We start from the raw sequence: 57,671 nt of genomic DNA on the forward strand, positions 1-57,671 counted from the left end.
TGAGCCATGCTCACCCAACATATGCTGAAGCTGTTAAAGAAGCTGCATTGGCAGCTACAGATGATCGAGCTTTACATATTTAAAAATGTAAATAGTGTTTATTAAAAAAGCAGCCAAAAGGGCTGCTTTTTTTGTTTTAATAATTTTCACTTAAAGTTTAAGAGAAAGAAAGTTCATTAATTTTTTATTAAGCCTAAAACCCTGAGTAGTTTTTCGGTTAGCGTTCTTAAGATTTCAAAAGCGATAAGTGCAGCTTGTTCTAAATACATTTTCGTAGTAGTTGAAAATGAAATTACAACAGTTTTAATTTCCGCCTTATGTTTTTCATATTTTAAAGCTAAAAATGTACTTGAAATAATAAATAGTATTGCACCAAATACGGCTACCCACGGATTTAAAGAATGATGGAAAAAGCTATATAATCCAATACCTGTAAAACTTCCGTAAAGAATAATAAAATGAATGATGTAAATCGATAAAGTACTTTGTCCTATTTTCAACCAAGTACTATTCATTAAAAATTTTCGTAGAATGATAAATGTTGCAAAAACGATAAGAACATCACCCAAGCGTATAAATAAATAGTTGTTATAATAAATTGATTGAAATAATTGTATTCCTGTTACTTCATAAATAGAATAGAAAAAATCTGAAGAAAAAAGGATTAAAACCAATCCGGTAAATATATAAATAGGAACGATGTAGAAATATAAATTTTTGTTGTCTTGATATTTGGAGAAAAGAACAGACATGAAACTACCGATGGTAGCATAGCCCAACCATGGTATTATTGTAAATACAGACCCATTTGATTTTGTAAGGTAATTTCCAATAAATTGAGGTAAATATTCAAAATTAGATGCTTTATATGTAGGTTCAAATATGAATAATAATAATGTTGTAAATAAGAGTATAGTTGGGAATATCCATTTTTGTTTTGCAAAGGTAAGTAAGTAAAAACCTGTGATAAACAATAATGATATTCCTATACAATGTAATACATCTATAAGGTAAAAAGAGTCGTAAATCTCCCCTTTAAAAATACCGAACAAGTTCATTCTTAAAATGTATCCTATGGCTAAAAGTTCTAATCCTCTTTTAAGTCCTTTTTTAACACGAGGATTGTCCCAACCGGTTTGTGAAGATTTTATTAATAAAAAGGTAAAGATGAAGCCAGATACGGTAAAGAATACAGGTGCTGTAATTCCTCTAAAATATTTCCATGTGCTGAACAGAAAATTAGAATTATCACGAAAGACATTATCGAGTAATCCATCAATAAAATGACCTTGTAACATCATTAAGATGGCCCAAGCTCTTATGGCATCTAAAAAAAACAATCTTGACTTAGAGTTGCTCATTAAAGTAATTATATCCTATATACTTATAAAACAGTATGTTTGGATGTTTAAGGTGACAAAATTAGATAAAATAAATTAAGGTTTATTCTAATTGAATTAAATTCGTAAACATTAAAAAAAAAAATAGGTTTATGCGTTATATTTTAGCGTTTGCAGGTAGTAATTCTTCGGTTTCTATCAATTATCAATTGGTGAAGTATACGTCCTCTTTAATAAATGGTCATGAAGTACGGTTGCGTGATATGGCTAATTATCCATTTCCTATGTATAGCGAAGATGTTGAAAAGGAAAGTGGATTCTCAAATTCACTTGTTGAATTTAAGAATGAAATAAGAAATGCCATAGGTTTGATAATATCTGTAAATGAACATAATAGCTACCCGTCTGCTTATTTTAAAAACGTAATTGATTGGCTTTCTAGGTTAGACTCTCAGTTTTTGGTTGATAAGAAGATATTGTTAATGTCAACTTCAAATGGTGGCCGCGGTGCTAAAGGAGCATTAGAGGACGCCGAAAAAATGCTGACTCGTTTTAAAGGTGAAGTTGTCGAAACCTTTTCGCTGTCAAAATATGGTGAAAATTTCGATGAAGAAAAAGGAATTACCAATTCGGATTTTGCCAAAATTCATGCTGATAAAGTTGCTTCTTTCGTTAAATCAATTTCTTTAATCTAAGACGATCATTTAATGGATAAAACTCGAGGATATTCTAAATGATTATAGATACTTAGTTACCTTTATACCGTGTTAATAGCGTTTAAAAATCATATTGAAGATTCTTTTCCAGAGCTGCTAGATAATCACTTCATTATTGCATGTAGTGGTGGATTGGATAGTATGGTGTTAACTAAACTTTGTAAAGAAGCTGGTCTGCAGTTTTCAATGGCGCATTGTAATTTTGGCTTGCGAGGGCAAGAAAGTCAGGATGATGAGGATTTTTTAAAGGATTATGCGAGAAAATTAAATAGAACTATCTATGTTACCCATTTCGATACTATGGGTTATGTAAATCAGAATAAAGTATCAGTACAAATGGCAGCTCGCGAACTTCGCTACACTTGGTTTGAGCAATTATTGGCACAACATAAAATTCCATATTTATTAACTGCGCACCATGCCAATGATAATATGGAGACTTTTCTTATTAATCTTTCTAGAGGTACTGGTATTGACGGATTAACCGGGATACCCCCTAAAACAGCTTTTTTAAGAAGACCTTTGTTACCTTTCCCTCGACAGCAGTTGGCATTGTATGCTGAGGAGCAAAAAATGAACTGGCGAGAAGATGCTAGCAATACTGATACGAAGTATTTAAGAAATAAAATACGGTTAGAGATTATTCCGAAATTGAATGAGCTACATCCTACTTTTTCTGACAACTTCAAAAGTACACTACATCATTTAAATCAGACCGAAGAAATAGCCTCCGCTTATCTTAGAAAGTTGAAAATGGAGCTTTTTAAAAGGCATGATGAAAAGTATGAAATTTCAATCCAGAAGTTAAAAGAATTAAGGCCTTTGCCGACCTATTTGTTTGGGCTCTTTAATGAATTTGGATTTAAAGAATTAGAGAATTTAGAGGCTTTGTTAGACGGGCTGAGCGGAAAACAATTAGTGTCTTCTACTCATATTTTGGTAAAGAATCGTAACGTATTGTTATTATCGCCTATTAAAAATAAGGAAGAAGAAGAAGAAGAACGGGAGTTTTTTATAAATGAAAATCTGGTGGAATTAAATCATCCATTATCGTTAAAATTTTCGGTAGTACCGGAACGTTGTAATAATTTAGCAAAGGAGATATTCGTTCAAAAAAATACGTTAAAGTATCCTTTGGTGATAAGGAAATGGAAAAAGGGCGACTATTTTTACCCTATTGGCTTAAATCGTAAAAAGAAACTTTCAAAGTTTTTTAAAGATGAAAAGGTTGATATTCTTTCAAAAGAAGAGATATGGTTACTATGTTCTAATGAACAAATTGTATGGGTTATAGGTATGCGTGCAGACCATCGATTTAGGGTTGAGGATGGTACTCAAGAGATTTTAAAAATAGAAATGACATGATGAGAATTATTGCTTTACTGCTTTTTATGGTAATGTTGCCCATTGGTGCATATACCCAAACGGATGATAACCCGGTGGTTTGGGAACATAAAGCAAAAAAGATTTCAGATACTGAGTACGAACTGATAATGCAGGCCGAAATTCACGAAGGTTGGCATTTATATTCGCAATTTACTTCTGAATTTGGAGCTTTACCTATTATTTTGGAATATAAAGGTGCCAATGAAAAATATGTATTAGTCGAGGGTACGAAAGAGAGTGAAACTTTTACTGAATATAGCGATATATTTGAGGTTGATGAAACCTTTTTTAAAGAAAACGCCACATTAACTCAGCGTATTAAAATTTTAGATTCAACGATTAATCAAATCGAAGTTTATTCGGAATATCAGGTGTGCAAAGATGTTTGTATTCCAATGGATAAAACATTTGTTTTCACTTTAGATGGTTCGGAAGCTAAAGAAACAGTATTAAATGTAGATGATAGAAGTTTAGTGCTAGGGCAGCAATTGCGATTAGACTTGAAAAATAAAGAACTCCTTACTCAAGGTCAAGATACTATTGCAGAAAGCACAAATATTTGGGTCATTTTTGGCTTGGGTTTTCTTGGGGGGCTCATCGCGTTATTAACACCATGTGTATTCCCAATGATACCTTTAACGGTTTCATTCTTTACAAAACACTCGCAGAAAAAATCGAAAGGAATTATAAATGCTCTTCTATATGGGTTTTTTATTGTTCTCATCTATTTTTTATTAAGTCTGCCATTTCATTTATTTGATTCGGTCGATTCGCAGATACTCAATTCTATTGCGACCAATGTGTGGTTAAACCTTTTATTCTTTTTCATATTTCTATTTTTTGCTTTTTCCTTTTTTGGATACTATGAACTAACCTTACCAAGTTCATGGGCAAATAAAATGGATGCAGCTTCATCTAAAGTGGGTGGAGTTATAGGTATCTTTTTCATGGCGGTAACTTTGGCTATAGTATCATTTTCTTGTACAGGACCGATATTAGGAGGTTTGCTAGGTGGTACTACATTGGCCGAAGGGGAAGTTGCAACAAACCTCACTGCTGGGATGACCGGTTTTGGGGCTGCGTTGGCATTACCATTTGCTCTTTTTGCATTATTTCCGGCATGGTTGAATTCGCTTCCTAAATCTGGTGGATGGATGACTACTGTAAAAGTGGTACTAGGGTTTTTAGAAATTGGATTGGCTTTAAAATTCTTATCTAATGCAGATATGGTAGGGCATTGGGGAATACTAAAGCGCGAAATATTTTTAGGAATATGGATTGTTTTAGGAATAGCGATGACTCTTTACCTATTCGGACTATATAAATTTCCGCACGATGGGCCTGTGAAAAAATTATCTCGAGGTCGCAAATTAACAGCCTTTTTTAGTTTAGCATTTACGGTTTACTTGATACTGGGCGTTACCAAAATAACTAACTTAAAATTATTGAGTGGTTTTCCGCCACCAGAGTTTTACAGCGTATTTGAACAAGAAAGCGATTGTCCGCTTGGGATTGATTGTTTTAAAGATTTTAATGAAGGTTTGGCTTTTGCTAAAGAAATGAACAAACCAATTCTTTTAGATTTTACCGGTTGGGCATGCGTGAATTGTAGGAAGATGGAGGAGAATGTATGGAGTGATCCTAATGTGTTTCCTATCATAAAGAATAATTACGTTCTCATATCATTATATACAGATGATAGGGAAGAACTTCCTGAATCTGAAAAGTTTAATTTTCAATTCGATAGTGGTCGCGTAAAAGAGATTAATAACATTGCTCAAAAATGGGGAACTTTTCAAGATATAAACTTTAATTCTATCTCTCAACCATTTTATGTGTTGTTGTCTCCAGATTTAAAAGTGCTTAATACAACTATTCAAAATTCTGATATTCCTACATACAAAAATTGGTTGTTAGAGGGGCTTAGTAATAATAATTAATGTTCATGAGCTGCTAAGATGTTGACTGCTTGTCAATAAAAAGCAGTACTGCGAGGTCTTTAATGTTAAAAATAACCCTAACTTAGAATTTATTTCCCCCGTAAAATATGAGAACATTAAAAAAAATCGGAAAAATTCTATTGGTAATTCTTATCTTATTTGCAATAGGAATTGGAATATTTATTTATACGCTAAAACCAGACTATTCTGGTAAACATGAGCTAGTTCATCTTCAGAACGAGGTTGGTGTGTATTATGATAATTATGGTATACCACATATATATGGACAGAACGAAAAAGATGCTTTTAGGGCATTAGGTTACGTTCACGCACAAGACCGTTTATGGCAAATGGAGTTACTTCGAAGAATTGCAAGTGGTGGCTTATCTGAAGTTTTTGGTAAAGATTTAGCGGGTACCGATAAGTTCTTTCTCTCATTAGGTATTGCAGATGCTTCAAAAATTACTGTTGCCAATGTTGATGAAGAAAGTGAAGGTGTTATATTGGCCAAGGCTTATTTGGATGGCATCAACCAATTTATAGCTGAAGGCCCTACACCTATTGAATTTTACTTAACTGGTATAGAAAAAGAAGAATTCGTTTTAGAAGATGTGTATAATACCATAGGGTATATGGCATTCAGTTTCGCCATGGCACATAAAACCGACCCGCTTTTAATGACCATAAATTCTAAATTAGGCCCTAATTATTTAAAAGACTTACATATAGGTTCTGATATTACTACAGAACGGATCAAAAATTTTAAACCTTCTCAGAATGATTCCATTCAGAACAATCTAACTGCCTCGGTTAATAAGGCTTTAAGTGTTTTGAATGTTCCATTATTTGAAGGCAGTAATAGTTGGGTCATTGCTCCAGAAAAGACAAAGAACCGAAAAGTCATTTTAGCCAATGACCCTCATATTGGTTTTGCCCAACCATCTGTTTGGTATGAAGCACATATTGAAACACCTAACTACTCTAAATATGGTTATCATATTGCTGGTATACCTTTTCCACTTTTAGGTCATAATAGGAAATCGGCTTATGGTATTACTATGTTCGAGAATGATGATGTCGATTTTTATTACGAGCAGAACAATCCAGATAATGATAAGGAATACCTTACTGCTAATGGGTACGTAGAGTATGAGCTTGTAAATAAAACCATAAAAGTAAAAGATTCAACGGATATAAAATTCACTTATAAGAAATCTATACACGGACCTATTTTGAACGGTATTGCAGACCAGATAAAAGGAGATAGGCCAATAGCCATGTCATGGATTTATACCCAAATGGATAATAAGGTAATAGATGCATTATTTAGATTAAGTCATTCTAACAACCTCAAAGAATTTAAGATTGCATTACCGAATATTCATGCACCAGGATTAAATATAATGTATGGAGATGCAGAGGATAATGTAGCTTGGTTTGCAACTGCACAACTATACAATATCCCCGATTCTGTTAATACTAAATTAATTTATGAGGTAGGAGAAGGGCTTCCTTTAAAAAAGGAATTTATTAGCTTTAATGAAAATCCGCAGGCGATAAATCCGCCAAATAATTACGTGTATTCTGCTAATAACCAACCTGATTCTATTGCAGGCATGCTTTATCCAGGGTATTACTTGCCAGAAAATAGGGCAAAGAGAATTGTCGAGTTATTAGAGCCTAAAAATGACTGGGATAAAGAATCTACAAGTGAAATGATTACCGATGTTAGGTCATCAGTAGATCCAGCAATAATAACAGATTTAGCCAAATTTATTGATATTAATTTGTTGAGTGAGACGGAATTGAAAGTTATGGACAGTTTAAAAATGTGGAACGGTAACTACAATCTTAAATCTATAGATGCGACAGTTTATAATCGTTGGATTTATTATTATTTAAAAAATACGTTTAAAGACGAATTAGGAGATGAATTGTTTACCCAGTTTTTAAACACCCATTTTATGAAACGGCTTATTGCACCTTTATCGAAAAATGAAAGTTCGGTCTGGTGGGATGATGTGTCAACCACTAATGTTACCGAAAACATGCAGGATATTGTAAATAAATCTTTTGACGAAGCAATTGTTTCATTGGAAAATGATTTTGGAAAGAATAGTGAAAACTGGCAATGGAAGAATGTTCATACTATAGAACATGGGCATCCAATAGGGCAAATTGCTGCACTACGTTCATTTTTTAATGTAGGTCCTTATCCTTTAGAGGGCGGTAGGGAGGTTATCAATAATCAGGGGTTTCTATATGATGAAACTGGTTTTTATAAAACCAGTTCAGGGCCATCAACCAGAAGAATCGTTGATTTCTCAGATGTTGAGAACAGCATAAGTATTTTACCTACTGGACAATCAGGTAATCCTTTTAGTAAGCATTATAAAGATCAGGCAGAAATGTATGTAAAAGGTGAATTTCGTAAAATGATGATGAATGAAGATGAAATTAAAAAGAATGCAGAATCTACTTTGATGCTAATTCCTCCAGTTAAATAAATGGGTGGAATGAAGGCCTATAATTATGGTTATTTCTTTTGTTGACCATATTTTTTAAACGATTGATTTTAATTGGTATATGCTTTTAAAGCTTGTGAAAATTGCATATTTTCGGTTTGTTATGTCGAATTAAAGAATATGTCTTTATTTTTATATGTTAGATGAATAAATCTTTACTTGGGTCATCGATAGTTTATCAATTTGCATGTAAACTATTTATGGTATTTTTTATTCTATCTAATTTTTACTGTTATGGTCAAAATAATCCAACCAAATTATCTATTTCTTTTTCTGAATCTAAACTTAAATCTGCTTTAGATTCAATAGAATCAAAAACTAATTATCGATTTTATTACTTAGAGAATTGGTTTGGTGATAAAACTATAACTAAGAATTTTAACAATGAATCTATTGAAGAAATTTTAAACCAATTATGTAAAAACACGCAAGTTAATTTTTATTTTTTTGATGATAAGAAGATAATCTTTACACAGAATGGTATTATTTATAATGTACTTCCAACCGGGTTCTTTGGAGAGGTTGATAATAAAGACACCATAAGCATTGCCATTACCAAACATATTTCCCCTCCTGTTTTTTATGCTGATAGTAAAATACAAAATAAAACAATTCTTGAGACAGTAAGAATAGGAAAATCAGACTCAAATACTGCAGCACAATTTTTTGTAATTCAAGGTCAGGTAAGAATTAAAAAGACGGGTGAACCAATTCCAGATTTGTCTATTGTTTCAAAGGAAAAGGGAATAGGCGCCGTTACGGATGCGGAAGGATATTATAGTATTCGATTACCTGTTGGTCAAAATATGTTGAAGACCAGTTCAATGGGAATTAAAGGATCTGAAAGACAGATTTTAGTTTTTAATAACGGCACTTTGGATTTTGAATTGGAAGAAAGTCTTGAGATGCTTGAAGAGGTGATAGTGGAGGCCGATGCAGCAAAAAATGTGGAAGATGCAACCACTGGTACAACTCAAATTGATACTGAGGAATCAAAAAATATTCCGCTAGTTTTAGGAGAGCGAGATATTTTGCAAGTGGCCAAGGCCTTACCAGGAATTTCTTCGGCAGGAGAGGGGGCCACCGGGTTTAATGTACGAGGAGGAAAGACAGACCAAAATTTAATTCTATTAGATGATGCGGTTATTTATAATCCATCACATTTTTTCGGAATATTTCAAGCTTTAAACCCTTTTACTACAAAAGGAGTCGAAATATTTAAAGGTAATATTCCTGCCGAGTATGGGGGGAGATTATCCTCTGTCTTTGATATCGAAACCAAAGATGGGAATCTAGAAAAGTTTTCTGGTGAAGCTTCTGTTGGACCTGTCACTGCAAATCTTGCTATGGAAATACCACTGACTAAAGAAAAATCATCTTTGGTACTTGGGGCACGTGCAGCATATTCAGATTGGATTTTGAAATCATTAAATGAGGAATCTTTAAATAGTAGTACAGCATCCTTTTTTGATGGTATTGTTAAATACAATAACAAGATAAATGAGAGCAACGATATTCGTGCAACAGGTTATTTTAGTAAAGACGCCTTTAGTATCACTTCTGATTCTATTTACAACTATAGTAATCGCGGTTTTTCGGTAAAATGGGATCATAAGTTTAATAATAGAAATACAGGTAGTCTCATTCTTGCCAATAGTCAATATAAATTTAATATTGATTATGACGGGGAATCTAATGATGACTTTCGTTTGGGCTATAGTATGGATGAAACAGAAATTAAGCTAAGGTTTAATTATTTTATAAATAATAAACATTCTGTTAGTTATGGAATTGCGAGTAAGTTGTATGGTGTAAATCCAGGTTTTATTTTTCCAGAAGGAAATGAATCTGCAATTCAACCTTTATCTATTTCAAAAGAAAAAGCACTGGAATCTGCTCTCTTTATTTCAGACGAATTTAAAATAACCGACAAACTTTTGGTTGATGTTGGCCTTCGCTATTCCTTCTTCGCAGCCATTGGTAAATCTGAACAACGTATTTATGAAGATAGCGTACCGCGAAATGAAGGAAGTAGAATTGATACGGTACAATATGGGAACAGCGAAATTATTAAAACGTATGGTGGGCCGGAATTACGTGCATCAGCACGTTATTTTTTGAAACCAAATCTTTCGTTAAAGGCTAGTTTCAATAACGGTTATCAGTTTATACACACACTTTCCAATAACACTACAGTATCACCAATAGATACATGGAAATTATCGGATACCAATATTAAACCCCAGCGTGGTAATCAATTTTCATTGGGTTTATATCAAAACCTAAAAGAAAATGAATATGAATTAAGTTTAGAAGGATATTACAAATCTTCAAAAGATGTGCTAGATTTTAAAACAGGTGCACAAATTTTATTAAATGAAACTATTGAAACAGAGGTTTTACAGGGAGATGGAAAATCATATGGGGTAGAATTATTATTGCGTAAAAATAAAGGACGATTAAATGGTTGGCTAGCTTATACCTATTCTCGGTCTTTGATAAAATTCGATAGTGAATTTAGCGAGGAGCGTATCAATAATGGAGAGTTTTTCCCTTCAAATTATGACAAGCCTCATGATATAAGCCTAATTACCAACTATAAATTTACAAGACGCTATAGCATTTCGGCCAATTTTGTTTATCAAACGGGTCGTCCAATAACATATCCAATTGGCACTTATCAATTTAATAATGCAGAGTATGTCTATTATAGTGACCGCAATGAATTTAGAATCCCAGATTACTACAGGTTAGATTTAGGTATCAATATTGAAGGTAATCACAAAATCAAGAAATTTGCACATAGTTTTTGGACCATCTCGGTTTATAACGTTTTAGGAAGAAACAATCCGTATTCCGTGTTTTTCGTAACAGAGGACGGTGGAGTAAAAGCTTTACAAAGCTCTATTTTTTCTATTCCAATACCTTCTATTACGTATAATTTTAAATTTTAACTATTAACAATGCTAAAAAAATATTTAAATTTTAAAAGGCGATTGACTAAATTATATGGCAAGATATTAATTGGAGTTGTACCAACTAAAACAATCTTTTTCCTTGTGTTTTCTGTATTCTTTTTTACGAATTGCATAGAAAAATTTGATATTCCTAGTGAAGTAGATGAAACAGTTTTAGCTTCAACCCTTATAGTGGAAGCTACAATAACAAATGAAATAAAACGACAAAAAATATTGTTGAGTAGACCTTCTAATTTTGAAGTGGTTAATGATTTAGATAGTATTTACGACCCTAGGTTTCCTGAAATTCCTAAAGAACCAGGTTTTAGTTATGAAAGAAATGCACAAGTAAGTGTTGTAGATAATAAAGGCAACGAATACCAGTTCGTTGAAACATCTCCAGGAACCTATCTTTCCAATGATAATTTTGCAGCAGAAAAAGATGTGGAGTATACCTTAAATGTTATAACGGATAAAGGTACAAGCTATGTTTCCAGTGCGGAAAGCTTTGGTTCAGTTGGGCAAATAGAGGATTTGTATATAGAACGAGATTTCAATGTTGAGGGAGATGAGGGTGTATTTATTTATTTGGATGGTGGTAGTACAAGTACATCTGACCAATATTATAGGTATACCTATGAGGAATCCTATAAGATTATTGCACCAGAATGGCGTGAAGAGGATTTTGTTCTTACAAATTATGATCCGTGTGCATTACCTACGGTCACTTATGATCTTGAAATTGTTAAAAGGGAAAATGAAGAAGGAAAAGTATGTTACAAAACTGATTATTCGAATTCGATTATCCAAAATAGTACTGTCGCTTTACAGGATAATAGGGCCGTTGGTTTCCCCGTTCGTTTTTTAAATAGAAACAATTATATCATTTCACACCGTTACAGCATTCTTGTTAAACAATATTTGCAATCTATAGATGCTTATAATTTTTACCGAACGTTGGAAAGTTTTGGTTCTTCAGAAAATATTTTTTCCTCTATTCAGCCAGGGCTTTTGATAGGTAATATTAAAGCTGAAAATGATGGCGATGACCAAGTTGTAGGGTATTTTGAAGTTGCATCTGTGACTGAGAAAAGAGCTTATTTTAATTACGAGGATTTATTTCCAGAGGAACCCTTGCCAGATTATGCCGTTAACTGTTTTCCATCTTCACCACCATTAGAACATCCATCATATTGCTATGAAGGGGAGCTTAATTGGCCTTGTCCGATATCAATTTTAGAGGGTGTAAATATAAATTTATTTGCATATTATGGTGAAAATGAAGAAGGTATTGGAGCCTGTCCGGGACCATATTTAATCACTTTTAGGGCATGTAGCGACTGTACCGTGCTAGGTAATTCTACAATGCCTGATTTTTGGGAGGAATAATTTAATATATATGAGAAACAAAATTATTATTCTTTGTTTGTTTTTGGCTCACTTTGGTTTAATTCATGCACAATATGTTATTGAAGATAGTGAAGAGCTAGAAACACTTAAGAAACTGCCTTTAGAAAAGGTATATGTACATGCTAATACTTCATTGATTTTCCCTGGTGAATACCTGTATTTTAGTATGAATTGTATAAATGCTATGTCCAATAGGTTAAGTACAATAAGTAGGATAGGATATATAGAATTAATTGATAAAAATCACAAAAGTATAGTTAAACAAAAAGTAGCTTTAGTGAAGGGTAAGGGTCAGGGTGATTTTTTCATCCCAGTTACCTTGCCCTCAGGCAACTATAAGTTGATTGCCTATACCCATTGGATGAGGAATGCGGGATTATCTCAGTTCTATCAAGATGATATTGTAGTAATTAACCCTTATCAAATAGATCAAGAAAATTTACGTAATAAAAAAGAGGAATCTATTGAATTGAATATTGTTCAAGAAAATAGTGCAGATATGCAGTTAGAAGACAAATCTATTGAGCTGCAAATAGGGAAAAATATTTTTAGTAAACGTGAAAAGGTTTCTCTCGTTCCAAGAAATTACAAAGGTTCATTAGGCTATGGAAATTATTCTATAAGTGTGCGTCTTAAAAATAATTTGGATGTAAAGCCAGCTATGCACGCTACGTTTTTTGGCAATAAGTATCTGAGTAGCACCAAAATATTACCTAAAAATATTAATGATTCTATATATTTACCAGAACAACGGGGTGAATTATTTTATGGAAGGGTTCTAGATAAAGATGATAATCCTGTTCTAAATGAAACTGTAATAATTTCCATTCCTGGTGAGGATTTTCAGTTAAAATCAGCCATTACTGATAAATCCGGTAGTTTTTACACCTATGTCAATAAGCCGTATACTGCTTCGACTATTATAGCCCAAGCGATTGATAATGATGCTAAGAAAATGGTTAAACTAATAGATAAGCCTGATATAGCATATGGTACTCTTGAATTTAACGATTTTACACTTAACAGTAAAATGGAAAAAGCAATTGTAGAGCGAAGTGTTTACAACCAAATTGAAAATGCATTTTATAGTGTTAAGCCCGATTCGATTTTATCTAATGCAATAATTGATCCTTTTGATGGGGGCAGTCCGGAAATCATTAAACTAGATGAATTTACAAGGTTTCCTACAATACGTGAAACATTGGTTGAGCTAGTGCCTAATGTTTGGGTGAAAAGACTTGATACTGGAGATTACACATTTTGGGTTAGGGAAAAATTGGAAAAATATGAAATAGAATTTGAATCAGACCCTCCTTTGGTTTTGGTAGATGGGGTATTTGTGCAAAACCATTCGTCTATATTGGATTTTAATGCTCGACTAGTAGATAGAATTAGTATTCTTAGAGATCCCTTAGTACTTGGTGATAAAAAGTATTTGGGTATGGTGGTTATAGAAACTATTGAAGGTGATTACTTAAATAGAATAGTAGATCATAATATGGCCATTAACGATTTAGAAATGCCCACTAGTTTAAAGAATTATTTTAATCAGTCTTATGCAGCAGAAAATGTGGAGAAATTTAAAAACATACCAGATTTTCGTAGTCAATTATATTGGAACCCTACCATTCTTATTGATCAAAATAGTAACGAAAAAAAATATGAGTTTTATACCTCCGATATTTCTGGTGAATATGAAATACTGTTAGAAGGTTTTACGACCTACGGTAAACCTATAACCGTAAAAAAAACAATTACTATAGAATAGTTTGATACTTTTTCACATCAATTGCTACTTAAAATTAAAAAGTACTATTTTTAATGTTAAACACTAATAATGCTTACAAAAGTTTATGGAAGTGCAGTTTTTGGCGTAGAGGCTACAACCATAGTTGTTGAGGTAAATATCGATAAGGGTATTGGATATCATTTAGTAGGCCTGCCCGATAATGCAATTAAAGAAAGTAATTATAGAATTGCTGCCGCGTTACAAAATAACGGCTATAAAATTCCGGGTAAAAAAATCACTATTAATATGGCTCCTGCAGATCTTCGTAAAGAAGGGTCTGCTTATGATCTTACACTAGCTATAGGTATTCTAGCAGCGTCTAATCAAATACAATCTGAGAATATTGAGAAGTATATTATAATGGGAGAACTTTCCCTAGATGGCGGACTGCAACCCATAAAAGGAGCATTGCCTATTGCGATTAAAGCTCAAGAGGAAGGTTTTACCGGTTTTATGCTGCCAACTGCAAATGCAAAGGAAGCAGCAATCGTGGGTGATTTAAAAGTATACGGAATTGATAATATTAAACAAGTCTTAGATTACTTTGATAAGGGTACACCTTTAGAGCAAACCATTATAGATACGCGAGAAGAGTTTTATAAAAATCTTGATTTTCCTGAATTTGATTTTTCAGATGTTAAGGGACAGGAAAGTATAAAGCGCTGTATGGAGATTGCAGCAGCAGGCGGGCATAATGTAATATTGATTGGACCGCCAGGAGCTGGTAAAACTATGCTAGCGAAACGATTACCTTCTATTTTACCACCCATGACATTACATGAAGCATTGGAAACGACAAAAATTCATAGTGTGGTCGGTAAGATTAAGAACATGGGGTTAATGAGTCAACGGCCTTTTCGAAGTCCACATCATACAATTTCTGACGTAGCTTTAGTCGGTGGCGGTTCATATCCACAACCAGGTGAAATTTCCCTTTCACATAATGGTGTTTTATTCTTAGATGAATTGCCAGAGTTTAAACGAGGCGTTTTAGAGGTGCTGAGACAACCATTAGAAGATAGGGAAGTAACGATATCGAGAGCAAGATTTACAGTAACCTACCCCAGTAGTTTTATGTTAGTGGCCAGTATGAATCCCAGTCCGGGTGGTTATTTTAACGACCCTGATGCGCCGGTAACATCCTCCCCTGCGGAAATGCAACGGTATTTAAGTAAAATTTCTGGCCCGTTATTGGATCGTATCGATATTCATATCGAAGTAACTCCTGTACCTTTCGAAAAACTATCGGAAGAACGAAAGGGTGAGGGGAGTGTTGAAATAAGAAAACGAGTTACTTCGGCAAGGGAAATACAAACATTACGTTTTACCGAATTAGAGAATGTGCATTATAATGCTCAGATGAATACTAAACAAATTCGTTTATACTGCAAATTAGATGAAAAATCAAAATCACTTCTTAAAAATGCGATGGAGCGATTGAATCTTTCTGCACGAGCATATGACAGAATTCTCAAAGTAGCGAGGACCATAGCTGACCTTGGCGGAGATACAGATTTAAACGGTGATCACATTTCTGAAGCTATCCAATACAGAAGTTTAGATAGAGAAGGTTGGTTGGGGTAAGTGTAGATTGCTTGTAGGGTTGAGAGATGTGAACTGGAGACGGCAGGTGTTAATTTTTTTAAGATTTTTTTTCTGCTTACTCTGAATGCCGCTGCTAGCAAGCTGGTGGGAGCGAGTGATCAGCGTAGTTTAAACCCTTATATGGCCAAAAATTGCATATTAAACATCATTATTTTGTAAGAAATTTCTAATTATATATTTTACATAGTAATTATATAGAAATATTTCATTTTTTATAACTAACTTAATATTAGTAATTTGAGAATATTATTTTATGATGGAAGAAGTCAATTATGGCAATTTATCTTAAATATACTTGTAGGAATGTTTTTTTTTTAGTTAAATTGTGGGAATGACCTTATAAGATTATCATAATGAAGAAAATCTTATTTACCACTATTTTCAGCTTTCTATTGTTTTCTTGCAGTGAAGAAACTACTATTAATAGTCCGGAGGAGTATAATTCCGAAGCTTTTGAAAGCTATGAATTTAAATCTTTGCAGTCATCATATGATGAATATGTGGAAATAGAATCTTCTATTACAGAAGTATTCGATAAGTCATTAACATCAAAATTGTCAAAGTCAGAGTTGGATTCTAGACAAGAAGCATACGTTCAGAAAATAACTCAAAAAATGTTTGAGGTAAAGAAGAAACGTGATGTATTCTTAAATAAATTTCCAGCTGTAGCGGAAAATATGAATTTTGAGCAACTAAGAAGTTTATTAAGAAAGGAAAATAGATAACTTACATTGCCCCTAACCAAAGGGGTAATATTTAAAATTCATATGTTATGAAACATCTACTTTTAACCTCTATTTTAAGTATTGTCTTACTTTCATGTGCTAAGAATGTAGTAGTTACTGAAACTGAATACATACGTTCTCAAGCATTTAAAAGTCAAGAATTTGAGGAGTTTAAATTTGCTTACCATAATTATTTGGACTACGCAAAAAAGAATTATACGGGTAGCGCAATTGTTAGTTATAAAGGCAGCCCATATCTTAGGGATACCATATTTCATTATAAAGCTATGCGAGACTCATTGTTAGTTGTTATGAAATTAAAATCAAATACATTTTATTCAAAATATCCAACTAATTTACTTAATATGGATATGGATGATTTTAAGGAGCAATTAGTTGAAAACTAATTGCTAGAATATTTTATTTATTGTTATTCGTTAACCAGCTTTATTGATAGCGTTGGTTAATGAATTTTTATTCCATCACCTTTCTAAGTGCTTTATCAAACAGGTGTACTTCTTCAATCGTTCCTGTGCTAATACGTGCCCAATCAGTAAAAGGAGGGAAAGGTCTTCCTATTAGAACATTTTCTTTTTCCATTGCTACAATCATTTCAGAAATGTGCCGTCCTGTTTTAAAAAAAACAAAATTAGTATGCGATTTTTGATGTTCTAAGTTTAAATCATTTAATGTTTTATAGATTTGATTTTTAGCTTCCACATTTTTAGTAATGCTAAATTTGTAAAACTCATCATCTCTTAGTGCCTCCTTAGCAGCTTCAATCGCTAAAACATTTGACATAGCCATAATGTTTTTTTTCAGTCTAGTAGCAATATCTGGTCTAGCGACTAAGTACCCAATCCGAAGTCCTGCAAGGCCATAAACTTTTGAGAATGTTTTTGAGACGATAACATTCATACTTTCCTTCACTAATTCAATCATTGAAGGGTAATCGGGTTCGGTAATAAAATCATAATACGCTTCATCACTAAAAACCATTGTTCTACGACTAACGGTAGCGCAAAAATCTCTTAATTTATTTTTATCAAGCAGTGTTCCTGTAGGGTTGTTAGGGTTGCAGATAAAGATCAAACCTGTTTTAGCTGTTATTCTTTTCTCCATTTCATTTAAATCGTGCCCCATGTTTTTATCTACAGGAACTCGATGTACAGTAGCACCAAAATTCTCTGCATAAGTCATGAGTGATTGAAAGGTAGGGTCAGCAGCAATAATTTCACCACCATTAATTCCGTAAGTTAAGCCGGCAGCCTTTAAACCTTCTGTAGAACCGCCAGTTATGACAATATGGTCTTTAGTCACACCTTCTTTCTGGGCTATTTGTTCTACCAATGAATGTAGAACCATTGAGGGGTATCTGCATGCAATATCTAGTGAATTTTTAATTACCTCTCGTACTGCTTTTGATGGTCCGTACGGATTTTCATTAGAATTTAATTTTGCAATACTTGATTTTTCGAAATAATTAGATTTTTCGATTTGTGAGGCGAAAGCTCCAAATCCACCTAAAAAAGTAAAACCACTAGAAAGTCCAGCGGTTTTAAGCCATTGTCGTCGGTCAATAGTGTTCATATGTATACCCTTTGGGTAAAAGATACAAAAATTGCCTATAAAAATTTTAATTTGAGGAACGGATAATTAGGAATATAACTCCTCATTATTAACATCATCTTCTTGTTTTTTAGGCGCTGTAAAAATATCCTTAAGTATAAAACTAGTTGCTATAGTAAGGCCTGTAGTTAAAATAGGTGTCGAATAATCCCAATTTAGAAGGTGCATAATGCCACCAGAAATAATGGTGATTACACCAATGACCATTACAAAATTCCATATTATTTCAGTAATACTATTTCTTGAATTACTTTTTTTATCCATAAAGTAGGCAGTACCCTCCATGGCAAACCATACGATAAATGTAAGTGCTGTGCCGACTTGGAAAATTAGAGTGTATGGAAAAGCTAAAATGGTTAATATACCATTGGTTGTCCAAAATAGAACTAAGGCCATTTTTATAATGTCTATGGTTAGTTTTTCGGTCTTTCTAAAAAAACGAAGGGTATATAATACTAGTATTGCGGTAAATGAAATAAATACAATACCCGCTGAATATGGCCAGTGAAGAACCTGCATTAGCATACCTATTAAAAGGGTGGCTAAGGCTGCCCGAATCGGATTTTTAAATGCTTTTTTAGATTTTTCCACGTCCATATTTTTTAATTAATTACCTTGATATTTGCTTTTAGACCCTCCATAATCCCAATGATATTGTTTACGGTTTCGTTTAAGTAGTACCGTACTACAATATGAGGAATTCGAATAGTTGTAAAGCCATTCTTAAAAGCGTGCATTGCTTCTTCTAAATTATTAATAGCTTCATGTTCTGTCAGTTTATCATATTGTGAGTCAATTTCAATATTGAGTTTTACACGAGAAATAGCGATATCTATTGATTTCTTACCATCCCACCATTCAAGCATCGAGTTTACGCCAGCTTCTTTAAGCGCATAGTAAAGTTGAATAGCTTCTAATGGTGTGTCATTTTTCTTGATTAATTTTTCAATACGCTCATGATGCTTGAGGCAGAGTTCTACACCAGCACTTTCCATGGCGTTTTTATGATCTAAATAACTAAGTTCTTTTTTACATTCTAAACAAATCATTAATAGGTTAAGTTTAAGGTTCGGGGATATTAATAACCTCAATTTTTTAAGAATAGTATGTAACCTCGATGAATGACGTCTAACTTTTAGACGAACTGCATTTTGAAATGTTAAAATTGTGGTGAAATTGATTCAATCTATGGTGAGCCAATTCATATTTTGAGATTATATTTACATTAATGATAATTTTAATTCATGTTTAAGAAATTAGGACCAGGTGTTCTCGTTGCAGCAGCATTTATTGGTCCGGGAACAGTGACCGCATGTACTCTTGCAGGAGTAGTTTTTGGGTTTAGTTTGCTTTGGGCCATGATTTTATCTATAATTGCGACCTATGTACTTCAAGAGATGTCTGCAAGGTTGGGTATTATAACACAAAAGGGACTGGCCGATGTTATTAAACAAGAGCTTAAAAATCCTTGGATAAGAAATAGTGTAATTGCACTTATATTTTCTGCTATAATAATAGGGAATGCATCATATGAAGCTGGCAATATCGGTGGGGCGACTTTGGGTATGGAAGCCCTTTTTGGCTTAGACTACAGTAAATTATATCCAGTAATATTGGGATTTTTAGCTTTTTTGCTGCTCTATTTTGGAAGTTATAAAGCCTTAGAGAAGGTGTTTTTATTTTTGGTTCTAATAATGAGCTTGTCTTTTGTAATGACTGCAGTATTAACACAACCTAACCTTTGGCAATTAGTTAAGGGATTGTTAGTGCCAGCAATCCCAGAGGGCGGTATTTTGACCATTATAGCTTTGGTGGGTACTACTGTAGTACCATATAATCTTTTTTTACATGCCGCCTTGGTGAGTGAGAAGTGGAAATCAGAAAAAGATTTAAAACTTGCTAAGAGAGATACGTTGGTCTCTATTATATTAGGCGGACTTGTATCTATAAGTATAATAATATCTGCTGCTGCTATAAAAAGTACAGAAGTTAACAATGTCTTGGACATGGCAAAAGCATTAGAGCCGCTTTACGGTTCTGCAGCGCTCTATTTTATGGGAATTGGTTTATTGGCAGCCGGTATTACTTCTGCAATTACAGCTCCCTTAGCTGCTGCATATGTCGCCAATAGTTGTTTTGGATGGAAGGCTAATTTTAAAGACGCCAGGTTTCGATCAATATGGATAATGATTTTAGTATTAGGCGTAGTTTTTCTATCCTTTGATATTAAACCGATAGAAATAATAAAATTTGCTCAAATCACGAACGGATTACTTTTACCCATCATCGCTATATTTTTATTGTGGGTAGTAAATGGGGTTGGTGTTATGGGGCAATATAAAAACACCTTAATGCAAAATTGTTTAGGGTTGGCTATTATTCTGCTTTCAATTTTATTGGGCGCTAAAAGTATTTTAACTGTTCTAGGATTATTTTAAATGGTTAATAAAATAATTGATATCAATTGTGATGTTGGTGAAGGTGTCGGTAATGAGGCCGATTTATTTCCAATGATAAGTTCTTGTAATATAGCTTGCGGGGGTCACGCAGGTTCAAAAGTAACCATTAGGCAGTGTTTGAAATTAGCAGAGAAATTCAATGTTAGAATTGGTGCGCATCCTTCATATCCTGATAGAGATAATTTTGGGCGAGTTTCTATGAGTATATCCGATAATGATTTAATTAAGAGTATTGAAAATCAATTGAAATTATTTATAAGCGAGTGTAATGAACTTGAGGTGAAACTTCATCATATTAAACCTCATGGTGCACTTTATAATGATATTATCAAAAACGAGCATTTAGCTAATGTATTTCTAACCGCCATTTCATCTTATAGGAGTAATGTTATTTTGTATGTACCCTATGGTAGTGTAATTGAAGCATTAGCACAAGCTAAAAATTTCAATATAATGAAAGAGGCCTTCGCCGATAGAAACTACAATAATGATTTAAGTTTAGTTTCCAGAAAACAGGACAAGGCATTAATAACAAATGGAAAAGAGGTTTTACAGCATTTGGTTCTGATGTGTAATGAATATCTGGTTCGAACGGTCACCGGTGAAAAAATTCCGATTCAGGCAGATACCTTTTGTATTCATGGCGATACCCCATCAGCTTTTCAAATTTTGACGTATATTACAGAGCATTTACCAGAATATAATCTACAACTATACCGTGAATTCCCCTGAAATAAATATAAAGCCCTTTGGTGTACATTCTGTTCTAATTGAATGGCCCAATGAGGTAAGTGAACATATCTTAGAAACTATAATATGTTTTCAAACCTACATAAGGTCAAACATCTTAACCGATAAGGATTGGGAAATGGTACCTTCCTACAATTCTCTTCTACTAGTAAATAGAAAAAGGACGATTGATTTTGAGAATACCTCAAAGGATATAAACGTCGGATATTCCCAGTTAAAAGAGATCAAAAAACCAGTTCGGTATTTATGGAGATTACCTGTTTCATACGATTTAGATTTTGGCTTAGACCTTGAAGAGGTTGCAAAAAAACTTAACAAGTCTATTTCCGAGATTATAGCAATGCACACGGGAACAACATATACGGTATATAGTATAGGTTTTTTACCTGGGTTTATGTATTTAGGCGGTTTGTTGAAAGATTTAGAAGTACCTAGAAAAGCAACTCCAAGACCAAAGGTTGTTAAAGGTGCTGTTGGTATTGCTGGTAAGCAAACAGGTATTTATCCTCAAGAATCGCCTGGTGGATGGAATATTATTGGCAATTGTTCTGTTCCAATTTTCGATGCTACAAAAGAAAATCCTTGTTTTGTTAATGTGGGTGATAAAATTGAGTTTTATGAAATTTCTAGAGCAGAGTATGATTTACATAAGATAGAGGCCGAAGTTGGTATTTATAAACCGGAAAAAATCAAGTTAAATGCTTAAAGTACTAAAAGCAGGATTTTATTCTACAGTTCAAGATTCAGGTAGATTTCATTATAGAAATAAAGGTGTTCCAGTTTCTGGTGTAATGGATGAGATGACTGTATTTAAAGTAAATTCATTGTTGGAAAATGAAATTTCTTCTGCGGTTTTAGAGATTACCATGACCGGGCCAACTCTCATGTTTGAAGAGGAAACATATATGGCATTAGGCGGTGCAGAGATGTCAGCTACCTTAAATAATTCACCTATTCGGAATTATAAAGTATACCAGATTGAAGTTGGGGATATTCTATCATTCGGCCGATTAGATAGAGGGTTTAGGTCGTATTTAGGAGTTAGAGGAGGATTTACTTGTAAAGAGATATTAGGTAGTAGGTCGTTTTATAAGCCTATTACCAAAGAGAATAGACTACGCGACAATGATGTCGTTCCTTTTGTTTATAATAAATTGTTTCAACCTAAAATTTCAGAAATTAAAGTTGATTGTTTTTTAGATGATCATAAATTAGAAGTGAGTAAAGGTCCTGAATTTAATTTATTGACCGATAGACATTTAGAAGAGATTTTTTCCAGGTCATTTACAGTTGCTCATGAGAACAATAGAATGGCATATCAAATTAAAGAAAATATTTCTTCGCATGAAATGTCAATGTTAACATCGGCAACATTACCAGGTACTGTGCAACTTACCCCAACGGGCAAATTAATTATTTTGATGAAAGATGGGCAAACTACCGGTGGTTACCCAAGAGTATTTCAGTTAACGGATAAGGCTATATGTGTTTTGGCACAAAAAAGAGGCGGAGATAAAGTGAATTTTAAAATGATATAATATTTTCAATTCTCGTAAAATTTATAATTAATGTAAGTTGTGTATTACTGCTTATGGAATAGTTTTGATTTCATTTGTTATCATACTTTTTTAGTAAATGTATTTTATGTACTATTGTAATATGAAATTATCTTTTTTAAATAGCAATGTGGTCATAGTCATTCCAAGTTTGGGATGATATAGCTTTTCATTGTTTAGAAAAACCTGTATCAAAACTATTTTGATACAGGTTTTTTTATAGTTTAAAAATAATATCAAATAGTTTTGAAGTATTGAATATGGTATACAATAGCAATCTAAGTAATTGTAAATCAATAGTTTAATTGATTTTTATGGGAAATGAATTTGTATTGTCAAATATTGTTAAAATTAGAATTTTTTATAAACTTTTATCTTTGGTTTAATACAATTAAGTAATCAAGATAAGCATACTAGAATTATATTATGGAATTGAACAAACATAGTAAGAATGTTACCCAGGATCCAACGCAACCGGCAGCTCAAGCAATGTTATATGCCATAGGTTTAACCGAAGATGATTTAAAAAAACCATTAATTGGGATTGGTAGTACTGGTTATGAAGGTAACCCTTGTAACATGCACTTGAATGATTTGGCACAAGAGGTTAAAACAGGGGTTAATGAAAGTGGTTTAGTAGGTCTAGTGTTCAATACTATTGGTGTTAGTGACGGTATTTCTATGGGTACTTATGGTATGCGTTATTCCTTACCTTCTAGGGATATCATTGCCGATTCTATGGAAACAGTAGTTCAAGCTATGAATTATGATGGATTGGTTACTGTTGTTGGTTGTGATAAAAACATGCCAGGTGCACTAATGGCAATGATTCGATTGAATAGGCCTTCTGTATTGGTGTATGGTGGCACTATAGCATCTGGATGCTACAAAGATAAAAAGCTAGATGTTGTTTCTGCTTTTGAGGCTTGGGGGGAAAAGGTAGCAGGTACCATGAATGAAGAGGATTATAAAGGGGTAATCCAAAATGCATGCCCAGGTGCTGGCGCTTGTGGAGGTATGTATACCGCAAATACCATGGCTTCTGCGATCGAAGCATTAGGTATGGCAATGCCTTATAATTCTTCAAATCCTGCAATAGGAAAACAAAAACAAAATGATGCGATTGAATCTGGTAAGGCTTTAAAAAACTTATTGGAAAAAGATATTAAGCCTAGTGATATTATTACGCGCAAATCATTCGAAAATGCAGTGCGTTTGTTGACATTGTTGGGTGGTTCAACTAATGCAGTATTACATTTCTTGGCAATAGCTAAGGCTGCTGATGTTGAGTTTACTTTAGATGATTTTCAAAAAATAAGTGATACAACACCATTTTTGGCTGATTTAAAGCCAAGTGGTAAATTTCTTATGGAAGATGTTCACCGTGTAGGTGGGGTGCCTGCTGTTATGAAGTTTATGCTTGAAAACGGAATGTTACATGGCGATTGTTTAACAGTTACAGGTAAAACTGTTGCTGAGAATTTAGCTGAGGTTCCAGGTTTATTGGAACATCAACAAGTAATAAGACCTTTAAGCAATCCGATTAAGGCTACTGGGCACTTAAGAATACTTTACGGAAACTTGGCGACTGAAGGTTCGGTTGCTAAAATTACAGGTAAAGAAGGATTGTATTTCTCTGGACCGGCAAAAGTGTACAATGACGAATTTTTTGCAAATGCAGGTATTGGTAAAGGAGAAGTTAAAAAAGGTGATGTAGTCGTTATTCGCTATGAAGGTCCCAAAGGTGGACCTGGTATGCCAGAAATGCTGAAACCAACTGCAGCTATTATGGGTGCCGGACTCGGTAAGGATGTGGCTTTGATAACAGATGGTCGTTTTTCTGGCGGCACACACGGTTTTGTTGTAGGGCATGTATCTCCAGAAGCTCAAGATGGTGGAACTATAGGATTGTTAAAAGATGGTGATATTATTACAATCGATGCTGATAAAAATGAGATTTCGGTCAATCTTACAGATGCAGAAATAACAGCAAGACGAAAAGCTTGGGTACAGCCGGATTTGAAAGTGAAAAGAGGTAGCTTATATAAATACGCTCGAACGGTATCATCGGCTTCACAAGGCTGTGTTACAGATGAATTTTAGGTAGTAAGTAATATACTTTTAATTAGTGCTAGGTGCAATATAATGTCGGGTAGGTGTAGGTTTTGATACATTACTTGAATTTGAACATTAATTATGGAAACAGTAAAAGAGAAGAAAAAAAGTACAGATTCTAAGAAAGCTATAAAGATTTCTGGAGCAGAGGCATTGATTCATTGTTTGTTGGCAGAAGGTGTGGAAACAATGTACGGTTACCCAGGTGGTGCAATTATGCCCGTGTATGATGAATTATACAAATTTCAAGATAAATTAACACATATACTTACAAGACACGAACAGGGTGCAACGCACGCTGCTCAAGGGTACGCTCGCGTTTCAGGAAAGGTAGGTGTTGCAATTGCAACTTCTGGCCCTGGTGCAACCAATTTAGTGACAGGTCTTGCAGATGCGCAGATAGATTCTACCCCAATGGTTTGTATAACTGGGCAAGTTACAAGAGGGTTATTGGGTACCGATGCTTTTCAGGAAACTGATATTATTGGTATTTCAACTCCTGTGACTAAATGGAATTATCAAATAACCGAAGCTTCAGAAATACCTGAGGTTATGGCGAAGGCATTTTATATTGCCAAGTCGGGAAGACCAGGTCCGGTTTTAATAGATATTACCAAGAACGCCCAAATTGAACAATTTGATTTCTCATATAAGAAGTGTACGGGCGTACGAAGTTACAAGCCGGTGCCGAAACCAGAAATGAGTGCTATTGAGGCTGCTGCTGATTTAATCAATAATGCTAAAAAACCATTCATTGTATGGGGTCAAGGTGTAATACTTGGTCAAGCTGAAAATGAGCTTAAACAATTGGTGGAGAAAGCTGGTATACCAGCAGCATGGACTATTATGGGTGTTTCTGCTTTAGATTCAGACCATCCATTAAATGTTGGTATGGTAGGAATGCATGGTAATTATGCCCCTAATTTAATGACCAACGAATGTGATGTTTTGTTGGCTATAGGAATGCGTTTTGACGATCGTGTAACAGGCAGATTGGCAGATTATGCAACTCAGGCAAAAGTGGTTCACTTTGAAATAGACCCAGCGGAAATTAATAAAAATGTACGTGCCGATGTAGCGGTGTTAGGTAATTCTAAAGAAACTTTAGACTTACTTCTTCCACTGATAAAAGAAAATAAGCACGAGGCTTGGCACAATAAATTCAAAGAAAAATATCAGATTGAGTTCGATACGATTATAACGAATGATATTCACCCTACGAAACCGGGTTTAACCATGGGAGAGGTAATCGAGGAGATTAATTTAGCCTCAAATAATAAGGCGGTTATAGTTTCTGATGTAGGTCAGCATCAAATGATTGCTTGTAGATATGCTAAATTTTCACAGACAAAAAGTAATATAACTTCTGGAGGATTAGGAACTATGGGTTTTGCGCTACCTGCTGCTATCGGTGCTAAAATGGGAGCAATGGAAAGGGAAGTGGTTGCTATCATTGGCGATGGTGGTTACCAAATGACTATACAAGAATTAGGTGTTATTTTTCAACATAAAGTTCCAGTTAAGATTGTTGTTTTGAACAATGAGCATTTAGGAATGGTACGTCAATGGCAAGAGCTTTTCTTTGAAAAAAGATACGCTTCTACTGTTATGGTGAACCCCGATTTTGTTAAAATAGCGGAAGGGTATAGTATTGAAGCAAAGCGAGTTTCTGAACGTAAAGATTTAAAATCGACTATTCAAGAAATGATGGCTTCTAAAGAACCATATTTTTTAGAAGTGAAAGTTGAACAAGAAGATAACGTGTTCCCAATGATTCCTTCGGGTGCTTCGGTTTCTGAAATTAGATTGAAATAACCAAATGTCATGAATGCCACCAATATACAGGATATTCCAAAAATACACACGGAGATAGTTCGTAAATCTGAAGAAATAGGATTTACTATGCCTTCTGATTTGTATGTAGGTAGCTTTCTTAAAACACTAATAACTTCGAAACCTAACGGAAGGTTCTTGGAAATTGGAACAGGCATAGGCTTAAGTCTTTCTTGGATGATTGAAGGTATGGATAGCGATTCTATGTTGATATCGGTAGATAATGACAAAGAGTTGACAGAAATTGCAAATAGTTACTTCGGTGAAGATGATAGAATCGAATTGATTTGTAAGGACGGATCACAATGGATAAAAGAATATGTTGGCGAAAAATTCGATTTAATTTTTGCAGACGCATGGCCAGGAAAATATAGCGAGATCGAAGAAGTTTTAGGCTTAGTTAAAGTTGGTGGCTTTTACATTATCGATGATATGACAAAGCAACCTAACTGGCCTGAGGGACATGAAGCTAATGTAGTTGAATTGACAGCCTATTTAGAGAAGCGTGATGATTTTCAGTTAACAAAAATGAATTGGTCAACTGGTTTGATCATGGCAGTAAAGAAAAATAAAAATTAATTAAACGATCCCATAAAATTCTTTTGCATAAAAGAAAAGGAAAATGGCTTATGGAAAATAAATGGTTTACAATATCAGTATATTCAGAAAATAATGTTGGATTACTAAATAGGATTTCAGGAATATTTTTAAAGAGACATATTAATATAGAGAGTTTAAACGTCTCTAAGTCAGAGATAGACGATGTGTCTAAATTTACTATTGTTGTGAATACTACAGAAAAATGGGTACATAACATTGTAGGTCAAATTGAAAAGCAAATAGAAGTGATTAAAGCATTTTATCATACCGATGATGAAACAATTTATCAAGAATCAGCTTTGTTTAAAATTGCATCTGGTCTACTTTTCGATGAACGTCAAATTCAAAATATAATTAAAGATAATAATGCTCAAATTGTAACAGTTTCAAGAGATTTCTTTGTGATCGCTAAAAGTGGAAGAAGAAGTGAAATTGATGAAATGCATGATCAATTGAAACCTTACGGTATAATGCAATTTGTACGTTCTGGTCGAATTTCTGTCACTAAAGATGTTATGGAAATTTCTGCAATACTTAAAGAATTTTAAAAAGAATTAAATCAATAATTAATTAAAGTAAATATAAAATGGCCAATTATTTTAATACACTATCATTAAGAGATAAATTAACGCAACTTGGAAAATGTCGATTTATGGATTCGTCTGAGTTTGCAGATGGTGTAAATGCTTTAAAAGGCAAAAAAATTGTTATCGTAGGTTGTGGTGCACAAGGACTTAACCAGGGGTTGAATATGAGAGATTCTGGTTTAGATATCGCTTATACGCTTCGTGATGCTGCGATAAAAGAGAAAAGACAGTCTTTTATTAATGCTACAGAAAACGGTTTTACGGTTGGTACTTATGAAGAATTGATACCTAGTGCAGATATGGTAATCAACTTAACACCAGACAAGCAACATACTGCTGTTGTAGGTGCAGTTATGCCTTTAATGAAAAAAGGTGCTACACTTTCTTATTCTCATGGTTTTAATATTGTTGAGGAAGGTACTCAAGTTCGTAAAGATTTGACAGTAATCATGGTAGCTCCAAAGAGTCCAGGCTCAGAAGTGCGTGAAGAATATAAAAGAGGTTTTGGTGTACCAACTTTGATTGCGGTACACCCAGAGAATGATCCAGAAGGAAAAGGATTAGAGCAAGCCAAAGCTTATGCTGCTGGTACAGGTGGTCATAAAGCTGGTGTATTGGAATCTTCATTCGTTGCAGAAGTAAAATCAGATTTAATGGGTGAGCAAACCATTCTTTGTGGTTTGTTACAAACAGGTTCTATTCTTTGCTTTGATAAAATGGTCGCGAAAGGAATTGATGAAGGTTATGCTTCTAGATTAATTCAATATGGTTGGGAAACGATTACCGAAGGAATGAAGTATGGTGGAATCACACATATGATGGATCGTCTTTCAAATCCTGCTAAAATAAAAGCATTTGAATTATCAGAAGAATTAAAGGATATTATGCGTCCGTTGTTTCAAAAGCATATGGATGATATTATGACAGGTCATTTTTCCAAAACAATGATGGAAGATTGGGCAAATGATGATAAAAATCTTTTAACTTGGAGAGCGGCTACAGGTGAAACTGCTTTTGAAAAAACACCTGCGGGTAATCAAGAAATTACTGAGCAAGAATTTTATGACAATGGAGTATTAATGATTGCAATGGTAAGAGCTGGTGTTGAATTGGCGTTTGAAGCGATGACGGAATCAGGTATTATAGCTGAATCTGCATATTACGAATCATTGCACGAAACTCCATTAATAGCAAATACAATCGCTCGTAAAAAATTGTTCGAAATGAACCGTGTTATTTCTGATACAGCTGAATATGGTTGTTATCTTTTTGATCATGCATGTAAACCACTTTTAACAGGTTTCATGAAAAATATCGACACAGATGTTATCGGTACAAACTTCTCTGAAGGAATGGATAATGGAGTAGATAATGCTAAATTAATTGCTGTTAATAAAGCATTACGTCAGCATCCGGTAGAAATCGTTGGTGCACGTTTACGTGAATCAATGACTGCAATGAAGCCTATAGTTTAGATTTTTTAAATCAAACGTAGTCATACCAATTGTCCGGTTGAGTACATTCGAAAAATTGCAATCCGTTTTGGTGTTGTAGTATTAATCGAATGTTCTTAGGCGGACAATTTAAGTTTTTGAGATGGTTATCGTTTTATTTACGATTTAGTTTAGTGGAAAAAGTAAATTATATGAAAGGGAAGAAGCCAACTTATTTTCCAAAATTAGATGATGTAAGAAATGCTGCAAAGATTATTTCTGAAATTTCAGAGGTAACCCCTTTGACTGAAAGTATTAGGCTTTCAAAACAATATGATTGTCAGGTTCGTTTAAAGCGCGAAGATTTACAAAGGGTTCGTTCTTATAAAATTAGAGGCGCATTTAATAAAATAAGCTCTCTTTCTAAAGAAGAAAGGGCTAAAGGTGTTATTTGTGCAAGTGCTGGTAATCATGCACAGGGTGTAGCATTTGCATGTTTTCATTTGAAGATAAAAGGCACCATTTATATGCCATCGGTTACGCCAAAACAAAAAGTTGAACAAACGAATTTATTCGGTGGCGATTGGGTAGAAATTGTTTTGGAAGGTGATACATTTGATGATGCTTCAATGGCTGCACAGAAGTACGGCCATGAGACTGGAAAAATATTTGTACATCCTTTTGATGACCCTAAAATAATAGAAGGTCAAGCTACTGTTGGGCTTGAGTTAATAGAGCAAACCAAGGCACCCATCGATTATCTTTTCGTTTGTATTGGTGGTGGTGGTTTAGCAGCAGGACTTATAAGTGTTTTTAGTGAATTGTCACCAAAGACCAAAATTATTGGTGTAGAACCTAAAGGTGCCCCTTCAATGAAAACATCTATCGAATCAGGAAAGGTTGTTTCACTTGAGCAAATCGATAAGTTTATTGATGGGGCCGCTGTTAAAAAGGTAGGTGAGTTGACGTTTCCTATTTGTAGTTATTATTTAGAAAATATGATAACTGTTGATGAGGGTAAGGTCTGTCAAACAATCCTAGAACTTTATAATAGAGATGCTATCGTAGTTGAGCCTGCAGGAGCTTTAACAATATCAGCTTTAGATGATTACAAAGATGAAATAAAAGGTAAAAATGTAGTTTGTATCATTAGTGGTAGTAATAATGATATTACCCGAACTGCAGAAATAAAAGAGAGAGCTTTATTGTATGGTAAACTTAAACACTATTTCATTATTAGATTTCCCCAACGACCCGGTGCATTAAAAGAATTTGTTGTTGATATTTTAGGGCCAACCGATGATATTACACATTTTGAATACTCAAAGAAATCGAGTAGAGAGAATGCTCCGGCAGTGGTAGGTATTGAACTTAAGTCTCCTGAAGATTTACAACCATTAATAGAGCGTATGAAGACTAACAATTTCTATGGGGATTATATAAACGATAAACCTGATTTGTTTGAATATTTGGTTTAAGCTATATTTAAATAATACGATTAAATTTATATTAAGATTTAGAAATCAATCAATGAGTTATCAATTAGATTTTTAATAGAAGAAAAATAATGAGCGATTTTAAAATACCAGAAGAATATAAAATAACATCAACTATTGATCAAAGACATTATTTAGTTGATGGTGAACTAAAGGAATGGAATGGAGAAACAACGGATGTTTATTCAACTATTTCTTCAACTAGTGAATATAAGCCAACGCTATTGGGTAGTATTCCTGATTTAAAAGAGACAGAAGCATTAGATGCTTTGAATGGTGCGTTAAAGGCATACAATCGTGGTCAAGGTGTTTGGCCAACGATGCATGTTAAAGACCGTATTGAATGCATGGAAGTTTTCGTGGTAAAAATGAAGACTAAACGAGAAGAGGTTGTAAAATTATTAATGTGGGAGATTGGTAAATCGTTACCCGATTCTCAAAAGGAATTTGACCGTACAGTTGAATACATCGAAGATACCATTGAAGACTATAAGCAACTAGATCGTGATGCTGCAAAGTTTAAAAAGCACGACGGAGTATATGCACATATAAAAAGAGGGCCATTAGGTGTTGTTTTATGTTTAGGACCTTATAATTATCCGTTGAATGAAACTTTTGCCCTTTTAATTCCTGCAATTATTATGGGTAATACCACCATTTTTAAACCAGCTAAACATGGGGTGCTTTTAATTACACCTTTATTAGAAGCATTTCAAACAAGTTTTCCAAAAGGTGTTGTCAATGTTGTTTTTGGTAGAGGAAGAACAGTTGCTGCTCCTATTATGCAGACAGGAAAAGTAGATGTTCTTGCATTAATTGGAAATAGTAAATCTGCCAACGCTTTACAGGAACAACATCCAAAGAGTAACCGTTTACGTTTGGTTTTAGGTTTAGAAGCTAAAAACCCAGCTATTATTTTACCGGATGCAGATTTAGATTTGACCATTAATGAATGTTTGGCAGGTACCTTATCTTTTAACGGTCAACGGTGTACAGCATTAAAAGTGGTATATGTTCATGAAGATATTAGGTCGAAATTTAATGAAAGCTTCGCAAAAAAGGTCGATGAACTAAAATTTGGAAATCCTTGGGATGATGGTGTAAAATTAACCCCGTTACCAGAACCGGGAAAACCAGAATATATTCAAGAACTTATTGATGATGCACTTGCAAAAGGAGCGAAAATATTAAATGCAAAAGGCGGTAAACAATTCGATAATTTTATCTGGCCAGCTGTTTTGTATCCTGTGACTAAAGATATGAGGGTGTATCAAGAAGAACAATTCGGACCAATAATACCTATAGTGCCTTTTACAGATATTGAAGAACCTTTAGATGATATGGCCGAAAGTAATTATGGTCAGCAAGTAAGTTTATTTGGTAAAGATGTATACGCACTTTCGCCATTAATTGACACCTTGGTTAATTTGGTTTGTCGTGTGAATTTGAATAGCTCATGTCAAAGAGGCCCAGATGTATATCCGTTTACAGGAAGAAAAGATTCAGCGCAAGCAACCTTAAGTGTTCACGATGCTTTACGCTCTTTTTCTATTCGAACCTTTGTGGCTTTTAAGGATAATGAGTTGAATACTGAAATTATACAACAATTGTTAGAAGTGAAACTTTCAAATTTTGTTAGTACAGATTATATTTTATAGCGAAATTTACACTTTCTTAAAATGCATTGAAATTTTATTTCGATGCATTTTTAGTTAAAGATACTCCTATTTAACTTTCATTTAGTAATTTATACATCATTCGGGGTAATATTGAATATATAATGGATAATACTGTTGAAATTATGTTTGTCTATGCAGTATAACTTTGTATTAATAAAATATCTTTCAAAATATTATTAGGGAAGGTAATAAATGATTTGATCATGAAAATTAATCCATCAAATAAGAAAGCATTATTTGCTTTAGCTATTGGAGGTTTTGGTATAGGTCTAACCGAGTTTGTTATTATGGGGATTTTGACAGAAGTGTCCGGTTCTTTAGGAGTTACCATTCCACAAGCTGGTCATTTTATTGCGGCCTATGCTTTAGGTGTAGTAGTAGGGGCTCCATTATTAACAGGGTTAGGGTCTAAACTTACTCCAAAGAGAATGTTGTTTTTACTAATGATATGGTTTACGGTTTTCAATACATTATCTGGACTTGCGACAGGGTATAGCAGCTTGTTGTTTTTACGTTTTTTATCGGGAATACCTCATGGTGCCTTTTTTGGCATTGGAGCAGTTGTTGCAACAAAATTGGCAAAGAAGGGAAAATCTGCTCAAGGTATAGCTATTATGTTTTCAGGATTAACAGTTGCCAATGTTATTGGTGTTCCTATCGGAACATATTTAGGTCAACAATTTAGCTGGAGTGTATCATTTTATCTTGTAGGGTTTGTAGGCTTATTGGCTTTAGCTAGTATTTATATGTGGATGCCGAAAATTGAAATTGATGCTTCAGAAAAAAATGTAAGTGTTACAAAAGGTTTGAAGAATACTGAACTTTGGGCATTGATTGCTTTAACTACAATAGGTACCGGAGGTTTCTTTGCTTGGTATAGTTATGTTGCTCCGCTAATTACAGATGTTGCGGGTTTACCTAATCACTTTGTTGGCTATGCTATGATGTTAGCTGGGTTAGGTATGGTTGTCGGTAATTTTTTGGGTGCGAAAATGGCAGATTTGTTCTCTCCGCTAAGAGCGGTAATTATTAGTCTGTCGGTGATGTCGGCGATTTTAATATTAAATATGTTTATCGCTACTAATCCTTATTTATTAATGGGAATGACTTTTATAATTGGTGTGATATCTTTTACTGTTTCTACTCCTATACAAATGGCAATAATTAATACATCAAAAGGTTCTGAAATGTTGGGTTCATCAATGAATCAAAGCGCCTTTAATATGGGAAATGCTTCTGGCGCATATTTAGCCGGCCTTCCAATAGCATTTGGATACGGAATTATTTACTCTAGTTTGGTAGGTGCCATTTTGGCTTTTGCAGGAGTATCAATAGCGGTTGCTATTTTAATAGTACGAAAAAGAAGAGCAATTAAATACAAGAAAATGGCAATTAGTTGTTAGGAGTTTTTTACGTTATTCAAAAAGGAGCCTATGTATTTGGTTCCTTTTTTTATGCTTATTAATTAAATTGCTTAACAATATATTCAATTGTTTTAGGAGAATAATCCGATTTTCATGTTAAATTTCGTAATTTGTGTATTTCATCGTAATTAAATGCATTTTATCGCGTTATTAAAGAACCTAAACCTACTTTATTGTGCAACGTATTAAATTATTCCTAGGAACTATAGTATTGGTTCTATTACTTTTCGTTCTCACCGCTTCGTCATTTAAACCAGCACATTCAAAGGCAATTATTTCTAATTCGAATCCTGTTAAAACTTTAGCGGAAAAACGTGAAATAAAGCTATATGCCTTACGCCAACAGGCTTTAAAATCGGCATTAACTATTTATTTTGACCAGGCTATTAAATCTGGTGATATAGTAGGTGCCGGAGTAAGTATAGTTAGTGGCGATTCTGTTATACTTTCTAATGGATTTGGAAAAAGAAGTGTAAAGGGAAATGAAATTGTAGATGGAGAAACGCTTTTTAGACTAGGTTCAATATCTAAAGGCTTTACAGGTGTATTAGCTGCCAATCTTGAAAGTGAAGGTAAAATAGATTGGAATGATAAAGTGGTAGAGTTTATTCCGAATTTTAAATTTGGAAATAAAATTAATACAGAAAAAATTGAAATAGCACATCTTTTATCTCATACCTCTGGTACACCATATCATAGTTTTACCAACTTAGTAGAAGCTGGGTTATCGATGTCTAAAATTGCAGGTCGTTTTGATGAAATTCAACCAATTGCAGAACCTGGTCAACAATATAGTTACCAGAATGCCATGTTTTCATTGAGTCAAGAAATTATACTGAAAGCTACTGGTAAGGATATTCAAACTTTGTTGGCCGATAAATTTTTTAAACCATTGGATATGAAATCAGTATCTATGGATCATCAAACATTAATTAATTCTGATAATGTTGCTTTGCCACATGCCAAAAGTAACGGTCATTGGAGAGCTTTATCTCTAACTGATAAATACTATAATGCTATTGCGGCGGGTGGTATCAACGCTAGTTCGCTAGATATGGCAAAATGGATGCGTTTTTTACTTGGACATAATCCAGAAGTAATGGCTAAGGATGCAGTAGAACAGGTATTTAAACCATATATTGCGTTAAATGGGCGTAGTAAATATTATCAAAGATGGGCAGGACATTTAACTTCTTCATATGGATTTGGATGGCGTATTCACACATTAAAAGAGAATGAAAAGTCAGCAGAAAAAACTGTTTGGCATCATGGTGGCAGTGTAAATAATTATAGAAACGAAATTGCGTTATTTCCAGATTCGGATTTAGGTATTTGTGTTTTGTTGAATGGAAATTCGAAATTAGCAAGAACGGTAATACCGGATATTCATGCTATTGTTAAAAGTATTTACGAACAAGTTATATCAACACAACGAAGCTTATAAAAGTTCTAAGAAGTTTCATTAGCAAGAATTTAATTCATAAAAAAGTCCCTTTAATCATATGATTAAAGGGACTTTTTACTTTAGATATATTTATTAAATATTGCTGGCCAACCAATTGCCAACTTCACTAGTTTTATAACTTTTGCCACCATCGGCAAGGTCTTCTGTTACATATCCTTCAGCTAAAGACTTATTTACTACATTTCTTATTTCTTCAGCTTCTTGTGTCAAGTTCATATCTTCAAACAACATTGCTGCTGAAAGTACGGTTGCTAACGGGTTAGCAATATCTTTACCCGCTGCTTGTGGGTAAGAACCATGAATTGGCTCATATAAAGAAACTTTACTGCCAACTGATGAAGAAGGCATTAGCCCCATAGAACCTGCAATAACAGATGCTTCATCAGTTAAAATATCTCCGAATAGGTTTGCTGTAATAATTACATCGTATCCTTTTGGCCATTGAATCAATCGCATTGCTACAGCGTCTATAAATTCATACGTAACTTCAACTTCAGGATAATCCTTTTCCATTGCCTGTACTGTTTCTCTCCATAATCTCGAAGATTCTAATACGTTAGCCTTATCTACGCAACATAATTTTTTAGAACGCTTCATGGCCATTTCAAAACCTTTTTTAGCCAAACGTTCAATTTCGAAACGTTGGTAAGTCATGGTGTCAAACGCTGTATTACCGTCATCTTTTCTACCACGTTCACCAAAATAGATTCCGCCCGTTAATTCTCTTAAGATGATTAAGTCGGTACCTTCAATACGATCTCTTTTTAAAGGGGATTTATCGATTAGAGAAGGGAAAGTAAAGGTTGGTCGTACGTTAGCGAACAAACCTAATTTTTGCCTCATCTTTAATAATCCTTGTTCAGGACGTACTTTTGCCGATGGGTCATTGTCAAATCGTGGATGCCCAATAGCACCGAAAAGAACAGCATCTGCATTGGCGCAAATTTCATGTGTTTCATCTGGGTAAGGCTCACCAACAGCATCAATGGCAGCAGCGCCAGTTAAGGCAGGTTTCCAATTGATGTCATGGTTATATTTTTTTGCAATGGCATCACATACCTTTACTGCTTGATCAATAACTTCTGGACCGATACCATCACCGGCCAATAAGGCAATATTTAATTTCATTTTATTTGGTTGTATGTTGCTCCACATTCGATATTACGAGATGTAAAGCAATTAGTTTAAATTATATTCAACATTTTTTCGGTGGCCTTGATGGCACTTACCGTTTGGTCTGAATCTAACCCTCTTGAGGTAAATTCTTTTCCATCCATTTCCCAAGTAATAACTGTTTCACAAAGGGCATCAGAAGTACTTCCTGGTGGTATCCTCACCGCATAATCTGTTAACTTTGGTAATGTTTTATTCTTTGCAATATATACTTTTTTCAATGCATTCATAAACGCATCATATTGTCCATCACCTTGAGCGTGTGCTTCATAAATTTTACCATCTACTTCTACAGATAGGGTAGTAGAGGGCATTAAACCTTTTGCATGGGTCAATACGTATGACTTTACAAAAACTCTTTGCTTATAATCAGCGGTATCTAGAACATCTGAAATAATAAAAGGTAAATCATCTTTAGTAACTCGCTCTTTTTTGTCTCCTAATTCTATAATTCTTGCTGTTACTTTTTTTAATTCATCTTCGTTCAGGGTCAGACCAAGTTCTTGTAAGTTTTTCTGAATATTGGCTTTTCCAGACATTTTGCCTAAAGCGTATTTACGCTTTCTGCCAAAACGTTCTGGCATAAGGTCGCTGAAGTACAAGTTCTTTTTGCTATCACCATCGGCATGTATGCCAGCGGTTTGTGTAAAAACATTATCGCCAACTATAGGTTTATTTGCAGGTATTGTGAAACCTGTAAATGCAGAAACTAGTTTACTTACCTTATATAAAGAGGTTTCGTTGACACTAATTTCTACCTCTGGTAAAAAATCGTTTATAACCGCTACGGCACTTGCCATTGGGGCGTTACCTGCACGTTCGCCCATTCCATTCACAGTTAAGTGCAAACCATGGCAACCCGCTTTTACAGCTTCCATTACATTGGCAACACCTAAATCATAATCGTTGTGACCATGAAAATCAAAATGTAAATTAGGAAATTTTTGAACAATCTCTGAAATGTACGCATACGTCTCGGTATAGGTTAAAATACCTAAAGTATCTGGTAATAATATTCTTTTTACGGGTTGAGTTGAAAGGAATTCTAAAAATTCGAAAACATACGCTTTTGAATTACGCATACCATTACTCCAATCTTCTAAATAGATATTGTTGATTATTCCTTTTTCTGTGGCCTGTTTAAAAATTTCAGAAATCTCTGAAAAATGTTGAGCAGGGGTTTTCTTTAGTTGATGTTCCAAATGATTCATTGAACCTTTGGTCAGTAAATTTTGCGATATGGCCCCTGATTTTTGCATCCAATCCAACGAGATACCACCATCAACAAAAGTTAGAACTTCCACACGCTCTAAATATCCTTTAGTAGCTGCCCACTCGGTAATTTTTTGAACGGCTTCAAGCTCACCATCAGAAACACGAGCTGAGGCAACCTCGATACGGTCTACCCTAAGTTCATCTAAAAGTAGTTTTGCTAAAGTTAATTTTTCTGATGCAGAAAAGGATACCCCAGAGGTTTGTTCACCATCCCGAAGGGTAGTATCCATTATTTCCAATTTTCTTTTCATTAGTGTTCTTCCGTTATCTGAAAATTGAATTACAGAGGTGTGCTTTCAGCGAAAGTCTCAATATCTTTCTTAATATTCAATAAGTAATCAATATCGTCAAAACCATTCAACATATTGTTTTTCTTATAACCATTGATTTCAAAAGATTCGCTTTCTCCTGTAGCCAATAATGTGATTTTTTGCTCGGGTAGATTTATTTCTAATTCAGCAGAAGGGTGTGACTCGACAGCATCGAATATTTTTTGTAAAAACTCAGCGCTCACCTGTACCGGTAATACACCAATATTTAAACAGTTACCTCTAAAGATATCAGCAAAGAAACTAGAAACTACACATCTAAATCCGTAATCATAAACAGCCCAAGCTGCATGCTCACGAGATGATCCAGAACCAAAGTTTTTTCCACCAACCAATATTTTGCCACTGAATTTATCTTGGTTAAGTACAAAATCTTCTTTTAATGTATTGTCTTGGTTGTAACGCCAATCTCTAAAAAGGTTATCGCCAAAACCAACACGTTCTGTTGCTTTTAAAAATCGTGCAGGAATTATTTGATCTGTATCTACATTCTCTATTGGTAACGGGACTGCAGTTGATGTTAATATGTTGAATTTATCGTATGCCATTTTTTATAGCTTTTAGCTTCTGGGTTTTAGCCATTAGCTTGAATTATTATCATTGTTATTTTGCTAAAAGCCAAAGGCTTATAGCTAAGCAGACTTGTTACACAAGTTCTACCATTAGTTCTCTTGGGTCGGTTACTTTACCGGTTACGGCAGCTGCAGCAGCAACTAACGGACTAGCCAATAAGGTTCTTGAACCAGGACCTTGTCTTCCTTCAAAGTTTCTGTTTGAAGTACTTACGGCTAATTTACCAGCAGGAACCTTATCATCGTTCATTGCTAAACATGCAGAACAACCAGGCTCTCGAAGTTCAAATCCTGATTCGGTTAAAATATCAAGAATTCCTTCTTCTTTGATTGCCGTTTCTACTTTATGAGATCCCGGAACTAACCATGCTGTTACATTGTCAGCTTTCTTTCTTCCTTTTACGATAGAGGCAAAAGCTCTAAAATCTTCAATACGACCATTGGTACAACTTCCTAAGAAAACAAAATCAATTGGTTTACCCATCATACTATCACCTTCATTGAAATCCATATACTTTAAAGATTTCTGATAGGTAGTAGCCCCACCTTGTACGGCACTTGCCATAGGAATATCATTCGAAATTCCCATCCCCATACCTGGGTTGGTGCCATAGGTAATCATTGGTTCAATCAACGAACCATCAAAAGTTAATTCTTTATCGAAAATGGCATCTTCATCGGTATAAAGTGTTTCCCAATAGGCCATTGCTTTATCCCAATCTGCACCTTTTGGAGTGAACTCACGGCCTTTCACATATTCAAATGTTTTTTCATCGGGAGCGATCATACCACCACGGGCACCCATTTCTATACTTAGGTTACAAACGGTCATACGACCTTCCATACTCATGTCTCTAAAAATTTCACCTGCATACTCTACAAAGTAACCGGTAGCACCAGAAGTAGTTAATTGTGAAATGATGAACAAAGCAACATCTTTAGGAGTAACCCCTTTGCTCATTTTACCATTTATATTAATACGCATTCTCTTTGGCTTAGGCTGCATAATACATTGTGTAGCCAATACCATTTCAACTTCAGAAGTACCAATGCCAAAAGCTATAGCACCAAAAGCGCCGTGCGTAGATGTATGTGAATCTCCACAAACAATAGTTGCACCTGGCTGGGTAATACCATATTCAGGACCTACAACGTGTACAATACCATTTTTTGCATGACCTAATCCCCAATACGAAATACCATATTCATTGGCATTTTCTTCTAACATTTTTAGTTGGTTTGCTGAAAGTGGATCAGCAACAGGCAAATGTTGGTTAATAGTTGGTGTGTTATGGTCAGCCGTTGCAAATGTTTTCTCAGGATGCATTACAGGAATACTTCTGTTCTTAATACCTAAGAAAGCAACAGGACTAGTTACTTCATGTACCATGTGTCTGTCAATGAACAGTACATCTGGACCATCTTGTATTTTATGTACTACGTGTGAATCCCACACCTTGTCAAATAATGTTTTTGTTGCGCTCATATTCTTTCTAATCTAAGTTCACAAATCTATTAAAAACAAGGGTTTTTTGGAAATTAACACACTTCTAAATTACGATGTTCAACGCTAAATGTGTTAAAAATAAAACTAGCTAATATACGTCCAGATATTTTTGTGCTTTACCAATTGGGCATACATGTGTCTAATAATTAAATTTTCTGTTTTACTTAATGAAGGGTCTTCTTTGAGTAACTGAAGTGCATAATAACGTGCTGTTTTAAGAATGTCGTTATCCTTAACAATATCCGCAATCTTTAGATTTAATAATCCACTTTGTTGGGTGCCCATTACATCTCCTGGTCCACGTAGTTTTAGGTCAACTTCGGCAATTTCGAATCCATCATTAGTGGCCACCATGGTTTCTAACCGAGTTTTTGCTTCTGTAGATAATTTGTGACTCGTCATCAATATACAGAAACTTTGATCCGCCCCACGACCAACACGCCCACGCAATTGATGTAATTGCGACAAACCGAAGCGTTCTGCACTTTCAATAATCATTACCGATGCATTGGGTACGTTAACACCAACTTCAATAACTGTTGTGGCGACCATAATTTGGGTTTCGCCATTTACAAACCGATTCATTTCAAACTCTTTGTCCGCCGGTTTCATTTGACCGTGAACAATAGAAATTTGATATTTTGGCTGCGGAAAATCACGAACTATACTCTCATAGCCATCCATCAGATCCTTATAATCCATCGCTTCCGATTCCTGAATTAAGGGATATACAACATAAATCTGTCGCCCTTTTTCAATCTCATCACGTATAAACCGAAAAACCTTTAAACGATTTGCATCATAACGATGAACAGTCTTAATTGGCTTTCGGCCAGGGGGTAATTCATCTATTACAGAAATATCTAAATCTCCATATAAACTCATGGCCAACGTTCTTGGAATAGGAGTGGCAGTCATGACAAGAATATGTGGGGGAAACTCATTTTTATGCCACAATTTAGAGCGTTGGGCAACACCAAATCTGTGTTGTTCGTCTATAATCGCAATACCTAAATTTTTATATTTTACCTTATCCTCTAAAAGAGCATGAGTACCAATAAGAATGTTTAATGCTCCACTTTCCAGCTGTTCATGAATAGGTTTACGTGCCGATTTTTTTACTGAACCCGTAAGTAAGGCACAAGTGATTTCTGTTCCTTCCAAAAGTTCTGAAATATCTTGAAAATGTTGATTGGCAAGAATTTCTGTAGGTGCCATTAAGCAAGCTTGAAATCCGTTATCAATCGCCAAAAGCATAGTCATTATGGCAACAATTGTTTTGCCCGAACCCACATCACCCTGTAATAATCGGTTCATTTGGGCATTACTGCCCAGGTCTGCACGTATTTCTTTTATTACCCGTTTTTGTGCTCCCGTAAGCTCAAAAGGTAATTTATTCGAATAAAAGTCCTTAAAATATTCACCTACTTCATTGAAAGGGAATCCTTTAATTTTTTTTTGTCTTGAAAGCTTTTTGCCTATCAGTTGCAATTGTACATAAAACAGCTCTTCAAATTTTAATCTAAACTGTGCTTTTGCCAATAACTCTTGGCTCTTTGGGAAATGAATGTTGAACAGCGCTTCAGGTTTAGGTAATAATTTGAGTTCATAAAGTAATTTGTCTGAAAGGCTTTCAGAGAATTTGCCGTTTACTTCTATAAAAAGCTGTTGTACTAATTTACTAATGACCTTATTGGTAACACCTTTATTGCTTAATTTTTCAGTTGATGGATAAACAGGTTGCATATAGACCTTTGTGCCTTGTTCATGCGCTTTTAATGGCTCCATTTCTGGGTGTGGCATTGAAAAAGTACCATTGTACCAATTGCATTTACCAAAAATTACATAGGGTATATTCAATTTAAGATTTTCTCTCAACCATTTTTGTCCTCTAAACCAAACCAGTTCTATTTCGCCGGTATCGTCCATAAATCGGGCAACTAAACGAGAACCTTTTTTTTGTTCTACAGTCTTTAAATGAACAATCTTTCCGATTATTTGTACATCGGCACTACTGCGTTGTAGTTGACCTATTTTATAATATTGGGTTTTATCTATATACCTATTGGGGAAAAGATTCAGCAAATCTTGGTAAGTGTCCACTCCCAATTCTGACTTTAAAGTTTCAGCCCGATTTGGACCAACACCTTTTAGATAAACCACAGGAGTCTGCAAGAAATTAGCATTCATACTACTAAAGTAGGGTTTAGGTAGAATTGCGACAAACTAAAGTATTAAATTTGATTTTCTATAGTTTTAATATCTAAATGAAGATTTTTTTTTTCCTACTTATTTTTTTTATAATAGGTATTACCTACGGTCAACATCAAGATAGGGTAGATTTTACTACGGCTACCATATATATTAAGCCAGAACCTTTGAAAAAACAATTAAAAGGTAGTGTTGTTTATAGTTTTAATGTAAAACAAAATGTAGATTCTATTTTCCTTGATGCTAAGAATATGACATTTACTAGGGTAGAATTAGATGGTAAACCCATTCATATTTTAAAGACTGATAAAACACTTACCATTAAGCAAAAATTCAAAAAAAGACAATCTCACAAGCTAAAAATCGAATATGTTGTCGAGCCAAAACAAGCAGTTTATTTTATTGGTTGGGATGACGAAATAGTGGGCAATGAACAAGTTTGGACACAGGGTCAAGGAAAATATACGAGCCATTGGCTTCCTAGTTTTGATGACATGGAAGAGAAAATCGAATTCGATTTAACCATTGAAGCTAATATGAGATATGAAGTAATTGCAAATGGTAAATTACTTACGAAGTTTTCTAAAGAGAACGAAGAATCTGAAACTTGGGTTTTTGATATGGATAAACCTATGAGCAGTTATTTGTTGGCATTTGCGATTGGTGATTACGAAAAGCAAGTGTTGAAATCTGATAGTGGGGTTACGATTGAAAACTATTATTATCCCGCTGATAGTCTTAAAGTGGAACCTACCTATAGATATACGGAGGAGATATTCGATTTTTTAGAAAATCAAATAGGTGTAATGTATCCTTGGAAAAATTATAAGCAGGTTCCTGTTCATGATTTTTTGTATGCTGGTATGGAAAATACAAGCGCCACTTTTTTTTCTGATGCCTATGTAATTGATTCAACAGCTTTTATTGATAGAAATTACGTGAATATTAATGCACATGAATTGGCACATCAATGGTTTGGTAATTTAGTTACCGAAAAAAATAGTGAACATCATTGGTTGCATGAGGGGTTTGCTACGTTTTATGCTTATTTAGCTGAAAAAGAAGTATTTGGAGATGATTATTTTTATTGGAAGTTATTCGACACGGCTAATACATTAAACGATGCTTCTGAAAAAGGAGAAGGAGAGAGCTTGCTGAATTTGAAAGCAAGCAGCCTAACTTTTTATGAAAAAGGTGCATGGGCTTTGGCTATACTTAAAGATGAAATAGGCGATGTATCTTTTAAAAAAGGAATCAAACGATACCTTGAAAAATACCAATTCCAAAATGTAACTGTTGCTGATTTTATTAGGGTAATGGAAGAGGCGAGTGGAGTAAATTTAGTTAGATTTAAAGAGGTTTGGTTAGAAGGGACTGTGTTTCCAATGGAGGAAGCCAAAGACTATTTAATGAAAAATAGTTCATCTTTAAGAATGTATTATGTTTTAAAACATAATGAGGAGAAAACTTTTACTTCTAACGATATTTTAAAGGACTCAGAACTAGCAATTCAATTAAAGTTAGAATTACTTAAACAAAAAGACAGTTTTCCTGTATTTGAACTTTCGCCTTTAATTACTAATAATGATATTAAAATAAGACAATATGCCGCTAAGAAAATGGATAAAATGCCTGAACTTTTAAGAGAGTTCGCAGAGCCATTGTTGTTAGATGATAGTTATATTACTAATGAATTAATGCTGTATAATCTTTGGACTAGTTTTGATTATGACAGAAGTGTTTTTTTAGATAGAACCAAAGATATTATCGGACTTCCTAATAAAAATGTTCGTCTGCTTTGGCTTACACTTGCTTTGGTAACACCCAATTACAATACTACAGAAAATAGTAGGTATTATGAGGAACTATTAGGATATACAAGCCCAATTTATAACCCTGAAGTGCGCCAAACTGCTTTTCAATACCTATTTGAAATTCAGGCAATTAAAGGTGATGCATTGGTGAATTTGATAAAGGCAACGAATCATCATTCTTGGCAATTTAGAGCCTATTCGAGGCAGTTATTAGATGCTTTGTTGAAAGATGAAGTACAGAAAAATAATATCGAAAAGGTTGCGAATCAACTAAAGTCATCAGATTTGCGTTATCTTAAAACGAAATTAAACTTTAAATGAAAGCATTAGTTATTTCTGGTGGCGGTAGTAAAGGAGCCTTTGCAGGTGGTGTTGCCCAATACCTAATTCAAGAAGAAGGTAGAAAGTATGATATTTTTGTAGGAACTTCTACAGGAAGCCTATTAATTTCTCATTTAGCTCTAGGTAAATTGGATAAAATCAAGGAAATCTATTCTAATGTAAATCAAAAGAGCATATTTAATAATTGCCCTTTTTTGGTGAAAAATATACGCGGTAATGAAGAGATTTCTATTAATCATTGGAACGTTCTTAGAAATTTTCTGGTAGGGAAAAAGACTTTTGGTGAAAGTGAGAATCTTAGAAAACTAATTGAAAATAGTTTAACACTTGAAGAATTCGAAACTTTAAAGAACGGTGATTCTGATGTAATTATCACGGTTTCTAATTTATCATTAAATCAGGTAGAATATAAATCTATTAAAGATTGTACCTACGAAGATTATTGTGATTGGATTTGGATATCAGCTAATTATACCCCATTCATGAGTTTGGTTCGTAAAAATGGATGTGAATACGCAGATGGTGGTTTAGGAAGTATTGTACCTATAGAAGAGGCGATTAAAAGAGGAGCGACCGAAGTAGATGTGGTTGTTTTACATACCGAGGTAAATTATTTGAATAGAGTAGCATCTAGAAATCCGTTCGAGCTGATTACTACAATGATGAGCTTCATTTTAGATCGTATTGAAAATCAGAATATAAGAATAGGAAAATTGGTTGCGAATCAAAATAATGCTATAATAAATCTGTTCTATACACCAACAATATTGACGACCAATTCATTAATATTTGATAAAACAAAGATGACCTTGTGGTGGAAAAGAGGTTATTTGTACGCTAAAAATAAAAACGAAGAAACAAGTCCTATTGAGCCAAATCAACATGAATAATTCTCTGTTGGAACCCAAAAAAAGTGTAATTATAAAAAAGCAAATGCTTTCAATAATGAAAGCATTTGCTTTTTTATTCAAGTAAGAGTATTTCTTTAAAAACTACTACCACAAATCACCAATTTCCTTTTTTACAAAAGACAGAGCAGTAGCAGATGGAGAAGTTTTTTCCATGGTTTCATTAAGAATATCTTCTCTTAATTTATCGGCAGAATCTGTTTCACTCATTGCCGCTTTCCTAATCATTTGTATTGTTGCACTTTTTGCAGCTTTAATAATGTTCCAACATTCGTCGGACATATAAATTTGTTGTGATAGATTATGATCAAATTCTGTCTCTATGCTTTTAATCAATAAACTTTCATAAGCGCCCTTTTCTTTAGATTGTGGACCAACACGTACTACTAAACTAGGAATTGCAATTCGTTCTAAGAATAATGCCATACGCTCATATGCTTGCAAACGAACTGGTAAGGTGTCTTTTTGAGAATCTTTATGCAAAAGAAAACGTCTACGACCTTCTTCATTGTTCGTGTGCATTCTAAAGAAATAGAAAGCAATAGCTCCTGTAACTACCGAAGGTAATAAATAAGCGAAAAGTTGAAATATTTGGTCTGAGGTCATTTTTGAGATTATTTATTGAATTATATCAATTTAAAACGATGATTTTATTCAATTAGTATAATGGTTCATCGATGAAATGCAAGTAATTTAATTTTTAGCATCACCCTTCGCCATATCATAAAAAGCTTTATAATCTGGTTGAATTCTAATTTGAATCGATTCGCGTAATCCACCATCTGCACCAACAGCAGTAATACGTTCGCCATTTACAGCAAAATCTTTTATAAGAATGCTTGCAATAGCTGTAGCTTGTTGAATAGCAATATCCATTTCACCTGTTATATTTAAGCTCGCTATGGTAATTATGCTTTTTGGATTGGCATTTGCCACCTTTGCCACATTTTCTATCCATCCTCTAGATTCACTGGAAGGATTTACACCAACACCATCCGTAAAGAAAAAATCTAATTTCTCTGAAATAATTACCGAACCGTCAGAGACACCTACTTTTGCATTCTCACCTAAGACTTGTTTAGTATTGGTTAAGACAACTACAGCGTTAGAATCATTACTGGCAACGGCATCTGTTATACCTTTCAACTGTTTCTCTTTTCTTTCTAAGGTAGCTAAGGTTTTATTGATGTTTTCTGAATTCTGACTTGATAATGCTGCGAAGCTATTTAGATTTTTCATCAAAGTAGCATTTGCATCTTGTAATTCGGTAACCTGTACTTGAAGTTCATCGGCACGTTGTAATCCTAATTTTTCATTGCGCTGAGCAGTACTAACTATTCTCGATACGGAATCTAGTTTATATTTTAGTTCCTGATTCTGATCTATTAATTCGCTTTTTTTCTGAGCTTGTACATTGCTTAATCCAACAACTAAAAGAGCTGAACATAAAAAAAATTTTATCATATTAAATATGCATTAAATAGGTTTATCTAAATTTTGCCACCAAGATACGAACAGTCTTTTAATTCTTGTGCTCCTGTGAATGGTACTTTTGCTTTATTATACCCATTAGTAGATGCTAAACTGCGATTTAAGTAGTTGTCGTCTACGTTTACTTGAACATCGTCCATGGTAAATTGACAAGGGTGTTCATAAACTGCAGCATGTGTTATTTCTAAAAACTCTTTTCTAAAGGTATTAAAGTACTGTGCTAGCCGGTCAGATTTTAAAGGTATATCAATCCCTTTTTGCAACCATTTATTTTGCGTAGCAATGCCAGTAGGGCACCTGTTGGTATGACAAACTTGTGCTTGTGTACAACCAATACTCATCATTGCTTCTATAGCGACATTTATAATGTCAACTCCCATAGCAAATGCCATGGCTGCTTTTGCAGGAAAACCTAACTCTCCTGAGCTTATAAATACAATTCGGTCGGTAAGGTTCCTATTTAAAAATACCCTGTAAAGACTTGAAAATCAGTAAATCCTTGGTAAGGAAACAAGGTCTGCGAATGATGGGGGAGCAGCACCTGTGCCACCTTCACCACCATCAACGGTTATGAAATCTGGACCTTTACCTGTTTTTAGAATAATGTCGACCAATTCTTCCCATTGATCCAATTTTTCGATGGCACCTTTAATTCCTAAAGGTAAACCAGTTTCATTTGCAATAGCTTCTATTAAGACTATCAATTCTTCAACGTTTGAAAACGCTTTGTGTGTAGCAGGTAATAATACATCCTTGCCAACTTCAAGACCTCTAATTTTGGTAAGTTCAGGTGTTATTTTAGCAGCTGGTAATACGCCGCCTTTACCTGGTTTTGCTTCTTGAGATAATTTAATTTCAATGGCTTTGATGCACGGATTGTCTTCAGCCAGTTTTTTCATTTTCGCCATAGAGAAATTACCATCTTCGGTTCTTACACCGAAATACCCGGTCCCGAAATGAAAAATTATATCACCACCGTGTTGGTGGAAAGGTGATAGTACCCCTTCACCAGTATTATGATAGGCGTTTGCCTTTTTTACACCTTTATTCATCGCTTCTACGGCTGCAGCAGAAAGTGAACCAAAGCTCATAGCGGAAACATTTACTACACTACCTAGTCTGTATGGACTTTTACGATTATTGTGTAAGCCCATTATTTTTGCGCACGGTATAAATGTTGGCTCACTTGCATTAGGATGACCATTAGGTACCGCGTAAGCCATCATTCTATTTTTTATGAAAATATGCTGATGTGCATATAAATCTCGGTCAGAACCAAAACCTTCATAGTTATTCTCTTTTTTGGATGAAACATAAATCCAGCCTCTTTCTATTCTATTAAAAGGAAGCTCTTTTCCATTGTTTGCAACAAAATATTGGCGCATTTCTGGTCCTATACTTTCTCGCCAATACCTTAAATGCCCAATGACGGGGAAATTATGTTTAATAGTGTGGCGTTTCTGAATAAAAATATCCCAGATAGCTATTAATAAAATAAACAAAAAAATCCAAGCCCACCATGGTAGACTTGGAATAGAATTTAAAAATTGATTCATTAAACTTATCCTTTTGGTTTAATGTTTAAAAGTGGTGTTTGATCACTATTTAAATAATCTAGACTCATTTCTGTTAGGGTACGTACACCTAAAAGAAGACCACTATCATCTATTAAAAAATCTGGCGTATGATGTGGGTATGATTCTGTACTGCCAGGGGTCATTCCTCCTAAGAAAAAGAAAAACCCGGGAGCTTCTCTTTGAAAATATGAAAAATCTTCTGCGCCTGTTATTGCTTTTTGAAATTGAACATTGGCGTCACCAGCTACTCTTTTTATGGTAGGTAACATTTGTTCTACCAATTCAGGATTGTTATAGGTAATATCTGTAGCGTCTTTTATTTCGCAGGTAGCTTCACCACCGTATGCTTTTGCAATTGCACTCACCATTTCTACCATACGTTTATTAAGCTTATCCTTCATGTCATAATCTAACGTTCTAATAGTACCGATCATTTCTGCCGATTCTGGTATGATATTGAAACGTACACCACTCTTAATTTTTCCAACGGTAATTACGGCTGCCTCATTGGTAAGGTCGGTTTCTCTACTTATAATTGTTTGTAGACCGTCAATTATTTTAGCACTGATTAAAATTGGATCGACACCAGACCATGGTTGAGAACCATGAGATTGTTTTCCCTTTACATTAATTGTAAAACTTTGGGCCGCAGCCATTGTGCCACCAGACTTATATTTAATTACTCCAACAGGTGTTTGTGAATTTATGTGAAGACCGAAAATAGCATCCACCTTCGGGCTATTCATTACTCCTTCTTTAACCATTAATAATGCGCCACCTTCTTCTCCTGGTGGTGGACCTTCTTCTGCTGGTTGAAAGATGAATTTCACGGTGCCTTTTATTTTATCCTTGTTTTTAGACATTACTTCAGCTACACCCATTAAGATTGCAGTATGGGTATCATGACCACACGCATGCATAACGCCAACTTTTTCACCCATAAATTCAGAAGTTACGTTGGATTTATATGGTAAATCATTTCTTTCAGTTACCGGTAAGGCATCAATATCTGCCCTTAATGCAACTACTTTACCTGGTAAGTCACCTTTTAAAATACCAACCACACCTGTATACGCAACACCGGTTTCAATCTCAATTCCTAAAGATTTTAAATGCTTAGCAATTTTTTCAGCAGTTTTAAATTCTCTATTACCCAATTCTGGATTTTGGTGAATTTCTCTACGCCATTCAATAACCTTACCTTCTATAGCAGTATAGTCCTTTTCAAGATTTACTACTTGCGCTTGAACGGAAAATCCGAAAAGTACGAAGGTCAAAAAACCTAGTTTTCTCATAATCAGTATTTATGTTTATAATATTCTTTATGTTACTATTTCTGGTGAAATATATTCAGCATTAACTTGCATTCTCAATATGAGGCAATAAAGGTTAAATATATTCAAAATGAAAAGAAATACCATCCATTGTTTATAAATCTAAATGACATCACTTTTACTATCCCTATATAATGGCTAAATTCACGCCTTTAAAAGAAAGAAAATTTGAGCTCATTTATAGATGAATTGAACGATGCCCAAAAAGCTCCTGTTTTGCATAAAGATGGGCCGCTTATGGTAATTGCAGGAGCGGGTTCTGGGAAAACACGTGTGTTAACTTATAGAATTGCCCACCTTATGGCACAAGGGGTAGATTCTTTTAATATTTTGGCATTAACCTTTACCAATAAAGCGGCACGTGAAATGAAAGTGCGTATTGCTAATATTGTTGGTTCTACCGATGCAAAAAATCTTTGGATGGGAACTTTTCATTCCGTTTTTGCTAAACTATTACGTATAGATGGTAATAAACTTGGGTACCCAGCTAATTTTACCATTTATGATACTCAAGATTCTCAACGTTTATTGTCATCGATAATAAAAGAAATGGGATTAGATAAGGATATCTATAAATACAAACAAATACAAAATAGAATTTCTTCATTTAAGAATAGTTTAATTACAGTTAAGGCATATCGCAATGATCCTGATTTGGTAGAGCAAGATGCGATGGCTAAAAAACCAAGAACAGGAGATATATATGAAAATTATGTCGATCGCTGTTTTAAAGCTGGTGCGATGGATTTTGATGATTTATTGTTGCGTACCAATGAATTGCTAACACGTTACCCAGATGTTTTGATGAAATATCAAGACCGTTTTAGGTATATTTTAGTAGATGAGTACCAAGATACCAACCACTCACAATATCTCATAGTTAAGGCATTAGCTGATCGTTTTCAGAATATTTGTGTAGTAGGTGATGATGCACAAAGTATATACTCTTTTAGAGGAGCGAATATTAGCAACATTTTGAACTTTCAAAAAGATTACGATAACGTAGGTATGTATCGATTAGAGCAGAACTATCGATCAACCAGAAATATTGTAAATGCAGCCAACTCTATTATTGGTAAAAACAAGAACCAAATAGAAAAGGTTGTTTGGACCGCAAATGATAATGGATCTGCTATTAAAATTCATAGAAGCCCCACAGATGCCGAAGAAGGACGTTTTGTTGCGAATTCTATATGGGAGCATAGAATGCAAGAGCAAATGAACAATGGTCAATTTGCTGTTTTGTATAGAACAAATTCCCAATCTAGATCTATTGAAGATGCCTTACGTAAACGTGATATTCCATATAGAATTTATGGTGGATTATCATTTTATCAACGTAAGGAGATAAAGGATGTACTATCGTATTTACGCATGGTTATTAATCCGAAAGATGAAGAAGCTTTAAAAAGGGTCATTAATTTTCCGGCAAGGGGAATTGGTGGAACTACTATTGATAAGCTAGTTGTTGCTGCGAATCATTATAACCGCTCCATATTTGAAGTTATGGAGAATATTGATAAAATTGATTTAAAGATAAACTCAGGTACTAAGCGAAAGCTTCAAGATTTTGTGACCATGATCAAGAGTTTTCAGGTCATGAACGAAACTACGGATGCTTTTACATTGTCTGAACATGTTGCCAAAAAAACTGGTATTCTTTTAGAATTCAAAAAAGATGGTACTCCAGAAGGTATCGGTAAAATGGAGAACATTGAGGAACTTTTGAATGGTATTAAAGATTTTGTTGAAGGACAGAAAGAGATAGATGGGGCAACTGGTAGTATTAATGAATTTTTAGAAGATGTGGCTCTTGCAACCGATTTAGATAATGATACCGGTGATGATGACAGAGTTGCTCTTATGACGATACACTTGGCTAAAGGACTTGAATTTCCATATGTATATATTGTGGGAATGGAGGAAGATTTATTTCCATCTGGAATGAGTATGAGTACACGAAGCGAACTGGAAGAAGAACGTAGACTTTTCTACGTAGCGCTCACACGTGCCGAGAAACAGGCATACCTAACATATACTCAAAATAGATATCGATGGGGTAAATTGATAGATGCTGAACCAAGTCGGTTTTTAGAGGAAATTGATGAACAATATGTTGAGAATTTAACTCCCGTTGATGGGGGTTATCGCTATAAATCGCTTATAAATGCCGATATTTTTGGTGAGGTAGATAAAAGTAGGCTACGGCAAGATAAGCCGGTTAGGGGAACACCACCTATTGTTGGCCAACCAAATTCTAATCAGTTGAAAAAATTACGCAAACTTAAACCACAATTAGCAGAACCAGTTGGCAATACAAACGCTATTGATCCAAATTTAGCAGTAGGCTCTTTAGTTAACCATTCTCGATTTGGTAGAGGTAAAGTTGTTCAATTAGAAGGGTCTGGAAATGATAGAAAAGCTGAAATAATGTTCGATAAAGGGGATATTAAAAAATTATTACTTCGATTTGCTAAATTAGAAGTGGTAGGGTAGCGTTATTATTTTGAGGTTTTTAAAATTTTGGCTTAAATTGATGAAAAAAGTATGAAAAAGTGTAGTTTGATTTCAATTTCGCTAATCATTTTTGTCTTTGCATGTTCGAGTTCTAATGTGAACGAACAAGAAGTAGAAGTGATACAATCGACAGGTCCCAAGCCGGTAGAAACAGTAAATGATATAAAAGATCCAGATAATCTTGATTATTGGGATAATGCAGAGATAGTTTGGAGTGATGAATTTGATGGTGACTCATTATCTTCTGAAAAATGGATTTTAGAGACTGGTGGAAATGGATGGGGAAACAATGAACTTCAAAATTATCAAGCTGAAGGTAATACAGAGGTAAGTAATGGTACTTTGAAAATTACAGCTAAAAGAAATACAGATAATACGATTGAAGGAGCATTTACATCTGCTCGTTTGAATAGTAAACAGTCTTTCAAGTTCGGTAGAATGGAAATTAGAGCAAAATTACCAGAACATAAGGGAAATGGTACATGGCCAGCATTATGGATGTTGGGTAGTAATATTCAAAATGTAGGTTGGCCTGCATGCGGCGAAATAGACATGATGGAATATGTGAGTTTTAAACCAAATAAAACTCATTTTACGATTCATAGTACCGCCAATAATCATACGAATGGGACAGAAATAACTTCTGGCGCAGTTGATTTGGAATCTATTGAAGAGGAATTTCATAATTTCGGAATTCTGTGGTCTTCAAAGTATATCAAATTTTATATTGATGATATAGAGAATGTTCAATTTATGTTTAGAAGACCTACAAGTAGTACTGTAGAAAATTGGCCGTTTTCAAATAATTTTTATTTTTTAATGAATATTGCTGTAGGTGGAAATTGGGGTGGACTGGAAGGAGTTGATATGTCAATTTTTCCTGCAACTATGGAAGTTGATTATATTAGAGTATATCAAGTAAATTGAATCATATAAGTTGGCAGAATTTATAAAAATATACGAAGAAAATCCGAGTCCAAAGGAGATAAAAAGGGTAGTGGACGTGTTGCGTAAAGGTGGCTTGGTTATTTATCCTACCGATACCGTTTATGGCTTAGGTTGTGATATTACCAATACTAAGGCATTAGAGAAAATTGCACGTATTAAAGGAATAAAACTCGCAAAAGCCAACTGGTCATTTATTTGTACCGATTTAAGTAACCTTTCGGATTATGTTCGACAAATTGATACTGCAACTTTTAAAATTTTAAAGAGAGCATTACCAGGGCCTTATACGTTTATTTTGCCGGGTAATAATAATTTGCCTAAGGAGTTCAAGAAAAAAAAGACAGTGGGTATACGTGTGCCAGATAATAATATTGTGAAAGCCCTAGTGGAAGGTTTAGGTAACCCCATTGTATCGACATCAATTCGAGATGATGATGATGTTTTAGAATATACCACCGATCCAGAACTTATTTTTGAGAAATGGGAAAATCTCGTTGATGTTGTAATCGATGGTGGTTATGGTGGTAATATAGGTTCTACTATAATAGATGTTTCATCTGGGCATGCTGAAGTTATTCGTGAAGGAAAAGGTAGCTTAAATATTATATAGTTTCATTTCCTGAAAAATAAACCTATAAAAAAAGCGGCCTAAGTAGGCCGCTTTAATTTTATAATGTAATCAGTATTATTATTTATTGATAGCAGGATCTTTCATTCCTTCTTCAATCATACTATAGAACTGATCAATTTTAGGAAGAACTACAATACGAGTTCTTCTGTTTTTTGATTTTTCAGTTGTAGAAACTGGAATATATTCAGATCTACCAGCAGCTGTCATACGCTTAGGATCAACATTGAAATCATTTTGTAGAATACGAACTACAGCAGTTGCACGTTTAACACTTAGATCCCAGTTGTCTAACAATGAACCGTTACCTCTGTAAGGTACATTATCGGTATGACCTTCAACCATAAATTCGAAATCAGGTTTATTGTTTACAACTTTAGCAACCTTACCAAGAACTTCTTTTGCTCTACTAGTAATATTGTAGCTACCGCTGCTAAATAATAATTTGTCTGATATAGAAACAAAAACAACACCTTTTTCAACGCTTATTTCAATATCTTCATCATCCATGTTTCCTAAAACACCTTTTAAGCTCTGTACCAAAGAAAGGTTTACAGAATCTCTACGTGTAATAGCATCATTTAATTTACGAATGGTTAAATCTTTTTCTTGAAGACTTTCTAGAGATTTCTCTAAGTTCTCAGCACCTTTGGTAGTCAAAGTTGTCAAGTTACCCATATTGTTAATAAGCTCTTGATTGTTAGCTTTTAAGAAAGCATTTTGATCTTCTAAGGTCTGTAATCTTGAGGAGGCGGTGGCTTTCTCTTCTAAACAATCGTTTAATTTAACAGTTGCCGAATTTAATAAATCTTGTGTTCCTTTGTGCTTTGCTTCAAGATCCGCATATTTCTTCGATGATACACACGAAGACAATAAAAGCGTTACTCCAAGACATCCTAATAATATTTTCTTCATAATTTAAATCTATTATACTAATTTAGTTATTAACTTTAATATCGCATCTAAGCGACTCCAAAATTATATAATTACAAAGTCACTTATATACTACGTAAGTTAATCTTTTACTAAAATGTTAAAATTTCGTATCCTATGTACGAAGTAAGACCATACTATGGACTTCGTAAGATAATATTTTTTTAGAAATTTGGTTTTTTCTCGCTTTTTGTACATTTTTTTAAATTGTCTATAAAAGCTTATATGTGCCCTAAAAATAGCAAAAAAGTGATTAAACCTCAATTGCCATAAAAACCGTAAGGCTGCTATACCATCTAAAAGTAAGCGTAAGAAAATAATTACGAAGGCTTTTCTTCTTGGAAGATTTTTTGTTATTGAAAATAAGGAGTTTCTAAAGTTTAAGTACGTTTTCTTAGGATTCATATTGCTCAAAGTAGAACCACCTAAGTGATATACTTTTGATGCACCTACATACATAATTTTGTAGCCATGGTTTTTAGCGCGCCAACAAAAATCAACTTCTTCTTGATGTGCAAAGTAATCGGCATCGAAACCATTTAATTCTTCGAATACATTTTTTTTGACAAACATGCAGGCTCCTGTTGCCCAGAATATTTCCTTGATGTCATCATATTGTCCATTGTCACGTTCTAAGGTCTGAAAAATTCGACCTCTACAAAACGGATAACCTAATTGGTCAATGAAACCACCACCAGCACCTGCATATTCGAAATAGTCTTTCTTTAGTAAATCTAAAATTTTAGGTTGAATAATTGCAACGTCTGGAATATTGGAAAAAGCATCAATTATTGGAGTTAACCAATTTGGAGTAACCTCTACATCTGAATTTATAAGGCAATATATATCTGCATCAACATGTATTAATGCATCATTATATCCTTTAGCAAAACCGCCGTTTTCCTTATTCTTTATAATTTTAACCGTAGGGTGATTTTTGGTTACAAAGGAAATCGAATCATCAGTAGAAGCATTATCTGCGACATAAATGTCAGCATTTTTAGAATGTTCGATAATTGAGGGCAGGTACCTTTGTAAAAGGACTTCACCATTCCAGTTTAATATGACTATTGCTATCTTCAAAACGATCGCAAATTAACGGCTAAATTCAGGAATCTCTTGCATAAATTCATATTTTTCCGCCATCAAGTCCGTTTGGCAATAAAAATGTGTCACTCCATTACTCACCATGAGGTAATTAGCATTGAGTTTGAAGTTATATTGCGCTATTTGGTCGAAGGTAGATTGGGAGATGTTAACTTCTGGTGCTTTGCACTCTACCAGAATGTGTAATCGACCATCAGGTTTAAAGACGACCACATCATACCTTTTTTTTAAGCCGTTCAATGTAATTTGTTTTTCAACATTAATATGACTTAACGGATAGTTCTTTTCCTGTATAAGGAATTGAACTACATGTTGTCTCACCCATTCTTCTGGAGTAAGTACCACAAATTTTTTACGTATTTCGTCAAATATTAAGGTTCTATTTTCCCTATTTTTGACTCTGAAAGTGTAGCATGGAAAATTGAGTCGCTGCATTATACAAAGTTGATGAATTTTTCTGAATGGATGAAGCGGTGCAAATAGTCAATGAAATTAAGAAAGGTCAAATTAGACCTATCTATTTTCTTTTTGGGGAAGAGGCTTATTTTATTGATAAAATATCGGATTATATAGGGGATAAAGTTTTAACCGAGGAGGAGAAAGGTTTTAACCAAATGGTTCTTTATGGAAGGGATGTATCTATTGATGATATTGTAGGTAATGCGAAAAGGTATCCTATGATGGCAGAAAGACAGGTTGTTATAGTTAAAGAGGCCCAGCACCTTTCAAGAACAATTGAGCAACTTTGTGCTTATGCAAAAAACCCGCAACAAAGCACAGTTCTTGTTATTTGTTATAAATATAAAAAACTAGATAAGCGTAAAAAGCTATTCAAAATTATTAAAAAGAACGGGGTTATTTTCGAAAGTAAAAAGCTTTATGAGAATCAAGTTAGCGATTGGCTTAGAAAGCATTTATTGAGCAGGGGTTATACTATATCTCATAAGGCCGCCCTTTTGTTGGTTGAGTATTTGGGTACTGATTTAAGTAAAATTAGCAAAGAAATTGAAAAGTTAAGGTTAGCCATACCACAACAAACAGAAATCACTCCTGAGCATATTGAAGAACATATAGGTATAAGTAAGGATTATAATAATTTTGAGTTGAAAAGAGCTATTGGCGAACGAGATATGTTGAAGGCCACCAAAATCATCACTTATTTTGCTCAAAACCCAAAAGACAATCCGTTCATATTAACGATAACCTTATTAAATTCTTTCTTTACTCAGTTATTACAATATCATGGTCTAAGTGATCATTCACCAAAAAATGTTGCTAGTGCATTACGTATTAATCCATATTTTGTGAGTGAAATACAGGCAGCTGCCAGAAATTATCCAATGAAAAAAGTAAGCACGATTATCTCTAGCTTACGAGAAATGGATTTAAAAGGTAAAGGGGTCGGTGCCGTAACAATGAGTGATTCAGATTTACTGAAAGAACTTTTATATAAAATTATATAAAAATTTACTTTCTATCTACACCAAATTTTCCTGGTCCGACCAATATTATGGTTATAAAAGAGACTAAATAAAGTAACGCTTTTTCTTTTGTGCCAAAATCATCTGCAGCATGAGCAATAAATA

The 57,671-nt window shown here is 34.2% G+C and carries 46 protein-coding genes and 1 pseudogene (2 of these 47 cut by a window edge); 30 read left to right on the top strand and 17 right to left on the bottom strand.

Going from position 1 to position 57,671, the window contains the following annotated elements; translation table 11 throughout:
- Positions 1-83 carry the end of a dihydrolipoyl dehydrogenase gene (gene lpdA, locus AACZ49_RS10210; RefSeq protein ID WP_339654206.1) on the top strand. 1,324 nt of this gene lie to the left of the window's left edge, so the window shows 83 of its 1,407 coding nt (coding positions 1,325-1,407); its start codon lies beyond the left edge, outside the window; the stop codon is at positions 81-83.
- 93 nt (positions 84-176) lie between these two features.
- On the opposite strand, the gene AACZ49_RS10215 is transcribed toward lpdA, so the two are convergent.
- Positions 177-1,361 (bottom strand): heparan-alpha-glucosaminide N-acetyltransferase domain-containing protein, encoded by a 1,185-nt coding sequence (locus tag AACZ49_RS10215; RefSeq protein ID WP_339654208.1) that lies wholly within the window; start codon positions 1,359-1,361, stop codon positions 177-179.
- Positions 1,362-1,492: 131 nt separating this feature from the next.
- Here AACZ49_RS10215 and AACZ49_RS10220 point away from each other — a divergent pair, with 131 nt between their 5' ends.
- From AACZ49_RS10220 to AACZ49_RS10265, 10 genes are all read left to right on the top strand, one after another.
- Positions 1,493-2,035 carry an NAD(P)H-dependent oxidoreductase gene (locus AACZ49_RS10220; RefSeq protein ID WP_339654211.1) on the top strand — a complete coding sequence of 181 codons (543 nt, stop codon included), beginning with the start codon at positions 1,493-1,495 and terminating at the stop codon, positions 2,033-2,035.
- Positions 2,036-2,104: 69 nt separating this feature from the next.
- Complete coding sequence (tilS, locus tag AACZ49_RS10225; RefSeq protein ID WP_339654213.1) at positions 2,105-3,421, top strand: tRNA lysidine(34) synthetase TilS; 1,317 nt, start codon at positions 2,105-2,107, stop codon at positions 3,419-3,421.
- Positions 3,421-5,382, top strand: coding sequence for a cytochrome c biogenesis protein CcdA (locus AACZ49_RS10230; protein ID WP_339654367.1), 1,962 nt, complete (start codon positions 3,421-3,423; stop codon positions 5,380-5,382). Before tilS ends, AACZ49_RS10230 begins: the two co-directional genes overlap by 1 nt.
- Before the next feature lie 107 nt (positions 5,383-5,489).
- Entirely contained in the window at positions 5,490-7,889 is a 2,400-nt protein-coding gene (locus tag AACZ49_RS10235) for a penicillin acylase family protein (RefSeq protein ID WP_339654216.1), read from the top strand.
- 161 nt (positions 7,890-8,050) lie between these two features.
- Entirely contained in the window at positions 8,051-10,861 is a 2,811-nt protein-coding gene (locus AACZ49_RS10240; RefSeq protein WP_339654219.1) for a carboxypeptidase-like regulatory domain-containing protein, read from the top strand.
- Between the two features lie 9 nt (positions 10,862-10,870).
- On the top strand, positions 10,871-12,253 hold the full coding sequence (locus AACZ49_RS10245) for a DUF4249 domain-containing protein (protein WP_339654222.1): 1,383 nt from the start codon (positions 10,871-10,873) through the stop codon (positions 12,251-12,253).
- Positions 12,254-12,263: 10 nt separating this feature from the next.
- On the top strand, positions 12,264-14,042 hold the full coding sequence (locus AACZ49_RS10250; RefSeq protein ID WP_339654225.1) for a hypothetical protein: 1,779 nt from the start codon (positions 12,264-12,266) through the stop codon (positions 14,040-14,042).
- A 69-nt stretch (positions 14,043-14,111) separates the two neighbouring features.
- Positions 14,112-15,647, top strand: coding sequence for a YifB family Mg chelatase-like AAA ATPase (locus AACZ49_RS10255; protein WP_339654228.1), 1,536 nt, complete (start codon positions 14,112-14,114; stop codon positions 15,645-15,647).
- A gap of 374 nt (positions 15,648-16,021) precedes the next feature.
- Complete coding sequence (locus AACZ49_RS10260; protein ID WP_339654231.1) at positions 16,022-16,393, top strand: hypothetical protein; 372 nt, start codon at positions 16,022-16,024, stop codon at positions 16,391-16,393.
- Positions 16,394-16,440: 47 nt separating this feature from the next.
- Positions 16,441-16,800, top strand: a complete 360-nt coding sequence (locus AACZ49_RS10265) for a hypothetical protein (RefSeq protein WP_339654234.1) — start codon at positions 16,441-16,443, stop codon at positions 16,798-16,800.
- 67 nt (positions 16,801-16,867) lie between these two features.
- Here AACZ49_RS10265 and AACZ49_RS10270 read toward each other — a convergent pair whose 3' ends face one another.
- The 3 genes from AACZ49_RS10270 to AACZ49_RS10280 all read right to left on the bottom strand — a co-directional run bounded on the left by AACZ49_RS10270 (position 16,868) and on the right by AACZ49_RS10280 (position 19,071).
- Positions 16,868-17,983, bottom strand: coding sequence for a histidinol-phosphate transaminase (locus tag AACZ49_RS10270; RefSeq protein ID WP_339654237.1), 1,116 nt, complete (start codon positions 17,981-17,983; stop codon positions 16,868-16,870).
- Positions 17,984-18,049: 66 nt separating this feature from the next.
- A complete protein-coding gene (locus AACZ49_RS10275) occupies positions 18,050-18,613 on the bottom strand; it encodes a hypothetical protein (RefSeq protein WP_339654240.1) in 564 nt (187 codons plus the stop codon).
- A gap of 11 nt (positions 18,614-18,624) precedes the next feature.
- Positions 18,625-19,071 carry a hypothetical protein gene (locus AACZ49_RS10280; protein ID WP_339654243.1) on the bottom strand — a complete coding sequence of 149 codons (447 nt, stop codon included), beginning with the start codon at positions 19,069-19,071 and terminating at the stop codon, positions 18,625-18,627.
- 195 nt (positions 19,072-19,266) lie between these two features.
- On the opposite strand from AACZ49_RS10280, the gene AACZ49_RS10285 reads away from it, so the two are divergent.
- From AACZ49_RS10285 to AACZ49_RS10345, 13 genes are all read left to right on the top strand, one after another.
- Positions 19,267-20,460, top strand: a complete 1,194-nt coding sequence (locus tag AACZ49_RS10285) for an Nramp family divalent metal transporter (protein ID WP_339654245.1) — start codon at positions 19,267-19,269, stop codon at positions 20,458-20,460.
- Positions 20,461-21,213 (top strand): 5-oxoprolinase subunit PxpA, encoded by a 753-nt coding sequence (gene pxpA / locus AACZ49_RS10290; protein WP_339654247.1) that lies wholly within the window; start codon positions 20,461-20,463, stop codon positions 21,211-21,213.
- Positions 21,200-21,937 carry a 5-oxoprolinase subunit PxpB gene (gene pxpB, locus AACZ49_RS10295; protein WP_339654250.1) on the top strand — a complete coding sequence of 246 codons (738 nt, stop codon included), beginning with the start codon at positions 21,200-21,202 and terminating at the stop codon, positions 21,935-21,937. The genes pxpA and pxpB overlap by 14 nt, the downstream gene beginning before the upstream one ends.
- Entirely contained in the window at positions 21,930-22,769 is an 840-nt protein-coding gene (locus tag AACZ49_RS10300) for a biotin-dependent carboxyltransferase family protein (protein ID WP_339654253.1), read from the top strand. The genes pxpB and AACZ49_RS10300 overlap by 8 nt, the downstream gene beginning before the upstream one ends.
- Positions 22,770-23,213: 444 nt before the next feature.
- On the top strand, positions 23,214-24,890 hold the full coding sequence (gene ilvD, locus AACZ49_RS10305; RefSeq protein WP_339654255.1) for a dihydroxy-acid dehydratase: 1,677 nt from the start codon (positions 23,214-23,216) through the stop codon (positions 24,888-24,890).
- A gap of 93 nt (positions 24,891-24,983) precedes the next feature.
- Positions 24,984-26,717, top strand: a complete 1,734-nt coding sequence (ilvB, locus tag AACZ49_RS10310) for a biosynthetic-type acetolactate synthase large subunit (RefSeq protein ID WP_339654258.1) — start codon at positions 24,984-24,986, stop codon at positions 26,715-26,717.
- 9 nt (positions 26,718-26,726) lie between these two features.
- Positions 26,727-27,314, top strand: a complete 588-nt coding sequence (locus tag AACZ49_RS10315) for a class I SAM-dependent methyltransferase (protein ID WP_339654260.1) — start codon at positions 26,727-26,729, stop codon at positions 27,312-27,314.
- A gap of 50 nt (positions 27,315-27,364) precedes the next feature.
- Complete coding sequence (gene ilvN, locus AACZ49_RS10320) at positions 27,365-27,883, top strand: acetolactate synthase small subunit (protein ID WP_339654262.1); 519 nt, start codon at positions 27,365-27,367, stop codon at positions 27,881-27,883.
- Positions 27,884-27,921: 38 nt separating this feature from the next.
- Positions 27,922-29,397 (top strand): ketol-acid reductoisomerase, encoded by a 1,476-nt coding sequence (gene ilvC / locus AACZ49_RS10325; RefSeq protein WP_339654265.1) that lies wholly within the window; start codon positions 27,922-27,924, stop codon positions 29,395-29,397.
- A 170-nt stretch (positions 29,398-29,567) separates the two neighbouring features.
- On the top strand, positions 29,568-30,833 hold the full coding sequence (ilvA, locus tag AACZ49_RS10330; RefSeq protein ID WP_339654268.1) for a threonine ammonia-lyase IlvA: 1,266 nt from the start codon (positions 29,568-29,570) through the stop codon (positions 30,831-30,833).
- Positions 30,834-30,922: 89 nt separating this feature from the next.
- Positions 30,923-32,509 (top strand): NADP-dependent glyceraldehyde-3-phosphate dehydrogenase, encoded by a 1,587-nt coding sequence (locus AACZ49_RS10335; RefSeq protein WP_339654271.1) that lies wholly within the window; start codon positions 30,923-30,925, stop codon positions 32,507-32,509.
- 224 nt (positions 32,510-32,733) lie between these two features.
- Positions 32,734-33,933, top strand: coding sequence for an MFS transporter (locus tag AACZ49_RS10340; RefSeq protein WP_339654273.1), 1,200 nt, complete (start codon positions 32,734-32,736; stop codon positions 33,931-33,933).
- Between the two features lie 196 nt (positions 33,934-34,129).
- Positions 34,130-35,398: a serine hydrolase domain-containing protein gene (locus AACZ49_RS10345; RefSeq protein WP_339654276.1), complete on the top strand. Its 1,269-nt coding sequence runs from the start codon at positions 34,130-34,132 to the stop codon at positions 35,396-35,398.
- A 93-nt stretch (positions 35,399-35,491) separates the two neighbouring features.
- Here the strand turns inward: AACZ49_RS10345 and leuB are convergent, their stop codons facing one another.
- From leuB to recG, 5 genes are all read right to left on the bottom strand, one after another.
- The gene (leuB, locus tag AACZ49_RS10350; protein WP_339654278.1) at positions 35,492-36,547 is read right to left on the bottom strand and encodes a 3-isopropylmalate dehydrogenase; all 1,056 of its coding nucleotides are present in this window, start codon (positions 36,545-36,547) and stop codon (positions 35,492-35,494) included.
- Between the two features lie 56 nt (positions 36,548-36,603).
- The gene (locus AACZ49_RS10355; RefSeq protein WP_339654281.1) at positions 36,604-38,118 is read right to left on the bottom strand and encodes an alpha-isopropylmalate synthase regulatory domain-containing protein; all 1,515 of its coding nucleotides are present in this window, start codon (positions 38,116-38,118) and stop codon (positions 36,604-36,606) included.
- Positions 38,119-38,147: 29 nt separating this feature from the next.
- Complete coding sequence (gene leuD, locus AACZ49_RS10360; RefSeq protein ID WP_339654284.1) at positions 38,148-38,744, bottom strand: 3-isopropylmalate dehydratase small subunit; 597 nt, start codon at positions 38,742-38,744, stop codon at positions 38,148-38,150.
- A 97-nt stretch (positions 38,745-38,841) separates the two neighbouring features.
- The gene (gene leuC / locus AACZ49_RS10365; RefSeq protein ID WP_339654286.1) at positions 38,842-40,254 is read right to left on the bottom strand and encodes a 3-isopropylmalate dehydratase large subunit; all 1,413 of its coding nucleotides are present in this window, start codon (positions 40,252-40,254) and stop codon (positions 38,842-38,844) included.
- Between the two features lie 105 nt (positions 40,255-40,359).
- The gene (gene recG / locus AACZ49_RS10370) at positions 40,360-42,465 is read right to left on the bottom strand and encodes an ATP-dependent DNA helicase RecG (protein ID WP_339654288.1); all 2,106 of its coding nucleotides are present in this window, start codon (positions 42,463-42,465) and stop codon (positions 40,360-40,362) included.
- A gap of 77 nt (positions 42,466-42,542) precedes the next feature.
- Between recG and AACZ49_RS10375 the strand changes: the two genes are divergently transcribed.
- Both AACZ49_RS10375 and AACZ49_RS10380 read left to right on the top strand, forming a co-directional pair.
- Positions 42,543-44,621: a M1 family metallopeptidase gene (locus AACZ49_RS10375; RefSeq protein WP_339654291.1), complete on the top strand. Its 2,079-nt coding sequence runs from the start codon at positions 42,543-42,545 to the stop codon at positions 44,619-44,621.
- Positions 44,618-45,532, top strand: a complete 915-nt coding sequence (locus AACZ49_RS10380) for a patatin-like phospholipase family protein (protein ID WP_339654293.1) — start codon at positions 44,618-44,620, stop codon at positions 45,530-45,532. The genes AACZ49_RS10375 and AACZ49_RS10380 overlap by 4 nt, the downstream gene beginning before the upstream one ends.
- A 105-nt stretch (positions 45,533-45,637) precedes the next feature.
- Here AACZ49_RS10380 and AACZ49_RS10385 read toward each other — a convergent pair whose 3' ends face one another.
- From AACZ49_RS10385 to AACZ49_RS10400, 4 genes and pseudogenes are all read right to left on the bottom strand, one after another.
- Complete coding sequence (locus AACZ49_RS10385; RefSeq protein WP_339654295.1) at positions 45,638-46,156, bottom strand: hypothetical protein; 519 nt, start codon at positions 46,154-46,156, stop codon at positions 45,638-45,640.
- Between the two features lie 87 nt (positions 46,157-46,243).
- Positions 46,244-47,014, bottom strand: a complete 771-nt coding sequence (locus AACZ49_RS10390; protein WP_339654298.1) for a hypothetical protein — start codon at positions 47,012-47,014, stop codon at positions 46,244-46,246.
- A gap of 26 nt (positions 47,015-47,040) precedes the next feature.
- Positions 47,041-48,597, bottom strand: a pseudogene (locus tag AACZ49_RS10395) (FMN-binding glutamate synthase family protein).
- A 5-nt stretch (positions 48,598-48,602) separates the two neighbouring features.
- The gene (locus AACZ49_RS10400; protein WP_339654301.1) at positions 48,603-49,913 is read right to left on the bottom strand and encodes an amidohydrolase; all 1,311 of its coding nucleotides are present in this window, start codon (positions 49,911-49,913) and stop codon (positions 48,603-48,605) included.
- A 207-nt stretch (positions 49,914-50,120) separates the two neighbouring features.
- Between AACZ49_RS10400 and AACZ49_RS10405 the strand changes: the two genes are divergently transcribed.
- The 3 genes from AACZ49_RS10405 to AACZ49_RS10415 are packed head-to-tail and all read left to right on the top strand — an operon-like array spanning position 50,121 to position 54,027.
- Complete coding sequence (locus tag AACZ49_RS10405) at positions 50,121-52,448, top strand: UvrD-helicase domain-containing protein (protein WP_339654303.1); 2,328 nt, start codon at positions 50,121-50,123, stop codon at positions 52,446-52,448.
- 51 nt (positions 52,449-52,499) lie between these two features.
- Positions 52,500-53,396, top strand: a complete 897-nt coding sequence (locus tag AACZ49_RS10410) for a glycoside hydrolase family 16 protein (protein ID WP_339654305.1) — start codon at positions 52,500-52,502, stop codon at positions 53,394-53,396.
- A 10-nt stretch (positions 53,397-53,406) separates the two neighbouring features.
- Positions 53,407-54,027, top strand: a complete 621-nt coding sequence (locus AACZ49_RS10415; RefSeq protein WP_339654306.1) for an L-threonylcarbamoyladenylate synthase — start codon at positions 53,407-53,409, stop codon at positions 54,025-54,027.
- Between the two features lie 78 nt (positions 54,028-54,105).
- On the opposite strand, the gene AACZ49_RS10420 is transcribed toward AACZ49_RS10415, so the two are convergent.
- From AACZ49_RS10420 to AACZ49_RS10430, 3 genes are all read right to left on the bottom strand, one after another.
- Complete coding sequence (locus tag AACZ49_RS10420; RefSeq protein ID WP_339629849.1) at positions 54,106-54,960, bottom strand: OmpA family protein; 855 nt, start codon at positions 54,958-54,960, stop codon at positions 54,106-54,108.
- Positions 54,961-55,059: 99 nt separating this feature from the next.
- Positions 55,060-56,061, bottom strand: a complete 1,002-nt coding sequence (locus AACZ49_RS10425) for a glycosyltransferase family 2 protein (protein ID WP_339654308.1) — start codon at positions 56,059-56,061, stop codon at positions 55,060-55,062.
- A 12-nt stretch (positions 56,062-56,073) separates the two neighbouring features.
- Positions 56,074-56,520 (bottom strand): type I restriction enzyme HsdR N-terminal domain-containing protein, encoded by a 447-nt coding sequence (locus tag AACZ49_RS10430; protein WP_339654311.1) that lies wholly within the window; start codon positions 56,518-56,520, stop codon positions 56,074-56,076.
- 26 nt (positions 56,521-56,546) lie between these two features.
- On the opposite strand from AACZ49_RS10430, the gene holA reads away from it, so the two are divergent.
- Positions 56,547-57,548, top strand: a complete 1,002-nt coding sequence (holA, locus tag AACZ49_RS10435; RefSeq protein WP_339654314.1) for a DNA polymerase III subunit delta — start codon at positions 56,547-56,549, stop codon at positions 57,546-57,548.
- 4 nt (positions 57,549-57,552) lie between these two features.
- Here the strand turns inward: holA and AACZ49_RS10440 are convergent, their stop codons facing one another.
- On the bottom strand, positions 57,553-57,671 hold the end of the coding sequence (locus AACZ49_RS10440; protein ID WP_339654317.1) for a DoxX family protein. 259 nt of this gene lie beyond the right edge of the window; the window shows 119 of its 378 coding nt (coding positions 260-378); the start codon falls outside the window, past its right edge; the stop codon is at positions 57,553-57,555.

The organism is uncultured Maribacter sp. (genome assembly GCF_963975365.1).
Taxonomy (GTDB): Bacteria; Bacteroidota; Bacteroidia; order Flavobacteriales; family Flavobacteriaceae; genus Maribacter.

Coding starts and splice junctions, on each gene's coding strand:
- AACZ49_RS10215 (WP_339654208.1), bottom strand. CDS start 1,361: ATGAGCAACTCTAAGTCAAGATTGTTTTTTTTAGATGCCATAAGAGCT.
- AACZ49_RS10220 (WP_339654211.1), top strand. CDS start 1,493: ATGCGTTATATTTTAGCGTTTGCAGGTAGTAATTCTTCGGTTTCTATC.
- AACZ49_RS10230 (WP_339654367.1), top strand. CDS start 3,421: ATGAGAATTATTGCTTTACTGCTTTTTATGGTAATGTTGCCCATTGGT.
- AACZ49_RS10235 (WP_339654216.1), top strand. CDS start 5,490: ATGAGAACATTAAAAAAAATCGGAAAAATTCTATTGGTAATTCTTATC.
- AACZ49_RS10240 (WP_339654219.1), top strand. CDS start 8,051: ATGAATAAATCTTTACTTGGGTCATCGATAGTTTATCAATTTGCATGT.
- AACZ49_RS10245 (WP_339654222.1), top strand. CDS start 10,871: ATGCTAAAAAAATATTTAAATTTTAAAAGGCGATTGACTAAATTATAT.
- AACZ49_RS10250 (WP_339654225.1), top strand. CDS start 12,264: ATGAGAAACAAAATTATTATTCTTTGTTTGTTTTTGGCTCACTTTGGT.
- AACZ49_RS10255 (WP_339654228.1), top strand. CDS start 14,112: ATGCTTACAAAAGTTTATGGAAGTGCAGTTTTTGGCGTAGAGGCTACA.
- AACZ49_RS10260 (WP_339654231.1), top strand. CDS start 16,022: ATGAAGAAAATCTTATTTACCACTATTTTCAGCTTTCTATTGTTTTCT.
- AACZ49_RS10265 (WP_339654234.1), top strand. CDS start 16,441: ATGAAACATCTACTTTTAACCTCTATTTTAAGTATTGTCTTACTTTCA.
- AACZ49_RS10270 (WP_339654237.1), bottom strand. CDS start 17,983: ATGAACACTATTGACCGACGACAATGGCTTAAAACCGCTGGACTTTCT.
- AACZ49_RS10280 (WP_339654243.1), bottom strand. CDS start 19,071: ATGATTTGTTTAGAATGTAAAAAAGAACTTAGTTATTTAGATCATAAA.
- AACZ49_RS10285 (WP_339654245.1), top strand. CDS start 19,267: ATGTTTAAGAAATTAGGACCAGGTGTTCTCGTTGCAGCAGCATTTATT.
- pxpA (WP_339654247.1), top strand. CDS start 20,461: ATGGTTAATAAAATAATTGATATCAATTGTGATGTTGGTGAAGGTGTC.
- AACZ49_RS10300 (WP_339654253.1), top strand. CDS start 21,930: ATGCTTAAAGTACTAAAAGCAGGATTTTATTCTACAGTTCAAGATTCA.
- ilvD (WP_339654255.1), top strand. CDS start 23,214: ATGGAATTGAACAAACATAGTAAGAATGTTACCCAGGATCCAACGCAA.
- ilvB (WP_339654258.1), top strand. CDS start 24,984: ATGGAAACAGTAAAAGAGAAGAAAAAAAGTACAGATTCTAAGAAAGCT.
- AACZ49_RS10315 (WP_339654260.1), top strand. CDS start 26,727: ATGAATGCCACCAATATACAGGATATTCCAAAAATACACACGGAGATA.
- ilvN (WP_339654262.1), top strand. CDS start 27,365: ATGGAAAATAAATGGTTTACAATATCAGTATATTCAGAAAATAATGTT.
- ilvC (WP_339654265.1), top strand. CDS start 27,922: ATGGCCAATTATTTTAATACACTATCATTAAGAGATAAATTAACGCAA.
- ilvA (WP_339654268.1), top strand. CDS start 29,568: ATGAAAGGGAAGAAGCCAACTTATTTTCCAAAATTAGATGATGTAAGA.
- AACZ49_RS10335 (WP_339654271.1), top strand. CDS start 30,923: ATGAGCGATTTTAAAATACCAGAAGAATATAAAATAACATCAACTATT.
- AACZ49_RS10340 (WP_339654273.1), top strand. CDS start 32,734: ATGAAAATTAATCCATCAAATAAGAAAGCATTATTTGCTTTAGCTATT.
- leuB (WP_339654278.1), bottom strand. CDS start 36,547: ATGAAATTAAATATTGCCTTATTGGCCGGTGATGGTATCGGTCCAGAA.
- AACZ49_RS10355 (WP_339654281.1), bottom strand. CDS start 38,118: ATGAAAAGAAAATTGGAAATAATGGATACTACCCTTCGGGATGGTGAA.
- leuD (WP_339654284.1), bottom strand. CDS start 38,744: ATGGCATACGATAAATTCAACATATTAACATCAACTGCAGTCCCGTTA.
- leuC (WP_339654286.1), bottom strand. CDS start 40,254: ATGAGCGCAACAAAAACATTATTTGACAAGGTGTGGGATTCACACGTA.
- recG (WP_339654288.1), bottom strand. CDS start 42,465: ATGAATGCTAATTTCTTGCAGACTCCTGTGGTTTATCTAAAAGGTGTT.
- AACZ49_RS10375 (WP_339654291.1), top strand. CDS start 42,543: ATGAAGATTTTTTTTTTCCTACTTATTTTTTTTATAATAGGTATTACC.
- AACZ49_RS10380 (WP_339654293.1), top strand. CDS start 44,618: ATGAAAGCATTAGTTATTTCTGGTGGCGGTAGTAAAGGAGCCTTTGCA.
- AACZ49_RS10385 (WP_339654295.1), bottom strand. CDS start 46,156: ATGACCTCAGACCAAATATTTCAACTTTTCGCTTATTTATTACCTTCG.
- AACZ49_RS10390 (WP_339654298.1), bottom strand. CDS start 47,014: ATGATAAAATTTTTTTTATGTTCAGCTCTTTTAGTTGTTGGATTAAGC.
- AACZ49_RS10400 (WP_339654301.1), bottom strand. CDS start 49,913: ATGAGAAAACTAGGTTTTTTGACCTTCGTACTTTTCGGATTTTCCGTT.
- AACZ49_RS10410 (WP_339654305.1), top strand. CDS start 52,500: ATGAAAAAGTGTAGTTTGATTTCAATTTCGCTAATCATTTTTGTCTTT.
- AACZ49_RS10420 (WP_339629849.1), bottom strand. CDS start 54,960: ATGAAGAAAATATTATTAGGATGTCTTGGAGTAACGCTTTTATTGTCT.
- AACZ49_RS10430 (WP_339654311.1), bottom strand. CDS start 56,520: ATGCAGCGACTCAATTTTCCATGCTACACTTTCAGAGTCAAAAATAGG.
- holA (WP_339654314.1), top strand. CDS start 56,547: ATGGATGAAGCGGTGCAAATAGTCAATGAAATTAAGAAAGGTCAAATT.